Genomic DNA, 57,671 nt, shown 5'->3' with positions numbered 1-57,671 from the left:
TTTGGTTTACTTATCGCCTATACCACTCAAGCCGCGGTATTTTTTGCAGCCTTTGGCTACGTAATTTATGTAGGGGTTTATAGCCTCTACATGAAACGCAACTCAGTATATGGCACTTTTGTAGGCAGCCTTTCTGGCGCTGTACCGCCAGTAGTAGGGTACTGCGCCGTAACAGGGCAGTTCGATATGGGCGCATTAATACTGCTAGTTATGTTTAGCTTGTGGCAAATGCCGCACTCTTACGCCATCGCTATTTTTCGCTTTAAAGATTACCAAGCTGCAGGTATTCCAGTATTACCTGTGGCGCAAGGTATCGACAAAGCAAAACGCCACATTGTGCTTTATATTGCTGTATACGCATTAGTGGTGATGTTACTGCCAATTACTGGCTACACAGGTGCTGCTTTTATGGCTGTTGCTTGTATTACCAGCTTTTGGTGGTTGCTAATGGCGCTACGTGGTTATCGTCGTAATATTGATATGAGTAGCTGGGCACGTAAAGTGTTCGCATTTTCAATTATTAATATTACAGCGTTAAGTATTGCTATGGCTGTTGACTATCATAGCGTTGCTCCACAGCTATTAACGCTTACCTAATTTAAAATTTTTTAACTATTCCAAAGTTAATCCAAAGGCTCGAAAGAGCCTTTTTTTATGCCTAAAATAGTTTTGCAATAGAGCGCTTATTGGCAAGTTCTAGGCTTTGTTTTATGCTTGCTCTTACCTCAGGTGATTTATTTTGGCTTAACTTAAAGTTTCCACTCCAATGAGTGGGAGTAAATTCTATAAAGCTTAATTGTTGATACATTTCTTGGCGATTGCTTTTGGGCACGTCAGTAATCTTCCAAATTGGCGTAAAGCCTTGCTCAAAATGGCTCGTTAGTTGCCGCATTATTTTGTCTTTCTCATTATCGCTTTCAATAATATTCACATTTGCAGTTACTTGTACTGATGAATAAAGCCAGCTTGGCAGGGTTTTATTATTGCTATAAGAGGGCGATAAATAACAGTTATCGCCATTAAATAGTAATTTCACTGACTGTTTGTCACATTGCGTTAGCGGGTTATGTCTTGCTACGTGTGCAATAAATACATTACGTGAGGGCTCATATAATACAGGGACTTGGCATATATTATTTAAGTCACTTTGCGAGCAGGGCATTAAAATACTCGCTAGAGGGAATTGCTCAACTAATGCCTGCAAACGTTCAATATTATGTTCTTGAAAATGTATTGGTGGGTACATTAAAGCTTCTCCTCTAACTGCAACTTAATACTCTGCCAATGCTCGTCAATAATGCTAAATTTTGCAGTGCTTCTGTAACTTCCATCACTTAGCAATCTATCTTTATGGGCTATACCTTCAAATCGGGCGCCTAGTCGAGTAATTGCATTTCGAGATTTTTGATTTTGTTCGTGAGTATTAAATGTTATTCGCACTAAATTCAACGCGTCAAAAGCATAGCTAAGCTGTAAATATTTAGTGTGAGTATTAATATAAGTTTGCTGCCAGTGATGGCTTATAAATGTATGACCAATTTCAGCACTTAAGTTATGTGTATCTAATCTAAATAGTCGTGTAGTGCCTACAACCTCTTTGCTGGCTATGTCTATTATGGCAAATACAATTTGTTCTTTTTTATTAAATTGTGCACTTGTAGTAAACCATTTCTTTAACTGTTCGGGTGTTTTTGTATAGTTGCTTAATACCCATTCCCATATTTTTGGATGTTGCCCAGCTTTATATAAGCCGTTTAAATGCTCATAATTTAATGGCTCTAAAATGACCTTATTTGTTTTATGTATCTGTTGAGTAAACATGTTGCCTCTAAGCTTTGCTATTTACGAGCAACAAATGTACGCTTATTTGGTTTGGTAAAAACAACCAGAATTGGCTTTTTAGCTATACCAGTTTTAAAGGAATAACATGCAACCGCTTAATATTGAATTTAATAACTCAAACAAAGCTAAGTACTTACAAGTTGCAGATGCTCTGCGCGGTTCTATCGTAAAGGGAGATATTGCACCTGGTACAAAACTAAGTTCTGCTCGAGTTATGGCGCAAACGTATCAGTTAAACCGTCATACAATAATGAACGCATTGCAGTTATTAGTAGCCGAAGGATGGCTAGAGTCCCATGAACGCTCTGGATATAGCGTCACTCAAACACTGCCAATTCAAAGCAGTGTTAACTGTGAGCACACGCCAGTTTTAACACCAAAACCTTATAAATTTGCTACAGAGTTAGCCGTGCCTGTTCCAGCAATGAATTTAAAAGACTACGTATATAATTTCGCAGGTGGACTTCCTGATTTAAATAGCTTTCCCTATAAAGAATTTAAACGCTCTATGAACCATGTATTTAATCATTTAGATACCAGTAAACTTCATTATGGCGATATAGCTGGAGTGAGTGAGCTAAAAGCTCAGATAAGTGATTACTTACATAAAACTAGAAATTTAAAAGCATCAGACTTACTTGTATGTAATGGCTCACAAGAAGCTTTATTTTTAATTTCAAAGGCATTTATAAGTAAAGATGACTTCGTAGCCGTTGAAACTTTAGGTTACCCGCCAGCACGCAAAGCCTTTGCTGCTTGTGGCGCGCAATTAATAGATATAAAACAAGATGAATGTGGTTTATGTGTTGATGATTTAAAAGCGCAACTTAAACGATATCCAATAAAAATGCTCTACTTAACCCCGCTGCATCAATACCCAACTACCGTTACGCTTTCGCCTACAAGGCGCATGCAAATTTATCAATTATGTTATAAGTATGGCGTAATGATTGTAGAGGATGATTACGATCACGAGTTTCATTATCGCTGTCAGCCATTACAGCCTATGGCTGGGGACGATCCCGCTGGGATTATTATTTACTTATCTACATTTTCTAAAATCATGTTCTCAGGCGCTAGAATTGGCTACATTTGTGCAGCTCCTGAAGTATTAGCACAGTTAACCGCATGGAAGCAGTTAATGAATCATAAAAATGATGTGGTTATGCAGCTAGCCGTTGCGCACTTTATGCAAGAAGGTGGATTTGAGCGACACTTAAAACGCATGACTAAACACTATAAACAACGTTATGAAGCAATGGACAACATGTTGGCGCTGCTGCAATCACAGGGTTTACCAATAGAGTATAAAAAGCCAGATGGCGGCATGGCAATGTGGGTTAACTTAAATAAAAATACGAGCAATATAAAACAAGCAATGCAAAGTAAAAGCCTATATTTACAAGCAGAATCTGAGTTTTACTTTGCTGATTCAGTGAGAAGTTTAATGCCTAAGCAATATAGTTATGTTCGCTTAGGCTTTGCAGGACAATCAGTTGAGGCAATGAAGCAAGGGCTCAAACTAATCACTGAATATAAGTAACTAGATACCATTAACTATTTCTTAAAATCATCAGCATTGTAATAAAGTGGTTTAAGGGTGCCACAATTAATAAACTTATAGGTAAGCTCATTTTCAGCTGGGACACGTTTTGAGGTACGAAGCTTTTGCATACACGCATTAACTAAATCGACAAAAATAAGATGGTTATAGCTCGGTGCTTTTTGAATTTTATGAATATAAATACGCTCAGTACCGCCTAGTGTAATCATGTCGAAGTCTTGCCATTGCGATGATTCACTCAAATCTTTTAGTTCTCTGGCATACAGCTGCTTACTCAAGACCAACTCTTTTTTTGAATAAATTAAACTGCCACCTTGTTGATAATCACCCTCGTAAATATCGGCAATAATCGTAATTTCTTCACCACGCATTAAATGCTGAATATTAAACGCTTGTGGCTTTACGGTGATTAACTCGGCATTTCTAACAAAGCCTAAAAATGGAACATCGGGGTTTCCTATTTTATAAACAACTTGCACATCATTGGGTAAATTATAGGTGGGTAAATTCATTGCAATAATAGACGAGCCTTGATTAACCAAAGCCATAGGGTGCTCTGCATTGTAAGCGGTGTCTACCGGTGGAAGTTCTGCTTTTTCTTCTTCAGCTGCGGCAAAGCCACTTAAAGTGATTAGTAATAAAGTAAGTAGTAAGCGCATTATAATCTCAATTAATTTATGAGCTTAAATTGTAGTATAAAAATATATATTACATTGAGTTAATTACACTTAATACTTAACTGCAAAGGATTGTATAAAAGGCTCAAGTGAGCCTTTTATACAATTTCAAGGTAATTTCAAGATGGTTTCAAGGTAATCTCAAAGCGACATTAAAATAATAGCGACTAAATAAGCACTACTTAATTGCTTTTTTTACTTCTCGCCAATCTATTATTTTAAAGTTTTGAGGCTGCTGTGGCATACGGTTATAACCATCTTGTACAACTAGAATACCTTCAGGATAACCCGGAAGAGACTTAGATGTTACTGTTAACCCGTCGGTTTCTGATGAGCCATCAATACCATTAACCAAATCACTTATTACACTAAACTTACCTGCAAACTCTAAGCTAGGTGTTTTAATGCCCGCAGTACCATTCTTTATTTTATACAGTACGTAGCTGTTATCACCTTGGCTCGAAACAACTAAATAACGTGTTTGGTCGCTGTGGTAAATTTCCATACCTTCAACATCATCAACAAGTTGCTCATTTATGTCTTGTAGCATAACCGGTGTACTTCCTGCCGTTGGCTCTGCACCTATAAACCAAATACCGGCATCTTCTTCGCCTACAAATAATTGTCCTAGTTCATCATCTGCACTACAGCCTTCTGGTTGGCTTGGTAGGTTAAACTCGCGAACAAGTTTGCCTGTTGTTTTTTCGTTATCCTCACTGATTTTATATTGCTGATACAGCCCCGATTTATCATTTACAAATACATAGTTCCCCGTATTTGACGAGTACATACATAAGCCATAAATTTCATCAAGATTGGTAGGAATATCAGTAATGTACTTCACATTATTATTAGCTTGTACTGTAAATACACTAATACCGTTAAGTGTTCGGTTACTGGCGGTTATTAATGTATTGGTACTGTTTTTAATGGTGCTATTTTGTCGCAGGTCCACGTTATTTAAACGACCAACTTCGAGTGACTGTTCAAGCTTGCCATTTAGGCTATATACCATTAGTCCACGGCGTTTATCGGTGCCTAAAATTAAGCTGTTTGCTGCATTTTTAGGGTTAACCCAAATTGCCGGATCGTCTGCTGCATCACCAAATGCTTGAACGGGGGCAGTTTGTGCACTTGCCTTTATTTGAGTAATTGATTGGGTGCTGGTTTTTAATGATTTTTTGATAGGTGTTACAGGTAATGTACTTTTAATATAAGCGCCTGTTTCGTCGTTATACAGCACTGCCGTTGCCGCATTGTTACTTGTGTAATTTACCGCTACCGATTCCAAGCTCAAGTCACCATTTAACATCCAGTTATTAAGCATTTTACTAATTGGATCATAAGCATACACAGTATTGTTTTTGGTACTAGTAAACCAGATCATACCATCTTGCGAAGCCGAAATAGCTCCTAGTTCACTGTGTAACTTTCCAAAGGGTGCGACTAAAGCAATCGGTTTTTTATCTGCTTGCGATTCAGCGTTCGCGTTTATTGCCCAAATGCCTACTTCGCTTTCACTTACATATAAGGTATTTGTTGTTGTACTTACAGCACAACCCGACGCCTCACTAACGCCAGAAAATTCACGTACATTTACGTTAACCGCTTTATTATTTGCTGTATCAAAAACAATAGTTTCAGTAATTAGCCCGCGTACATCAGGTACAAATGCTGATATTGATTCACTCGCTTTATTAGCAAATAAACACACTGTATCGGGTTGTGCTTGTGGTGGATTAATACGTGTTAGTTCAGTTGTATTCCAGCCACTTTGAGTGTGTTCAAGATTAAATATAACAACGTTATCTTGATTGTTATCAATAGTTGCAACCAAAAATGAGTGTGCTGTTAGCTTAGTGACAGAAAGTGCTTCAAAGTTACCTTTTTTTATAATGCTGCTTTGTTGCGTTTCACTTTCAACTAACACTAAGCCTTTGCTTTCGCTTGCTAGCAACCAATTGTTATTATTTAACCATGCCGCTTGTGAGCCTTGCATGTTATCTGTTGGACCAAATTTAGTACTATTAATGACTACTTTATCGGGTGTGTTTTTTACTGCCGTATTTGTAGTCACGTTACTATTGCTACACGCACTTAATGTACTAAGCACTAAGCTACTTACAATTAAGCTAAGAGATGTTTTTAATTTAAAGTTCATGTTGTAACCCTTTATTGGTCAAAGCGCTTTTGAGTGCTGTAACGCACTTCGCCTTTATAGTTAATAGCCGTTGCTTTTAGTGCTTCATTGTTAATCGAAAAGCTCAAAAATCCTGGAGTAGCTTCTGCAAAACGCGTAAATTCACGTTGTTTTACGTAACGCGCTTCGCTACCGCCACCAGATACAAAGTGGTCGAGTTTACTGCCATCTATTTGGTTATGTTGCAGGTCATGTTCGTGTCCTGCTATGTATGCTTGCACACCATTTTGCTCAAATATGGGCTCGAGTAAATTACGTAAACCTTCAGTAAGTCCGTAACGTTTTCCACTGCTATAAAGTGGGTGATGACCAACCACTATTTTCCATCGTGCTTGGCTATTTTCGAGCTGGCTATTTAACCATGTTAATTGCGCTTGGCTGTTTTGCCCTTGAGTTGCTTTGTATTTTTCGCGTGTTTTGTATTCAGGATTTAAAGTATTAGTGTCTAAAAACACCATTAATATCTGCTCGCCACCTTTTAAAGTAAAGGTTTTGCTGTAATAGCGTGCAGGTAAATTCCAGCGCTGACTTTTTTTACTGTAATCAAGTTGTGCTTGCGCATTACCTAAATAATCATGGTTACCCAGTACTACATACCAAGGCTCGAATGTATGTGGACCATGGTAAATATCTTCATAGGCACTTTGCCAAAGCGGGTCGTTAACACTTGCTACGCCATTGGGGTAAAAGTTATCGCCAGTTGAAATAGTAAAATCACTATCCGTTTGAAACATCGCTATTTCTAACTGGTGTGCTACGTCTTTTTGATAAAAGTGCCCGTTATGACCCCAATCACCAATAACCGTAAAATTTAAGCTCTTAGGCAGCACTGTCAAGTTGGCAATTTTTTGTTGCTCGTATAATACGTCGGTGTACGTTACGTTTGCCAATACGCTTTGTATACTGCATAAGCCAAGTGTTATTAGCAGTAATGTTTTTTTTATCATTATTGTTCTCCCATGTTTGATAGCGCTAAATAAAGTGATTAGCACTACCTCATAAACTTATTTAAAACGCGTAACGCAGCATAAGTTGATAAACCGGTCCCGCTTCTTCAGATTCAATTTCGTACTCATCAAAGCTTCTACTAAACTGATCTTCAACGGTATCAAATTTATTAAAGGTTTCGTCTTTACTTGCATCAAGTAGGTTTGAACCCACCAAGCGTAGCGTTACATCTTCCCAACGTTTTTCTAAAAACACTTCAAAGTCGGCACTGTAAGATGTAGTGATTTCTTCACCTACAATACGTCCATATGCATCACCTTGCTTGCGGTAAGTTACGCCAAATGCAGCTTTGAGTTCGGGTAAGTCTTGAATAAACCCAACGTTATAAACGTAGTCTGATTGGTCGTTAAATTTGCGAGTTCCAAAAAAATCGGTTACTTCACTATCAAGCCATGAGTAGTTTAAAAATACACCCGTATTAGGCATGCTAAATGCGCCAAGTGGAGTAGATAAATCAAGCTCAACGCCTTTAACATTACCATCGCCTGTGTTGCGTGGTTGCAGTACAAATGTACCTTCGCCCTCAGAGCCTTCTTGTTCTGTGTTGGCAATTTCTATTAAGTCATTTACTTTGCGGTAAAATAAATTAATACCGACAACACCGCTTTTTCCTAAACGATACTCGTAGCCTAAGTCCATACCCCAAGCTGATTCTGGTTTTAATTCAGGGTTACCTAGTTGGTCGTTATCGCCAAGCTCTTTTTCGATAAGTGCCGGTGTTAAAAAATCAAACTCGGGGCGTCGTAAACTACGCGCAACAGAGGCGCTAACGCGTCCATTTTCGCTAACGTTATAACGAAAGTGTGCCGAGGGGAGGATAAAGTCGTAACTATTATTTTCGGTCACGCCAATTGTTTTATCATTAATTTTAGAATCGGTAGACTCCCAGCGAACGCCCAGCTCCCAAGCAAATAAATCATCTTTGTGCTTAACAAGGGCAAATAAGTCAAAGCGATCTTCTTCTAAAGTATTTACACCACCAGTAACCGCTTCGTACTCGCTATTAAATGCAGCAAGCGTTAAAGGTGTTGCTGCGTATTGATCCCAACTGGTAAGTGCAAGTTCTAATTCGTTTTGCGATTCTAAAATTTCACTGTCGCGTTTTTTATTTTGTAAAAATGCACCAAACTGAATTTCTTTGCTGTCACCCCAAGGTTGGCTGTGTTGCCACTGTAGAGTCCATTCTTTATCATCTATTTCACTTTTAGTTTGCTCTTCTTCAAATACCATAGGCAGCTCTGAGGTATCTAATTCGACTTCTTCCTCATAAACAGACTCTTCAAACCGAGCAAAGCCAAATTTAAACTTACTTGTGCCGCTTAGTAGTGGAAATTCATAAGCGGTATTGATGTTGTAATTAGTTTGGTCAATATATTTAACATTCGCATTATCTGTTTCTAAGTTACCGCCATTTACAATATCGTTATTGGTTGCAGTTGGGTCGTTGTATTCAAATGAACGTTCATCCTCAGTACGCTCTGTATCAACCCACATAGCGCTAATATTAAACTGACTATTGTTATCAAAAACAATCTCGTAGCTGGAGTTAAGTGACGTGTCGTCGCCATCGCGAGTGTCAGATTGGTCTTCGCGGTTATCAAATTCTTCTGTTTGAAAGTTTATATTGTTTTCAGGGCTATCGCCGTAGCGCAAACTAGTTTTTTGTTTTGGGTTATATCTGCCTTGTAAATTTGCACCAAGTAATAAGCGCCCACCAGCAAATTCAGTACCGTACACTGCAGCTAAGCTTTCTTTAAATTCACCATCGTCATAAAGCAAGCCACCAGCACGCAAGTAACCGCCATCTAAACTGTAACCATCGCGCAATACAATATTTAATGTGCCCGCAATAGCATCGGCTGAGCGGTTAGCACTTGATGAGCGAATTATTTCAACGCGTTCAATTAACTCAGCCGGAATTCGGTCAACAAAAAATGAACGATCGGCACCAGCGCCAGGTACTTCTTCACCGTTTATAAGCACCTTTGTATAAGCAGGGCTTAACCCCCGCATACGTGCACCATCCGATTCAAGCACATCCGATAAAAATGTAACACTGGGTACTCGTTTTAATGCATCGCCTGCGGTCAATGGTTCAAAACGTTGAAAGTACTCTTGTGAATATTCTAAGGTTGGTGCGAGTTCGTCTGAGCGGTTTCTGTAGCCAATTTCACCGTATACAACAATTTTGTCAGAAACTTCGATATCTTTTTTTGTGGTTTCTTTTGCATCATCTTCTGCATAAGCCGTCAAATTACATAAGGCTAATGCGGCTACCAGTGCTTTTATTTTAAAGTCTTTCATTGTATTTGCTCTTGGTTATTGCTGGGTTGTTTCTTGGTATGGCGAGCAAGCTAAAGATATTTGATTACGTAAATGTGACAGGGTTTAGGTTAAATACATGTATTTAGAGGTATTTGAGCAATATCTAGAGCGTATTGAGCTTTTATCACTCCTCGTAAAGTCAGGTGTTATGTACCGTGCAGGGCTGTTTTTAAAGTAGGTATCATCTCGTTGTCATATAGCTGAGCTAATATGACCCTGCTAACAAAAACTTGTATGAACTAACTTCAAAACTCATTTATAAACGAGATACCGCACATGCGATTTAACCCCTTTATCAGCCACCGATTATTAATAAACGCTATTATTGCGATGTTTTTTAGCGCTGTGTTTTTAAGTAGTTACTTAGGTGTATTAAAAACTTACGCCAGTATTCAGTGGCTCGATATTATGGGGGAGGGCGGTATTGTATTAATGACCCTTGTATGGATTGCCGCGTTATTAATTTCAAGACCACCGAGTAAAGTAACCACTTACTTAGTGATAGGTGTTGGGCTATTTATGTTCTCGGCAACCCTAGATTTACTTGATGAATGGCTAATGCATCCCGCCCATCAATGGCTCAGTTGGATTGAATCTCTGCCAGCACCTTTAGGCATGTTGTTAACGAGTGTGGGTTTGTATTATTGGCATCAAGAGCAGTACGTATTAAATCGTCAGCTACGCCGCCGTGAAGCGCATTTACGTGAGCACGATAAGGTGTGCTCAGTTACAGGTCTTTATAAGGCGCAGTACCTAGATTCTGCAATTAAAGAGCAACTTACGAGCAAACAACCACTCTGGCTTGGGGCTATTGATATTCGTGATTTTTCGCATTTTAATAGTGAGTTTGGCTTTAGTGAGGGCGATCGGTTACTGCGTGAAATTAGCGAGCTATTGTTAATGAATTGCCGACTAAGTGATGTAGTGTGCCGCTACGCAGGAGATTGCTTTATGGTACTAATGCCAGCCACTACAGAGCAGCAAGCTAAAGAGTTGATGGCACAAATTAAAGGAGCTCTAAAGCATTGTGCATTTAAAGTTGAAGCATCTAAAAAAGCAAAGTTTCAATATGTCACTACCGCCTTAATACAAGGTAATAAGCATAGCAGTACAGATAAACTAACAAGCCAACTGCATAGTCAATTACAACAAAAAAAGCATCAACAAAAAGTAGCGCACCGTACACATGTTTGTTAGCCAAGACGATAAATATTTAAGCGCTCAAGGGCTTATTACGTCAGCTGTAGAGCTTGCTCAAAGCCGAAACATAAATTTACATAAGCTGCTACGCGGTACCGGTATTTTTGAACAAGACTTACTTAATTTTCAGCATACATTTAGTGTGTCTCAGCAGGTGCGTTTATTAGCTCAATTTAAGTTGTTGATGAAAAGTACTGACAGTGGTTTTTTACTCGGTAGCCAACTTATTAACGACACGCGAGCCGAAGCTCAGGCATTAAAATATAGCGATAATTTAGCTCAAGTATTAAAGCAATTATCACTTTTAAGAATGCAATTAGCGCCTTTGCTGTTTAGCCAAACGTATATTAAAAACGATAATGTTTATATTTATATTCAGCCAGCACATGGGTTTGATGAAAGCCTTTACCACTATGTGCTAGAGATATACAGCACTGCATTTTATAGTTTACTTAAACGAGTGAGCGAAAGTTACCCGCATTGTCAGTTCGACTTTGCTTTTAAACGCCCTCGGCATATTCAAGAATACGAGCAAAATTTAGGGCTAAAGGTAAGTTTTGATAAGCCATGTACTCGCTGGGTATTAAATAAAACCATGTTAAGGGCTAAAAACCCGCATGCGAGTCAATTACGATTTATGCAAGCGCAGTCGCAGCTACATAATAAAAGCGTAGTTAGCATGACTTTTATTGAAGCCGTCTGCAGATACTTATACTCTCACCCAAGTGCTAATTTAGAGTGTACCGCAAAGCACTTTGCTATGAGCTCAGCTACATTTAAGCGCAGACTCAAACTCAATGGGGTACGCTTTTCAGCGTTAATAGATGAGCAAAATAAGCACAAAGCTATTTACCTACTTACTCTGTGCGCTAAACATAACGAACAAGTCGCTGAGCATTTAGCTTTTTACGATATACCTAACTTTCGGCGCGCCTTTAAACGCTGGACAGGCTTAACACCTAATCAGTTAAAAGCGCAATAAGTTACTCAGTTGCCATGTCGATGGAATGCAACAATGTTCGTGCCTTTAAATGTAGATTTGCGTCCTCTGGGTTTGACGTATTAGTCAGCCAAATTACATTACCTTCTTTATTTACAAACAATGTAGTAGGTGTGCCTCGTATACCTAATTGCTGTGCTATTGCATCGGCTTTTACGGCTGTTTTAAAAGTATAACCTCTGCCTGAAAGCGCTTTAGCGGGAGTAGCATCGTCATCTTCTTTAAAGCTCACGGCAATAACTTTTAAGCCCATATCATCAATTTTTTGAAGTGCTGGCTGAAGCTTTTTACAGTACGGACACCACGTTGCCCAAAAGTGTAAAACGTAAGGTTGACCTAATAAATCTTGAGTATTGAGCGGCGACCCATCAGCCATTTGTAAATTTAATGTAGGTAGCTTAGGGTATGTTTCTTGCGTGCTTTCTTCTTGCGAATAGCTTGTAAAGCTTATAAAAATTAGTGCGATGGCAATAAATAGTTGTTTCATAATATGTTCGTTCTTATTTTACATATTAAATAAGAACGAGAATTTAACATTTTTATTTCAAACTAAAAGCTAGCGGCTTGCTCAACAACAATAGCATGGCGTTTAGCGAGGCGAAGATGGTCTTTATCGTAGCCACCACCTATTACTGTAGCAACGGGTGTATTGTGTTCAAGGCAGCGTTTTAGCACTAAATGGTCGCGCTTAACTATGCCATCCCAGCTGATATCTAATTTACCCAAGCCATCGCCTTGCCAAATATCAACGCCAGCATCGTAAAGTACCAAGCTTGGGTTTAGCTCTTTAAGTAAATAACTCAAGGTGTCGTCAACTACGGCAAGGTATTCGTCGTCTTTCATATTATCGGCTAAGCCAATATCTAAATCGCTAGCGGACTTTCTAAAGGGGAAGTTTTTTTCACAATGGATAGAACAAGTATAAGCGTATGCTTGATGCTCTAACATTGCGGCTGTGCCATCACCTTGGTGCACGTCTAAATCAAAAATAAGTACGTTAGTTACTTCACCCGATTCAATTAAAGTTTGCGTGGTAAAGGCTAAATCATTAACCATGCAGTAGCCTGAGCCAAAATCGGTATGCGCATGGTGTGTACCACCGGCTAAGTGACACGCTATACCGTGTTTAAGTGCTAAACGAGCTGTTTGCAAAGTACCTTGAGGAGCTGTAAAGGTACGTGCCATAAGCTCTTTTGACCAAGGTAGGCCAATGCGGCGCATTGCTTTTTCATCTAAGCGGTTATTCCACAAATCGTGTATGTAATTTTCGCAGTGTATTAGCTCAAGTGGCTCTGGCGTGCCTAATATTGGCTCAACCAGGTTATCGCCAATCAAACCAAGCTCTGCAACATGCTGATATAAATGTGCAAACTTACTCATTGCAAAACGATGCTTTGGATCGAAATTAAACGAGTAGTTAGGGTGATACACCAAAGGTAAATGTGGATTTAAAGTCATGCTTACACAAGTTGAAAAGTTTGCACCATGGTAATCAACTAATCCAAATGAGTCTATTCTTGCGTGTCGTGAATCAACATAGCGAGTTCGCGATGTAATAGTTCGTCATCAGCTAAGTTTAGCTCTATTAAACGCTTTAAATAAGTAATGCTGTCTATATCAATATGGTGGCATTTTAAACCAATATGATCCGCTTCTATATGGCACACCACAACCTCCATTTTTATTTCTATTTCGCTTTGAGGCAGCGAAAAACGCAGAACAGCTTGGCTATTTTGGTTGCCAATAAAAGCATCACATTTAGTGATTAATGCGCCATGCAAAGATACATCAAGTAATTTACATGGGTATTGGTGATCATTAAAAATCACTTGTGCATCGGTTGAAAATAAAACACGAGAAAACTGACGACGATTTTGCATAACCTAATTTAGCCTTACTATTTTTATAATAAATTAAGCATAGCGGGTAATTCTCTACATGCTAGCAGGATATGCTCCTGTAATGCTGGTGGCATAAAAAAGCCCCGCATAAATGCAGGGCTTAGTTTTACTGTAATAAATTAGCTACAGTAAATATTAACCAATTTTTTTGTACTTAATACGTTTAGGTTCAGTTGCTGCTGCACCTAGTGTCTTTTTAAGCCACTCTTCGTATTCAGTATAGTTACCATCAAAGAAGTTAATTTGACCTTCGTCGCGGTAATCTAAAATGTGCGTAGCAATACGGTCAAGGAACCAACGGTCATGCGAGATACACATTACACAACCAGGGAACTCTAAAATAGCGTTCTCTAGTGCGCGTAGTGTTTCAACGTCCAAGTCATTGGTTGGCTCATCGAGTAGTAACACATTGCCGCCAGCTTTTAATAACTTAGCAAGGTGTAAACGGTTACGCTCACCACCTGATAGGTCTTTAACAAACTTTTGCTGATCGTTACCTTTAAAGTTAAAGCGACTTACATACGCACGGCTTTGGAACTCAAAGTTACCAATTTTTAGTACGTCTTGACCGTCTGATATTTCTTGGAAAACAGTTTTGCTTTCGTCCATACCGTCGCGGAACTGATCAACAGTAGCAAGGTGTACGCTTTCGCCAACGGTAATGCTACCGCTGTCTTGCTTTTGCTCACCACTGATCATTTTAAACAGCGTTGATTTACCCGCGCCATTAGCACCAATAATGCCCACAATGGCACCTTTTGGCATGCTAAAGCTTAAATCGTCAATTAAAACGCGATCGCCAAAACTCTTACGAAGATTAGTTACTTCAAGCACTTGGTCGCCTAAACGCGGACCAGGTGGAATAAACATCTCGTTAGTTTCGTTACGTTTTTGGTAATCAGACTGCTGCATTTCAGTAAACTGAGCCATACGTGCTTTTGACTTAGCTTGGCGACCTTTAGGGTTTGAACGAACCCATTCAAGTTCTTGCGCAATTGATTTTTGACGTGCTTTTTCAGATTTTTGTTCTTGCTGTAAGCGCGCATCTTTTTGTTCAAGCCAAGAAGAGTAGTTACCTTCCCATGGAATACCTTCACCACGGTCAAGCTCCAATATCCAACCAGCTACATTATCAAGGAAGTAACGGTCATGCGTTACCGCCACAACAGTGCCTTCGTAATCGTGTAAGAAGCGCTCTAACCATGCAACCGACTCAGCATCCAAGTGGTTAGTTGGTTCATCGAGAATAAGCATGTCTGGTTTTTCAAGCAGTAATCGACATATAGCAACACGACGACGCTCACCACCTGAAAGGTGCTCAATTTTAGCATCCCATTCTGGTAGGCGAAGTGCATCAGCAGCACGCTCTAAAACGTTATCAATGTTGTGACCATCGTGCGCCTGAATAACAGCTTCAAGCTCGCCTTGCTCTTTTGCAAGTGCGTCAAAGTCAGCGTCTTCCATGGCGTATTCGTTATACACTTCGTCAAGACGTTTAAGTGCGTGTTTAACTTCGCCAACAGCTTCTTCAACAATTTCACGAACTGTTTTGCTTTCGTCTAAAACAGGCTCTTGCGGTAAATAACCAATTTTTGTACCAGGCTGAGGATGTGCATCACCTTCAAAATCTTGGTCAACACCGGCCATAATACGTAGCAACGTAGATTTACCAGAACCGTTTAAACCAAGCACACCAATTTTAGCGCCAGGAAAAAAGTGTAACGAAATATCTTTTAAGATAGTGCGCTTAGGTGGCACAACCTTAGATACTCGACTCATCGAGAATATAAATTTATCAGGTAAAACCATGGAGGAAAGCCTTCAAATAATAATAAAAATTTCAATGTTGTATTGTAGTGGCTGACAGGTGAAACAGTCAACGAATGGTGGGTTTTAAAGCACTAAAGCATGCTTGTAAGTAAAGTATAAAATCATGAATAAATTTCATTTAGACATCTATACATCTAGAGGTTGATATTTTTTACTTTCAGTTCATAATTAAGCTTCGGTTTTTATGAGCAGGAGTAAAGTATGCCAATTACAGTAAAAGACGAGTTGCCAGCAATTGCACGTTTACGTCAAGAAAACGTATTTGTAATGCCAAAAACACGTGCAAAAACGCAAGAGATACGCCCAATGCGTTTGGCTATTTTAAACTTAATGCCTAATAAAGTAGAAACCGAAGTTCAGTTTATTCGCTTGCTTGCCAACTCGCCTTTGCAAGTAAACGTAGAACTACTGCGTCTCGACACTCACCGCAGTAGCAGTAATTCAGAAGAGCACCTTGATACCTTTTATCGTTATTTTTCTGAGGTTAAAGACAACAATTACGATGCATTAATTGTAACCGGTGCGCCACTTGCGCATTTAGAATACGACGATGTAGCGTATTGGGATGAGTTAAAGGTCATTATAGATTGGGCTGAGCAACACGTTACCTCTACGTTATTTTCGTGCTGGGCAGCACATGCAGCGTTATATCACCGTTACAATTTAAAGCGTGATTTAAAAGACGACAAACTGTGTGGTGTATTTACCCACCAATGTTATTTTGATCACGGTGCACTGACTCGCGGGTTCGACGACACCTTTTTAGTACCGCACTCACGCTACGGCCACATTGATATAAATAAAATAAACGCCTGTGATGAGCTAGTTGTACTGGCTGGTTCTGAGCGAGTAGGGGCTTACTTACTTAAAAATAAATCGGGTAGCCAAGTGTTTATAACTGGTCACCCTGAGTACGACGCCGACTCGCTAAAAGCAGAATACGAGCGCGATTGTAAAAAAAGCCCTAATGCACCAAAACCCGAAAATTACTTTCCGGATGACGATGCAACCAAACAACCTTCAAAAACGTGGCAAAGCCATGCTTTTTTACTTTTTTCGAACTGGTTAAATTACTACGTGTACCAAACCACACCGTATGATATTAATTTAGTTAGCCAAGACGTGAGGACTAACAACTATGCCGAATAACGCTCCTACAAATAATAAGCAAGCCGAAATAAGCGCCGCATTAAAAGAACGCATTTTAATTTTAGATGGCGCTATGGGCACCATGATCCAAGATCATAAGCTAGAAGAAGAAGACTATCGCGGAGAGCGTTTTAAAGACTGGCATGTATTAATTAAAGGGAATAACGATTTATTAAGCCTAACCAAGCCCAATTTAATCACTGATATTCATCGTGGTTTTTTATCAGCGGGCGCCGATATTATCGAAACCAATACGTTTAACTCGACCACTATTTCGATGGAAGATTACGACATGGCAAGCCTAAGCCGTGAAATAAACCTAGAGTCGGCTAAATTAGCACGCGCCATTTGTGATGAATTTACGGCTAAAACGCCAGAAAAACCGCGTTATGTAGCCGGTGTTTTAGGGCCGACATCTAAAACGTGTTCAATTTCGCCAGACGTAAACGATCCGGGTTACCGAAATGTCACCTTTGATAAGCTGGTTACTGCGTATATTGAATCAACACTTGCATTAATGGAAGGCGGCGCCGATTTAATACTAATCGAAACTATATTCGATACCCTTAACGCAAAAGCCGCCTCGTTTGGCGTAGAAGAAGCCTTTGAGCAAGCAGGACGTAAATTACCAGTTATGATTTCGGGTACTATTACCGATGCCTCAGGCCGTACGCTTTCGGGGCAAACAACCGAAGCATTTTATAATTCTATTCGCCATATTAAGCCTATTTCGATTGGTTTAAACTGTGCGCTTGGCCCTGATTTACTGCGCCAGTATGTAGAAGAGTTATCGCGCGTGTGCGAAACCTTTACATCGGTACACCCTAATGCGGGCTTACCAAATGAGTTTGGTGAATACGACTTAGAAGCGGACGATATGGCAACCGAAATTATCGATTGGGGTAAATCGGGCTTTATTAATATAGTAGGCGGATGCTGTGGCACCACGCCTGCGCATATTCGCGCTTTTGCAAAAGGTTTAGCGGGCGTTAAACCACGCCAACTACCAGAGCTTGAAGTACGCATGCGTTTATCAGGCCTTGAAGCCTGTAACTTAAATTAAGGAGCCAGCATGACCCAACAAATAGCAGTATTTACTAATGTCGGCGAACGTACCAATGTAACGGGTTCTGCCATGTTTAAACGTTTAATCATGGAAGAAGACTTTGAAGCCGCGCTAACAGTGGCACGCGAACAAGTAGAAAATGGCGCACAGGTTATTGATATAAACATGGACGAAGCCATGTTGGACTCAAAAGCCGCCATGGTTAAGTTTTTAAACTTAATAGCCTCAGAGCCTGATATTTCTCGCGTACCAATTATGGTCGACTCCTCAAAATGGGAAGTAATAGAAGCAGGCTTAAAGTGTATTCAAGGCAAGGCGATTGTTAACTCAATATCGCTAAAAGAGGGCGAAGAGCCGTTTATTCGCCAAGCTAAAATAATAAAACGCTTTGGTGCAGCCGCTGTTGTAATGGCATTTGATACCGACGGACAAGCCGACACGGCAGACCGTAAGTTCGCAATATGTGCGCGCAGTTATAAAATATTGGTAGAAGACATTGGCTTTGCGCCAGAAGATATTATATTCGACCCTAATATATTTGCCGTAGCCACCGGTATTGAAGAGCACGATAACTACGCCGTAGAATTTATTGAAGGCACTCGCCGTATTAAGCAAAATTTGCCGCACTGTAAAGTGTCGGGCGGTGTATCAAATGTATCGTTTTCGTTTAGGGGTAATAACCCCGTACGTGAAGCCATTCACTCAGTGTTTTTATATCACGCTATTCAAGCTGGTATGGACATGGGTATTGTAAATGCGGGGCAACTAGCCGTTTACGATGATATACCAGAAGAACTACGTAAAGCCGTTACCGACGTAATACTTAATACCGACTCAGGCGCAGGTGAGCGTTTAGTAGAGCTTGCACCTAAGTATTCGGGTATGGCACAAGCCGAGCGAGTAGAAGATTTAGAGTGGCGCACATGGCCTGTTGCAAAACGCCTTGAGCACGCGCTTGTAAAAGGTATTACTACCTTTATAGATGAAGATACCGAAGAATGCCGCGCCGCAGCAGCTAAACCTATTCACGTAATTGAAGGGCCGTTAATGGACGGCATGAACGTAGTAGGCGACTTATTTGGCGCAGGTAAAATGTTTTTACCACAAGTTGTTAAGTCGGCGCGCGTAATGAAGCGAGCCGTAGCCTACCTAGACCCATACATTGAGCTTGAAAAAGAAGAAGGCTCAACTAACGGTAAAATAGTGATGGCGACCGTAAAAGGTGACGTACACGACATAGGTAAAAATATTGTGGGTGTTGTACTGCAATGTAATAACTATGAAGTAATCGACTTAGGTGTAATGGTACCGGCTGATAAAATACTCCAAACCGCCATCGACGAAAAAGCCGATATTATTGGGTTGTCGGGCTTAATTACCCCATCGCTTGACGAAATGGTACATGTGGCAAAAGAAATGAAACGCCGTGGTTTTGAACTGCCGCTACTAATTGGTGGTGCTACTACTTCTAAAGCGCACACCGCAGTAAAAATTGAGCCGCAATATGACAAAGGCGTTGTGTATGTAAGTAATGCCAGCCGTGCAGTTGGTGTGGTTTCAAACCTATTATCAAAAGACATTAAACCTGACTTTTTAGCTAAAACTAAAGCTGAATATGTAAAAGTACGCGAGCAACAAGCCCGTAAAAAACCACGCTCTAAGCCTGTTACTATTCAGCGTGCCCGCGATAATGCAGCAAAGCTTGATTGGGATAACTACACGCCGCCAGTGCCTAAAAAGCTTGGCGTGATCGAGTTTAAAAACGTATCTATTGCCACTTTGCGTAAATACATAGATTGGACGCCATACTTTATGACGTGGTCAATCGCCGGTAAATACCCGCGCATAATGACCGACGAAGTAGTAGGCGAGCAAGCGCAAAGCTTATTTAAAGACGCTAACGACATGTTAGACGACCTTGAAAAAGCAGGCAGTTTGCAACCACTTGGCGTAATAGGTTTATTCCCTGCTAACCGCGTTGGGGACGACATAGAAATATACACCGACGAAACACGCAAAGAGCTGTTAACTACCTCGTGCCATTTACGTCAGCAAACCGAAAAAACCGACTTTGCTAATTACTGCCTAGCCGACTACATAGCACCCAAAGGTACACCAGATTATTTTGGCGCGTTTGCAGTAACGGGCGGTTTAGAAGAAGACGACTTAGCAAATGCGTTTGACGCACAGCAAGACGATTACAACAAAATAATGATTAAAGCGGTTGCCGACAGGCTCGCAGAAGCGTTTGCAGAATACTTACACGAAAAAGTACGTAAAGAGTATTGGGGTTTTGCACCAGACGAAAACCTAGCAAACGATGAGCTAATACGCGAAAACTACCAAGGTATTCGCCCAGCGCCAGGTTACCCTGCGTGCCCAGAGCACACCGAGAAAAAGAAAATTTGGCAATTACTCGATACCGAAAAACGCATTGGCATGCAGCTAACCAGCTCATACGCAATGTGGCCAGGTGCTGCTGTTTCAGGTTGGTACTTTTCACACCCTGAGGCTAAATACTACGCCGTAGCAGCAGTACAACGCGATCAAGTTGAAGACTACGCTAAACGAACCAATATGACGCTTGAAGAAGCTGAAAGATGGCTGTCGCCTAACTTGGGGTATGATCCGGAGTAAAAGCGCAGCGGTCAACTATCCGTTAAAACAAAAAGCGAGCCTAATTTGGCTCGTTTTTATTTTGTATCTTTATATTTGTTATGACAATAAATATCGATAACTCAGTTGTTTACATAATAGGTATTAGATGTGACTATTAAATGGATTGAACATGTAGTCTATGTATTAGTTTTGGACTAAGCATAAAGGATACTAAGTTTTAGTTACTCTAACTAAGGAATTATAATGCAGACAATTACGGAAGATCAGCTATCTCTTGAATATTACGGTGCAGCAGTTGAAAAAGGGCAACTAAAAGCGAAAGATGTTGCTCGCTATATTTTGGCATTAGATGAATTTATGAACGTTATTACAACAGAAGCTTATGGTAAAGATGCATCGCTATGTATGGATGTATCAGGTTTTAGAGGACAATCATTTGATATTGATTTTTTACTTCAGGTTGTAGGTTTATCCTCTGGAGCACTATTTTGCACCAGCTCCCCCAAAGACCTTATTACTCTGGCTACTGACTCAATTAAGTTGTGTATTCATTTAGCTGGCAATCAACCGAAGCAGTGCACACCAGATAGTAATGCGAATACAGTTAATATTGAAAACTCTAATGGTCATACTCAAGTATTTCATATTCAAACGCTAAATGTTCTTTCTGACCCAAAAGCTGCTAATTCATTGGATACATTTATTAGAGAGCCTTTGCTCAAAGGGTTAAGCGAAGTAAAGTTAAAATCTTCAAAGTTTGACATCCAAACTAAAGCTTCGGCTAATGATGCTGAATTTTTTAAACCTCTAGATTTCGATTTACCAATTTCAAAAAATACAATTACAACAGGTTTAACTATTGAATCACCATCCTTTAAAGATGGAAATAAGTGGAAATTATTTGATGGACAATCCAGTTTCTATGCAGAGATTACTGATAGAGAATTTATTGAGACTGTAGATAAAGGAGAGCGGTTTGGTAAAGGGGATCTATTAATAGTTGAAATGGAAATAATTCAGACCAAAACACCGCAAGGTTTGAAGATCGAAAAACTCATTACGAAAGTTACAGATCATAAAGAAGCGCCTCAGCAGAAAGGTATGTTCTAAGATTTTAGGTCAAAGTATTAGAAATATAATAAAAGCCCAAATTGAAGGACTATAAATGAAACATCTAAACCACATCCTACTGTGCTTATCTCTACTTTTCACATCTAGCACATTTGCTCTTGAGCAAAAATATCACGAGTTCGTTTTACCTGTTATTGCAGCCTTTGAAAGTGACGATAAAGCAGCTATTGCTTCGCTTGTTTATTACCCGCTAAAACGACGATACCCCATACCTGACATTAAAAATGAAGCTGAGTTTATCAACCGCTTTGATGAAGTATTTAATGATGAGCTAGTGGCAGTTATTGCCAGTTCAAACATTAACACCGATTGGGAGAAAGTAGGTTGGCGCGGCATTATGCTAAATAACGGCGTTATGTGGGTAGATACTGACGGTAAAATTATTGCTGTAAATACACAAAATACTAAAGAGCAGGCACTTGCTAAAAACTTAATCGAACAAGGTAAGCAATCCTTGCACGCAAGTATTAATACTTTTGAAAAACCAGTACTCAATTGGAAAACGGCTAACTATCATGTTCGTGTTGATGATTTAGGCGAGCATAATTTTCGGTATGCAGTGTGGGGTATTAATAAAAAGCCAAGTGACAAGCCTGATATGGTTTTACTAAATGGCGATATTACATTTGAGGGCAGCGGCGGGAATCATCACTATACGTTTAAAAATGGTCGTTATAGTTATGTGCTACAAGTAACCATTATTGGCTGCGATACATCACCACCAGGTTGGCTTGAAGTTTATAAAGACGATGAGCGATTGTTGTCTGAAGATGTTATAAGCACTCATTAATCGCTTTTTATTAGTAAGCATGCGGCTAAAATCTCTATAAAAGTAGCTTTAGCTGCAAGTTAAATGTTATTACTTTATTCTTCTATCCCTTTGTAAAACTTTGTTAATCGCCTCTTTATTTCCGGTTGGTACTCTATATAATGCCGTGTTAATGGAACGTTGCAGTTGTAGTGACGTGATTAAATAAAGAAATACAAAGGATTATGGAATTGATTAAACTATCTTGCCTTACGTTGCTCATGATGAGCGCGTATTCAGTGAATGCCAATACTCACGCTCAGCCTATAAAAAACACTCAAGAAAATACTTACGGTGATGCTGTTTTAATTAACGATCAAAAAATAAATTTTGATAAAGCTCATTTTGAAAGTTTATCTAAAAAACCTCTACTCGCGCCAATTATAAAAAATAATAGCCTTACTCAACCTGCCTCAGACGAGGAAAGCATAGAGCTTAGCAGCGTATTTCGTGAATTTTCGTTAGGCAACTCAACAGGTCGAAAAGGCTTGTACGTGGCACCTTTGTCGGGTGTGGGTAGTAAGCACATTATATCCGCCCAAGAGAGCAATTTTAATATTATAGAATATGTGAAAGGTGCGTATGAAGTAACTGCTCGCTACGACTTTGATGACTATATTGAAGATACCACGCTAATTAAAGATACAGTGGCAGATACATACTACTTATATGTTTTAGAAAATAACGCAGTACATAAAGTTAATTTAGTCACTCAAGAGATAGAACTAAGTAAAGAGTTTTATTACCCAAGAGCAGCAGATAAGTTTGATATAAATAGCGATGGGCAAGATGAGCTTTTTGTTTATCAAAGCAGTAAGCTTTTTGTTCTTAACTCGCTCGATTTATCTGAAATTGCGGTACTTGAAAACGTACCACAAAACTTTGTGACAGGCTCATTTACTGAGGCTAATGCAAAAGAAGTTTTATTTAGTGATGGTGCGGTTTATAGATTCGAAAATTCAGAATTTGTACTGCAAAAACAACTTAGTGTAAGTATTAATGGCGATCATTTAATTGCTGTTGATATTAATAACGACGGCTTAGATGAAGTGATTAATGGGCAAAGTTGGTACAGCATAGAAATGCTAAGCCCAAGCACTGAAAGCATTTTATGGACAGCCCAAAGCGACTTAGATATTGATAAAGTAATAGTTGCAGACATCGATAATGATGGTACCGACGATTTAGTTTACGGCGATGGTCAGTGGGGGAGTTTATACGCGCTTTCACTCACAACAGGCGTTGAGTTTTGGAGTATTAATAATCCAGAGCATGGTGTGTCGGGCATTGTTGTAGATGACCTTAACGGTGATGGTAAGCAAAATATTGCTTGGGGCTCAGGTTATTCTTCGTCAGGTGAAGATGGTTTTTATATTCACAACACGGATGACAAAACTCAACAGTGGGCTAAAGGCATTGAGTACTACTCAAATAAAGCGTTAGCACTTGCTGATATTAATAACAACGGAAGCTTAGATATACTTTATTCCGAGCGTGACAGTAACGCTTTGCATATAGTAGATACACAAACTAATGAAAAAATACTTACAAATATAAGCGTTAATAACGATTGGGATAATAATAATTTAGTTACTACTGCTCAGCTGTTTGATGATGGTAAGAATTATATTATTGCTGGCAGCTCTGCTATATACGATGCGAATGTACAGGTGTTTTCACCTGAAACGGGTGAAGAGCTATTTCAAACATATCTTGGCGACGGAGACTACATTAGTACCTTAACAACGTTAGATATTAATAATGATGGCAAGCTAGAAATAATAGTAGGTAATGGTGCTGAGCATACAGGAAGTGAAGGTACCTTTTTTAAAGTATTAAATGGGCAAACTGGAGAGTTATTAAAGACATCGCCTCGCTTAGGATTTTATTGGGGCGGTATGAGTTCAATAGTAACTGGAAGCTTTCTTAATAACGAAAATATAGATGTGGTTAGTCTCGTTAGTGATTACCTCATTAGTTATGACTACTCTGAAAACACTATATCTAAAGTTGCTTTGGAGCAGAGCTTTAACGGTTTGGTTAACACTGTTATTAATGGAGAAGAAACTTTAGTTGCATCTACCTATAATGGCTCACTTTATAAAGTGGCTTTAAATGGGCAGACAACATTAATTAGTGAAGTGTGCCAAAACTCTTTAAATAACATTGTGTCTGTAAGAGCTGGGTTTGTGCAGTATTCGTGTTCAGATCAGTTTGGTGAATATAACCTAGATAGCAATGTGGTTTCATACACTGTTGAGCGTAATAATAATGACAGTTGGTTAGCAACTTCTACGTATAATAATGTTGATTATACCTTGTTGGCAGGTCAGTCATTGGAGGTGTTTTCTAATCAAGTTGCTGAGCCTTTAGCTAAACCTGAAGCTGTAAGCTACTCTGATCATGTTTTAAAAAGCATACAAATAGATTTACCTGTATCAGATGATATTGATTATGTAGTTTTAAATAAGAGACCAACTCTGGGTAGGGTCGAGTTTACCGACAGACAGACGGGTCTACTAACTTATATACCTTCGGGGACTGTAGGCATTGACGAGCTTAGTTACTACACAGTAAAAGATCGTTCACGTTCAGCGTTATCAAGCTTAACGTTAGAGCTCACAAATACAGCACCAACAGCAAATAATATGACACTGCAAACTCATTGGAGTACACCGCTTAACTTTAATCTAGAAGGTATGGATGAAGACGCTGAGCAATTAGTATTTCAAATTAAAAATTCGCCTGCTCATGGGCAAATTCAGTTAATGGATTCTGCTTTAGGTAGCGTGACCTTTTCACCAAGTGGTGACTCGGTTGAGCCAGTATCAGTTAGCTTTACAGTGAAAGATTCTTTAGTTGAATCTGAGCTTCATAATGTTGTTATTGAACTTACAAATACAGCCCCACAAGCTCAAAATGTAACATATAACACCTCTTATAAGAGTGAAGTGAATGGTCGCTTTTCAGCATTAGATAGCGACAACGATACACTTGAATTTGAAGTGGTAACAGAGCCAAACTCAGGAACTCTAACATTTGAGCCTGATACTGGATTGTTTAAACTAACTCCTACGAGCGAATCCGATCATGTAGTAACGTTTAGCTATGTAGCTAAAGATAAATTTGATAGTTCAGCAGTTCAAACTGTGACTATAAACGTTGAAGGTAAGCAAGCTGCTGCGCTAGCGACTCCATCATCTGATTCAGGCTCTAGCTCAGGTGGCAGTATTTATTACTTACTTACGCTGCTATCAGTGGTTTTATTTGGTAGACGCCGTTTTAATTAGTAGTTAAAAGCTTATTTACACTATCTAAAACCGCCAAATGGCGGTTTTTTATTTATTAATAATCTTTTTAAAATCAACGATTTATTGCTTGCTTTTGTTGTGGGTATTGTACAACCCTAAACTTTGCAAATAAACGATGTGGTTACTTAATACGATTTTTGCTTAAATATATTGTAAGTTTTAACTTGGGTGTTTTTAGGCTTTTATTTAGGGCTGTTTATCTTTCGAGGTTTAACATGCACTGCCCCGAGGATTCTGCATAGGGGCAATTTACGCTTTGTTGTTTACAAACCTCCCGCCGCGATTAAATCTCCCCTAGATTGAGTGAACTTCAATCTAAAAAGGTCTGCAGTCCCTAGTCTAATACTAATAATCAGACGTTAATAATTTCAATGTGGTTTAAACGTTCTAATAATTAGTATTTTTATAAAACAGATCTAAGTGGTAGGCTAAAAGTAGTAAGTATAAAATAGTAAGTAATTAAAAATAGTTCTCGCGCAACAAGGAACCCTCCTGTAAAGCGCTTTGCCAAGGAGTTTTGTATGATCACGCTTACCATTAATGGTAATAAACATGAGTTTTCTGGCGATCCGTCAACGCCAGTATTATGGTATCTCCGAGACGAATTGAATTTAACCGGCCCTAAATTTGGCTGTGGTATGGCTCAGTGCGGTGCGTGTACTGTGCATATTGATGGGGTAGCTCAGCGCTCGTGTGTATTACCTGTAGCGGCAGTAGCGGGTCTTTCAATTACAACAATTGAAGGGTTAAGCGAGCAGGGCGATCACCCAGTGCAACAAGCATGGGTTGAGCATAAAGTACCGCAGTGTGGTTTTTGCCAGTGCGGCCAAATGATGCAAGCTGCAAGCTTATTAGCTGCAAACCCAACCCCAACCGACGATGAAATAGTAAGTAATATGTCGGGAAATATTTGCCGTTGTGGTACATACCCGCGTATTCATAAAGCAATTAAATCAGCTGCTAAAACAATGGCGAGTGTTCAGTATTTTGACCCAAATGAACAAGGGGAAGAAGTATGAGCCAAGATAACAAATATTTTGATTTAAACCGCCGTAAGTTTTTAAAAACCAGTGCAATAGGTGCGTTGGTACTCGGCACTTATTTTGTAAGCAGTGCGCCAAGAGCATTTGCGGGTGTGTTAGAGCAGCCATCTGAGCTGGCAAAACGCGCAAACTTATTTATTGCACTGCGCCCAGACGGCATGGTTGAAATAACCTGCCATCGCTCTGAAATGGGTCAGCAAATTCGCACCGCGATTGCACAAATAGTTGCCGATGAAATGGAAGCCGCGTGGGATAAGGTTATTGTTATTCAGGGTAAGGGCGACCCTAAATACGGCGATCAAAATACCGATGGCTCGCGCAGTATTCGCTACAACATGCAGCGCCTGCGTGAAATGGGCGCAAGTGTACGTTACATGATGCAGCATGCTGCCGCTAAGTTTTGGAAAGTTGATCCACGAACCTGTACTGCTAATCAACACGTTGTTACACACAGCTCAGGTAAATCGCTTACTTATAAAGATTTAATCGACTTAGCGCTTACAATAACGCCACCAGAAGCTGACAAACTAACGCTTAAAACACGCAAAGAATGGCGTTATATTAATACCGGCATGGCGCACATAGATTTAGCCGATTTAGTAACAGGTAAAGCTATATTTGCAGCCGATGTACGCGAACCACAAGCGCTGGTGGCTATAATTGAACGCCCGCCGGTAGTAGGCGGTGTTGTTAAGTCGTTTGATGCCAGTGCTACAAAAGCGATAAACGGCGTTATAGATGTTATTGAAATACCTGCACCAAAAGGCGCACCGCAGTTTCAGCCAAAAGGTGGCATTGCGATTATAGCTAAAAACACATGGGCTGCATGGCAAGGGCGTAAAGCATTAAAAGTCGTGTGGGATGATGGCAAAAATGGCGATTACAATTCAAAAGAATTTAAAAAGTCATTATTACAAACAGTACAAACTCCACAGGCAAACATACGTGATAAAGGCGATGCCATGGGCGTGTTGGCTAAATCGAGCAATAAATTGGTAGCTGATTATTACGCACCGCATCTTGCTCAAGCACCAATGGAGCCGCCTTGTGCAACAGCTATGTACAACAAAGACAGTGTTGATATATGGGCTGCTACGCAAAATCCACAAGCCGATATGAAAACAGTGGCGGCAATGCTTGGCATGGATGAGAGCAAAATTAATGTTCACGTTACCATGTTAGGAGGCGGTTTTGGGCGTAAGTCAAAACCTGACTTTTCAGCAGAAGCAGCTTACCTTTCAATGAAAGTAGGCAAACCTATTCGTGTGCAATGGACGCGTGAAGACGACATACAACATGGTTTTTACCATGCAGTTTCGGCTCAGCACATTGAAGCATCGCTAGATAAAAATGGCGCAATAGAATCGTATTTACACCGCACCGCGTTTTCACCAATTACCTCTACCTTTTCAGAAGGGGCGACTACGCCAGGAAGCTTTGAACTACGCTTAGGATTTACCGATAATCCTATTAACACACCTAATATGAAGTTAGAAAACGGTGATGCGCAAGCCAAAGCACGAATTGGTTGGATGCGCTCTGTATCAAATATTTTTCATGCCTTTGCTATTCAGTCATTTATTGGCGAAGCAGCGCATAAAGCCGGTCGCGACCAAAAAGACTATTTACTAGACACTATAGGTCCGAGTCGCATTGTTGATGTAACTGAGCAAAATGCCACATACGATAATTACGGTGGCGATAAAGCGGTTTATCCTCTAGATATTGGCAGACTGCGCCATGTTATTGAAAAAGTAGCTGACATGAGTAAATGGGGGCGAGAGCTTCCTAAAGGTCGAGGTTTAGGCATAGCAGCGCATAGAAGCTTTTTAACTTACGTAGCTACGGTAGTTGAGGTAGAAGTGTCGGATGCTGGCGATTTAAAAGTGATTAAATCGTGGGTTGCCATTGACGCGGGTACTGTTGTAAACACCGACACCGTGAAAAACCAAACCCAAGGTGGCTCTATTTATGGGATTACAACTGCAATCAGCGATGGTATTACCTTTGATAAAGGGCGCGTACAGCAAAGTAATTTTCATGATTATCGCGTACCGCGTATGAGCGACGCACCTCTTGAGATTGAAGTTGAAATTGTACAAAGTGATGCACCACCAGCAGGAGTAGGCGAGCCGTCTACACCAGTTTATGCGCCAGCATTATGTAATGCTATTTTTGCAGCGTGCGGAAAGCGTATTAGGCAGTTACCGATTGGTAACCAATTAAAAGCGTAGCTAAATAACCTACAGCTTAAACAAAAAAAACCGCCAAATGGCGGTTTTTTTAAAAGCGGTTAACGCGGTTTAACGACCTTTTTCAAACTCATCAACTTCACGCTCTGCTTCTTCTTTAGATTTACCGTATTGCTGCTGGATTTTACCAACTAGCTCTGTACGGCTACCTTCAATTTTATCTAAATCGTCGTTGGTAAGATCGCCCCATTTTTGTTGAGCCTTACCTTTAAGTTCTTTCCAATTACCTTCGATACGATCGCTGTTCATAAGTTTATCCTTACTTTAGGTTAGTGAATTAACTGTCAGTTATAAAGTAGCAAGCCTTGTACCAATGAATAATAATGATTTTATTATTTTTATTATCAGTTGGTTATATTTTTATGTTGAGCGATTTTGTTTTTAATATTGCGCTTTTTATTAAAAAATATACATAGCAGCCTGTAATTATTGCTGACATAAATTAGGCCGCTTTGATGTAACTCATTCTTAAATTTTTGTTTTAAGCTAATATGCAGGTATTAAACAAAGTAGTTAACCTGAGTGAGTTATGAATACAAAAACGTGTGAATACGGAGTGGATGACTGCTCATACAAAATGGCAGGTGAGTTAGCAGGTATTACACAATTGGTGAATGCGTTTTACGACAATATGGACGCTTTAAAAGAGGCTGAACATATAAGGAGTATGCATTCAAAAGACTTATTGGCATCGCGTAAAAAACTTGCTTACTTTTTGTCGGGCTGGTTAGGTGGTCCTAAATTATACGCTGAACATTTTGGCAGTATTAACATTCCTCAAGCGCACAAACATTTACATGTAGGAATTGAGCAAAGTGATGCATGGCTTTTATGCATGCAAAAAGCGGTTGATAAGCAACCTTACGAAGCCTCATTTAAAATTTACTTAATGCAGCAATTACGAGTGCCTGCAGATCGAATTAGAATGGTGTCGGGTAGTTAATAGCAATTATTAATAAACATCTACCGCGGTGTCGCTGCGGTTTTTTGTTACAATGCCTGCAAAGCAATTTAGGGTAAATAGCTGTGCTGCCGGTTCAAGACATATATCAACAACTCGTTACTACATTACAAAGTAATCCTATTACGTTATTACAAGCGCCGCCTGGTGCGGGTAAATCTACGTGGTTGCCGCTGCAACTAATGCGCGATGGGCATTTTAAACGTATTGTAATGCTAGAGCCTCGCCGTTTAGCTGCTCGTAATATAGCCAGCTACCTAGCAAAGTGCCAAAACGAGAGTGTTGGGCAAAGTGTGGGCTTGCGGATTAGGGGCGAGAGTAAAGTAAGCGCTAATACGCGCCTCGAAATAGTCACCGAAGGCATGCTAACGCGCATGTTGCAAAACGACCCCGAATTAAGCGATATTGATTTACTGATATTTGATGAATTTCATGAGCGTTCAATTGCAGCCGATACCTCACTTGCCTTTGCGCTCGAGACCCAAAGTGCGCTGCGTGAAGATTTAACCATTATGCTTATGTCGGCAACTCTTGATACTGAGCGTTATACAGCGTTTTTTGACTGCCCTGTAATTCAATCAAGCGGTCGCAGCTACCCAATAGACGAAATATACATACCCATAAAAGATGAAAGCCGTTGGCTTGATGCAATTCCTACCATAATAAAACAAGCACTTAATGAGCAAACAGGTAGCGCATTGGTATTTTTACCTGGACAATTTGAAATACTACGCGTGCAACAAGCACTTAGCGATTTACCCAGTAACTGCCAAGTAGCAACGCTATTTGGCGAGCAAGATAAAGCCAATCAGCAAGCTGCTATTGCTCCTGCACCAAACGGCATGCGCAAAGTAGTGCTTACCACCAATGTAGCCGAAACCAGTTTAACTATTGAAGGCATACGCATTGTAATTGACAGCGGCAAGCGCCGTGCAGCTACCTTTAATTTAAAAACAGGGGTCACTGAGCTCACAACACAAAGTATATCGCGCTCGTCTGCTGTGCAGCGTGCAGGGCGTGCAGGGCGAATAGAGCCGGGCATTGTTTATCGAATTGGTTCAAAGCAAACCTTTGAGAGACGTAATAGCCACGACAATCCCGAAATACTCACATCAGACATAAGCCAACTTATGCTTGAGGCAAAGCAGTGGGGAGCCAGTATTGATGAGCTAACCCTACTTGATAAGCCCACTGAGCAACAAGGCGAGCAAGCAAGTAACCTGCTTAACATGCTAGAAGCTATTGATAGCAAAGGTAAGCTCACACCGCTTGGCAGTAAAATGTTAGGTTTTGGTGCTGATATTCGTTTGGCGCATATGCTACTAAAAGCACAAATACTTGATGACCAACTCCCTGGTATTTTTAGGCTCGCTATTTATTTGGTGGCATTACTTGAGAGCCGAGTAAACAGTGCAAACGAGTTGAGTTTAGCGTTGCATAGCCAACAGCAACGTCCGCATCCGGTATTTAAGCAACAGTTAAAATATTGGCAAAGCCGTTTAAAAGTAAAAGACGAAAACAGCGAATTAAATACGCATTATATTAGTTTGCTAGTGGCATTGGCATACCCCGATCGTATTGCTAAAAAACGCGGTAATGGTTATTTACTTGCCAATGGTGCAGGTGCTGAGTTAAATGCCGATTACTGGCACAACGACGATTACTTAGCTATAGCAACCATGGGCGGGCACAAAGGAGGGCGTATATTTACAGCCACTGCGCTTAACCCATTTGAGTTACAAGAATTTTTACCGCATTTATTTAGTGAACTTACTCGCTGTGAGTTTGACGAAAAATCAGCACGTTTTATTCATCAAGATGAAGTAAAGCTCGGGGCTATAACGCTCAGCAGCCAGCCTAGTAAGCAAAAACTAGATAAGAGCGAGCGCGCTAAAGCGTGGCTAAACTTATTTGCTAAACATGGCTTTGCATTATTTAACGAGCAACCTGATGCGCAGCAATTGCTGATACGTATGAGCTTAGCAAGTAATTTAATGCCTGATAAATTCCCAAAAACAAATGAGCAACAACTCATTCAAAATGCAGCGCAGTGGCTAAGCGTGTTTTTAGAAGATATTAAAACGCTCACGCAGCTTAAAAAGTTTAACTACTTTGAAGCATTACAAAACTGTTTTGATTGGCAACAACAAACCGCTTTAAAAGCACTGTTACCACTGCGCTTAACGGTGCCAAGTGGCTCAAATATAAAAATAGAATATCAGCTTGATGGCCCCGCAAAGCTAAGCGTGCGTATGCAAGAAGTTTACGGCTTGACCAGTACGCCTATGCTTGCCAACGGTAAACTGCCACTGCTTATGGAGCTGCTATCGCCAGGTAAACGCTCATTGCAACTTACTCAAGATTTAGCCCACTTTTGGGCTAGCAGTTACCGCGATGTGCAAAAGGAAATGAAAGGTCGTTACCCTAAGCATTTTTGGCCAGACGACCCTGCCAACAGCGTTGCAACAAATAGAGTAAAGAGCAAAATGTAATTTGCCGTATTTTATAACTTTATTTACTTTAAATAGTGTGTTTTTATATTAGAAACAATAAGGAATGTTAAAAATGAAAATAATATTTGCTGCTTTACTTCTACTCTCATCGGGTGTCAGTGCTAACAATTACCAAGAAGAAGTTGATAATTTTTTTGAATTGTACTCTGATGAAAAAATAAGCGATGCTGTTGACTCTATTTACGCAAGTAATAAATATGTGTCGTCGATACCTGATCAGGTAAAACAGATAAAAACGCAGCTATCCTCACTTGATGATCTTGTTGGTGAAATTAATTTCATTAATAAGGTTTCTGATTATAAAGTTGGGGAGCTTTTTGTTCATGTAACCTACCTAGTAACCTACGATAGGCAGCCTATTCGTTTTGAATTTCAATTTTTTAAAGTGAAAGAAGGTTGGAGAATTTATTCAATGTCTTTTGATGACAATATCGATGAAGATATAAAAGAACTTGCAAGAAAAGCTGCGCTAAAAAATTAATGTATTAATAAATTTAGTCGTTTTAGTAAAAATACTTTTTTAAGAGTAATCGTTATGAAGTGCAAGCTAAGCTTTCTATTAATTATATTTTTTAGCTTTTCAGCCCGTGCCGATGAGACGTTAGACCTAAAGTTGTTTGCACAAAGTTATTACAACGCCATGACCGCCACACAAGCACCTAACGCAGGTGCTAAAGAGCTTGAGGCCTACCTTGCATTGTTAACCGATGATATTGGCAATCAGCATATTCCGTATCAACCGGATGACTCACGTACTCCAGATGGTAAAAAGCAGATGCGCAAAGGTATGAGTTTTTACTTAGGTGCGCACACATTGTTTGAAAGCACACTGCTTAATACATTTGTGTTTAACGATACAGGCTTTGCTATTCGTTATAAAAACTATGTAAAAGGTATTCATCCGCAAAATAAACAGCCAATTGAGTATACCTCCACAATGATGGAAGTGATTGAAATTGAAAACGGCAAAGTGGCGATGATCCGCAAGTATCACGAATAACAAATAAGGATATATATGAAACATTTACTTATCGCATTATCAATATTAATGCTTAGTGCATGCGTTAGTACAAAAAATGATTTTAGATTTGATGGCTCCACACCAGAGACAACTCAAGTGGGAGTTAATAAAGTTTTAAAAGCATTAAAGCCTCAAGATTCCATGCGTTTTTTAGGCGCTTTAATCGCAATTCAATTTTCTGACGTGCAAAGCTTAGACGATATTATGGGCGACCCGACCATGATGGGGGAAATGAATTACTTTATTATTGGCAAAAAAATAGATGGTTTAAATTATTACGAAGTACTGGAGCTTGCGAGTTCGTCTCCATCAAAAGTTGAATTTTCTGTAGTGGAATAATTTCAGCTTTTTGTACTACTTTAAATGTGTAATACCAATCCGCAATAATACTTAATCATTTTGCGGGGCTAAACGTGTCGCTACCTGCGTTAAAAAATTCTCATTTAGAACAACTAAATAGCGAATTTTTTGCCTAGCTATCAACACGTTTTTCCGCCCTCAAAATAGACCACTTAATTAAGCGAATTGGTATAATTTTATGTCTATATTAAATATATTATTGAAAAGGCTAAAATTTTAACGCTATAAAATTTAATAGTAAGCTTTGTTTATTCCTGCTCATGAATTTATACTACGCTTTAGTAAGAAGCTAATTATTTATTATTTAGGTACAGGGAGTCTAAAATATAAAAATGTAAGCTACTTTGACTTAATTTTACACGATTAGATAGAGACTATGACATTAAGATTTTTTGTAATAATAGGTACTTTGATTTTAATGTGCTTTGTAACAAGTTTATTAGTTGGGTACCGCTATTTCTTTAGCCTGCCGACCATAAACACTAGTATTGAAGATTATCAAAATCGTGAATTATTAAGTCTTAAAATTGCGCTTGATAGAGAGTTTATATTTTTAGAAACACTCAATTATGACTACGCCGTATGGGATGATACCTATAATTACATGGCTGATTTTGACGTAGAATATGTAGATTCAAACTTTGTAGGTGACACCTTCTACTCTCTCAAAATTGATGGTGTGTTTATTTACGATATAAATTTTAATATGGTTTACGGGCAAGCGTATGATTATATTACACATACTGAGTTTGATGCTCCTGATTTAGATTTACAGGTTAATAAATTAAACCGCGCAATTATTCCTAATTCAAAAGCCTCTGAAGACGACAACAGTTTAAGCCATTCTGGTTTTTTGCAAACAGCGGACGGCCCTGTCATGTTTGCATCGCATGTAATAAAGCGAACAGATAAAACAGGTGAGCCTGTTGGTAGTATTGTTTTTATAAAAAAAGTAAGACCGTCGTTGATCAAGTCCTTAGCTGAGATTGCACAAGTGGAGCTTAGCTACTTACAAATAGAACAGGCTAGTTCTTTAAACGATATTGCGACGCTTAAAGGGAGCCTCCAAGGAGAGGACATTGCCACTCAAAGGAAAAGGGTGATTCTAGATATAAACGGTAATCCACTTCTTGCTTTGAACATTAAGCACCACCATCAAACACTGCCAGTTTTATTTGATCACTATTTAAAACTTATTTTGTTAATGTTTTTTGTAATGTCACTTTTGAGTTTCTATATTGTAAATCGTTACTTTATTGAACCACTTATTAACGGTGCGTCCGCTATCAATTCAATGTTGGTTAAAAACGATTTACAGCCTCTGAGATTCAGTAATAAATTTTTAGAAATGCGCGTTTTAATTAGCGGGTTTAATGCATTAATTAAACAAGTTAAAGATCAAAATTTTAAGCTTGAAAAAATAAGTAAAATTGATGGGTTAACCCAAATTTACAACAGGCGTGCCTTTGACGAAATTATTGTGGCGCAATGGGAACAGGCTCAACAGCAAAAAAATGCCTTTGGAATAATATTACTTGATGTAGACCATTTCAAAAATTATAACGATTTTTATGGTCACCAAGGCGGAGACAACGTTTTACAAGCTCTTGCCCAAAAGCTAAAGCAAGTAGCTAAGCAAAACACAGGTACAGTGGCGCGCTATGGCGGCGAAGAGTTCATATTATTCTTTAAACAGCTTTCTTATGAAGAGTTTGTAGATATATCTCAGCAATTGCTTTTGGCGGTTAGGGAATTAAATCTACCTCATGAAGCGTCGCCTGTACGTGAGTATTTAACAATTAGTGCTGGGTGTGTATTTGCTACAAAAGAAACCTTAAGTAGTAATAATGTGTCTATGCAATCACTAATTAAAGAAGCTGACATAATGCTTTACGAAGCGAAAAACTCAGGTAGAGATAAAACATCAATCAAATCTATATAATTCAAGTGAATTATTAAAGATGCATCAGCTGTTTTTTATTATAAAACGCTTAAACCTCTTTCCCGCCATGGCTCTGTGCTAGGTCGTCAAGTTCGGCGCAAGTGTAATCAAAACCACTTTCGTCGTATTCGTATGTCACTTTTACACTATCGCCGCCATTAAAAAGTCGTGTTTTTACATCGTTAACCGGCCAGTCTTTCAGCTCGTGTAAAAACCGGTTAGCAACTTGTGAAGATTCAAAACAATAGCGAATTTCTGTTTTCATAAATAATAAAGCTCTGGCTGTTTACCCCTGCAGCTAGTGCATTATTAATGGGGCGTTCATGATTCGGTTACAAAAAATAAAGAGTTAAATTGTAAATTTTGTGTTTCAATAAATGCATCAAACTCGGTACACACTAACGTACTTTAATTAACAAATGATGACGACTTTACATGCATTATAAATTTGCTCTGATCGCAAGCACTGTTTTTATACTAAGCGCTTGCGGTGGTTCAGGCTCAGATGATACGCCAACCGTTAACGGAAATAAAATCCCCATTTTGTCAGTCGCTGATATTCCTAGTGAATTAAGTAAGGGCCAAACAATTGAGCTAACAGCAACAGCCAGTGATAAAGACGGCACTATTACATCGGTTGTATGGCAACAAACGCAAGGGCCTGAACTAATTAGCGGGCCTTTAGAGGCAGTAACCACCTCAGTAACACTGCTAAATGCGCAAAGTTATAAGCCTGTTAATTACGCTTTTTCGGTCACAGCAACCGACAATGAAGGAGCAAGCAGTGTAAAAACGCTGAGCTTTATAGCGCGCAATAATATGGATGAGATTAGCGCCGCACGGTTACTACACCAAGCAACAATGGGGCCTAAGCTTAGTGAAATACAAAACGCACAAGGTTTAAGCGAGCAGCAATGGCTTGATAAACAAATAGCGCTACCTATTAATTATCACCGTGATTATTTAGTAAAGCTAAATGACGATGACGACTTTAAATACATAAGCCGCATAGATGCATGGTGGAAAGCAGTAATGCAAAGTGACGATCAACTCCGTCAACGTGTTGCATTTGCGTTAAGTGAAATATTAGTGGTGTCGGATGAGAACAGTGCCTTAAGAGGGCAACCTGAGGGCATGATCACTTATTACGATTTATTACTAAAGCATGCCTTTGGTAATTATCGTGACTTACTCGAAGATGTCACGCTTTCGCCTATTATGGGAACTTATTTAAGCCATTTGGGTAACGAAAAAGCAGACGATACACTCAATATTCGCCCAGACGAAAATTACGCACGTGAAGTAATGCAGTTATTTACTATTGGCCTTGAAGAGCTAAACCTAGATGGCAGCGCCAAGCTTGATGCACAAGGTAATACCATTGCCACTTACGGACAGGTAGAAATAGAGGGGTTTGCACGCGTATTTACTGGTTGGACGTTTGCCGATAGTGAAACATTTAAGCGTAAAAGTCGTGATTATATTAAACCAATGGAAGCATTTGACGAGTACCACTCTAGTAAACAAAAAACCTTACTAAACGGTGAGGTTATACCACAAGGTTATGCAGCAGAAGAGTCATTGCAAATAGCCCTCGATAATTTATTTAATCATCAAAATGTTGCGCCGTTTATTAGCAAACAGCTTATTCAGCGATTAATTACGTCAAATCCAACCCCCCAATACGTTGAACGAGTAGCTAATGTATTTATTGATAATGGCGCCGGTGTACGCGGCGATTTAGCGGCTGTAGTAAAGGCTATATATTTAGATGATGAAGCGCGGCATTTTGGCTCAGTGCTTAATTACCAAGGTAAAATTAAAGAGCCTATTTTAAAAACTGTACAGTTTTGGCGAAATCTAGATGCTAAATCGCCAGCGGGTTATTATAAAACATGGAATTTAATAAATAGCTACGGACAAGGACCCATGCAATCGGCTTCGGTATTTAACTTTTTTAGGCCTGATTATCAAACCGCAGCTTTGCGAAATGAAGGTATTGTTGCACCAGAATTACAAATAGCAAACGACGCAACACTGATTGGTACCATGAACGCGCTTTACGCAAGTTTAGTTTGGAGTACCGCAGAAGCGCGCAGCGATTTAAATTCAAATAGTATTTATATTTATGTTCAAGACGACATGAATGTTTTAGAGAAAAACGGTGTTAGCGCGCTATTAGCTCAGTACAACACGTTATATTTTGCAGGCGCAATGAGCAGTGACACGCGCCAAGCGTTACTTGATTTAGATGCCTACTTTAATGAAGAGCAATACCGTGAACGGGTTTCGTATTTATTATATATGATTGCTATTTCACCTGAATTTAACGTGCAGTATTAGGAGCGCATAATGAGCATTAATAGAAGAGAGTTTTTGTCGTTATGTGTAAAAGGCAGTGTATCGGCTGCCGCGTTAACGAGCCTGCAATTACAAGCATTAACTGGAGCGACTAATGCAGTTGAGCTAGGAGATTACAAAGCATTAGTGTGTGTGTATTTATATGGAGGGAATGATTCGTTAAATATGCTAGTTCCGCTTGAAGGCGAGCAACGTAGTGTTTACGAGCAAAGTAGGCAGAACCTAGCGGTAGAGAGCCCACTTGAGTTAAGTATTAAAAGCCAGTTTGCCGGTGGAGTCGGTATTCATCCCTCACTTGAACCTATACAAAATGTGTTTGAATCTCAAAATTTAGCATTTGTAGGCGGGGTAGGTACTTTACTCGCTCCCACAACATTGAATGACTATAAAAATAAAGCAATAGGTTTGCCTAAGCATTTGTTTTCGCATAACGATCAGCAAGCTGCGTGGATGTATGGTCGAGAAAAACAATCACTTAATAGCGGGTGGGGCGCACGACTTTTAGATCGTTTAGAGTTACAAGATGAGTTTGCAGCTAATGTATCACTCGACGGTACTAATTTATGGCAAACGGGAAGTGCTAGCAATGCATTTGCGCTTAACAAAAGCGGCATTAGTAGTATTAACGCGTTTGGAGGGTATCAACCTCGTAGCGAGCACGTAACTTCTATTATGAACCGCTTACTAGGCAATACGAGCCATCCATTAAGTACAGCTTATGCCAATGGCTTAACAAGTGCGATAAATAACACTCAAGCAATGAACAGCGCGTTAGAAAGCGCGCCTGCACTTATTACCCCATTTAGCGATAATAGCCTTAGTGAGCAATTTGCAGCAGTCGCTAAAACAATTAGCGTACAGGCAAAATTGAGCACTCAGCGCCAAGTGTTTTTTGTTTCTATGGGGGGGTATGATACGCACGATAACCAATTAACAACGCACCCTGCTTTATTAAATACGTTAGCTCAAGGGTTAAGTGAATTTGATAGCGCGATGAAAGAGCTTGATATGGCAGATAAAGTGACTGCGTTTACTATGTCTGATTTTGGTCGCACGTTGACCTCAAATGGCGATGGCACTGACCATGGTTGGGCAGGAAACCAAATAGTAGTGGGCGGCGCAGTAAAAGGCGGCAATATATATGGCGAGCTACTAACTCAACATTTGGATGGCCCACAAGATACCGGTGGCGGGCGTTTAATTCCAAGTGTTGCTAATGAGCAGTACTTTGCCACATTGGCTCAGTGGTTTGGTGTGCCAAGCTCTGAGCTTGTTGATATTTTTCCAAACTTGAGTAACTTTGATCACACAACATTGGACTTTTTTGTGTAATTAGTCGCTAATAGTAATCTAAAAGCACTTGTTAGTAGTATAAGCTACTGGTTAATAGTGCTTATCTGTTTTAATAATAAAAATCACACACAATATAGGAATCATAAAATGAAAGTTTTAGTGAGCTTAGTAAGTTTAATCGCTTTTTTACTCGTCATACTGCCAGGGCCTTTGTATAAATTTGGTATTGTAGAATTAGGTGTTGCGTTTACGGGGTTTAAATTTGGCGTTTATGCTGGTGGCGCTGCATTGGTGCTACTTATAGTACAAGCGTTATTTATGCGTAAAACGTTAACGCTAAGTAGTGGTGTTATTGCACTTGTATTTTCGGTTGTGGCTATTGCTATGCCACTTAATATGATGAACAAGGCTGAAGGTGTACCGGCAATTCATGACATTTCAACTGATTTAGTTAATCCACCAAAATTTGTAGCAATTGCACCACTACGTGCAAATGCATCTAACCCAGTAGAATACGCGGGTGAAGAAACGGCAGTACAGCAACGCAAAGCATACCCTGAGCTGGTAACTTTAAGCTTTGCACAATCTAAAGCCGATTTAATGACAGCAAGCGAACAAGCAGTTAAAAATCTTGGCTTTGCATTGGTAAGTGCAAATACGGCTACAGGTATTGTGGAAGCTACCGATACAACAACGTGGTTTGGTTTTAAAGACGATGTGGTTATTCGTATTAAAGATGAAGGCAGCCAACGTTTTGTTGATATTCGTAGTAAGTCGCGAGTAGGGCGTAGTGATTTAGGAAAAAATGCAGAGCGCATTCATTCAATTATTAATGAATTAAACAGCTTACTTGCAAAATAACTAAATTTAGCGCCCTAGTACTAATGATTGAGCCCAAACACTGTTTGGGCTTTTTTTGTGCCTATTTTATATTGTCAGGTTCTATTCACAGGCTATGTACTATGCTGTTGATGATTTAAATTTTTAACCACTATGGAGTTATTATGAAAACAGTAGGATATGCAGCAAAAAGCCAAGGTTCTGAATTGACAGAATTTTCTTTTGAGCGCCGCGATTTACGAAATAACGATGTAGAAATTGAAATTTTATACTGTGGTGTGTGCCATTCAGATTTACACGCCGTACGAAATGATTGGGGTGGCAGTGACTACCCATTAGTACCTGGGCATGAAATTGTTGGTAAAGTTATGTCGGTAGGTAGCGACGTTAAAAAATACAAGCAAGGCGACACGGTTGCTGTTGGTTGTATGGTTGATTCGTGCCAAAGCTGCGATCAATGTGATAACGATGAAGAGCAATTTTGCCGCGAAGGTATGATTGGTACTTACGCAGGCAAAGACCGCATTAGTGGTGAAATGACCCAAGGTGGGTATTCTAAACATGTTGTTGTACGCGAAGAATTCGTACTTTCCGTACCAGAAAATTTAGACCTTTCTCGCGTAGCACCGCTACTTTGTGCAGGTATTACTACTTACTCGCCACTTCATAAATGGGGCGTAAAAAAAGGTAGCCGTGTTGGTGTTGTTGGTCTAGGCGGACTTGGCCATATGGCCGTTAAAAATGCAGTTGCAATGGGCGCAAGCGTTACGGTAATTGGCCGTAGTGAGTCTAAAAAAGATGATGCGGTTAAATTGGGTGCTCAGCACTACTTAGTGTCATCTAATGATGACGAAATGAAAGACTCGCAATCTGCCTTTGACGTCATTATAGATACGGTACCTGTAAAACATGATTTATCTATTTACACACCACTACTTGATGTAGATGGTACTTTAGTTATTGTAGGCCAAGTTGGTCCTGTAGATGAGCTAAGCACGGTGCCATTATTAATGGGTCGCCGTCGTATTGCAGGCTCACTTATTGGTGGTATTGCACAGACGCAACAAATGCTCGACTTTTGTGGTGAAAATAACGTGCTACCTGAGTGCGAAATGATCAACATAGACGAAATTAACACAGCATACGAGCGTATGGAAAAGTCTGACGTACGATACCGCTTTGTTATTGATATGACATCGCTAAGCGCTTAATTTACTAAGGCCTGTTTATCTTTCGAGGTTAAATTTGCAGCAGACTGTTTGGTATTTAGGCAAGGCAGAGCCTATGTAGTGTGGTTATTCCCCGTAAGTAGGCGATAACGCAGCATAAATGCCAAACATGCGCTGCCCTTTGGGTTCTTTCTAGGGGCAATTTACTCTTTGTTGCTCGGTTTTTACTTAGCCCACTAGGTTACAAACCTCACGCCGCGATTAAATCGCCCCTAGATTGAACAAATTTTAATCCTGAAAGGTCAACAGGCCCTAGGTAAATTAAAAATAAAAGAGCCGCTAATTAGCGGCTCTTTTTGTATTTTAAATTAATCTGAACTCAAGTTAATTAGTAGCTTGCGCTGTTGGTTGCTGTTTATTTAGTTGTAAGTAACTTAGTAGCCACATACCCAAACCACCTAAAAATAATGCAGCTGCTACGTAACCTGTTTGATTAGGTGCAGCACCCTGTGCTATTGCAATTCCACCGACCCAAGGGCCTATAGCATTGGCAGTATTAAATGCGCACTGTACTAAGGCACCAATCATAGCGTGGCCTTCGGGTGCAACGTCCATTAAAAGCGTTTGAATCAGCGTAGCCAAGCCCACACTGCAACCAATAAAGAAGATCACTGCATAAAGAGCCCAAATATTATGGCTTGCCGTTACATAAGCAAAGGCAAATACAATGGTACATACAAGCGCAAGGCCAGTCGTTTTAATTGCTGATTTATCGGCAGCTTTACCCAGTACATAGTTACCGAGCGTACAACCAATACCAAACATTACCATTGCGATAGAAATAGTATATGGGGCTGTTTTTGTTACCACTAAGATGGTGTCGGCAATGTAAGTATAAATACAAAATACCCCGCCAAAGCCAATAATTACAATACCCAAAATAGACCAAACCAGTTTGTTTTTAAGTACGCCAAACTCGTTTAGTAAGTTAGAAGGCTTAGCGTTATCTATATTTGGAACTACTTTATAAACAAAAATAAAAGCAATAAATGCAAGCACTGCAGCGCCGGCTAAACAATACCGCCAACTAAGGTTTTGACCCACAAGTGTTACAACAGGCACACCAACAATAGTAGCCACAGTTAAACCCATAAACACCTTAGACATAAAGCTAGCACGCTTACCTTTTGGGGCAATATCCGATGCTAATAAAATAGCCGCGCCAAAATATGCACCATGAGGTAAACCACTTAAAAATCTAAATATTACAAGCTGCTCAAGCGACGTTGCCATCGCGCTTAACCCGTTTGAGATAAACATTAAGCTTATAAAAATGAGCAATGCTTTGCGCTTTCTCATATTAGCTGTAGTGAGCATTAAAATAGGGGCGCCAACTACAACACCAATGGCGTAAGCACTAATTGCGTAACCACTTTGTGAGGGCGTTGAGCCAAATGTTTCGCTAATTAGTGGCAGCATAGGCATCATCGAAAACTCAGATAATCCTAAAATAAATGTGCCTAGCGCTAATACGAGTAAAATAGCGGTTCTGTTAAGTTGACTAGATGCCGACGTTACATCTGATGTCATAGATGATCCCTTAAGGTTTAATTTTAAAAATGAAACTGCACAATAGATCTTGAATAGGAAATATTATGTGTATGCTTAAATTTTGGTGTGAGAGGGTAGTCTGTGAGGGCGCTATTTTAAGTTAAAAAAAGTACAGAGTCATGCATAAATTAGTGGTTTTATTAGGTTTTTAAAATGTTAATTAGAAGAAAATGCTACTTAACATTTATAAAATAAAAAAACTATTTATAAAGCATATATATATAAGATATTAAATATTAGCCGAAAGGTTATTTAAAGCTTATATTTACAGTACAGCTACATATTGATATCACATTAATTTGCTAATTTTTGTACTAATTTACTCCTTAAGGTTTTTATATGTTTGGTATTTCTAAAAGAAACGCAAAAATTGAAGAAATGGAGCTTCAATTAATTCAAAAACAATCTATTTTATCGGCAATTAATAAGCACGTTGCTTATATAGAGTTTACACCTGATGGAATAATATTAGATGCAAACCAGTTGTTTTTAAAAACGATTGGGTATAGCAAAGAGAAAATAATTGGTAAGCATCATCGTATGTTTTGCGAACCTGAATATGCAAAGTCAAACGAATATAGTCAATTTTGGCAAGCATTGAAAGCAGGGAATTCTAAAGCAGGCTCGTTTTTAAGGTACAAAGCTAATGGCGATAAGCTTTGGCTTGAGGCAACTTACTTTCCTGTAGAAGAGCGCGGCGTAGTCACCAAAGTTATTAAAATAGCCTCTGATATTACGACCAGTTACATACAAAGAAAAGCGCAAGAAGCTATTGCAAATGCACTCGACAAAGCCTTGGCTACAATAGAGTTTACCCCAGAGGGTAATATTTTAAAGGCGAACCAAAACTTTTTAGCAACAATAGGTTATAGCTTAAAAGACATTGTAGGCAAGCATCATAAAATGTTTTGTACTAAATTGTTTTATGAGAAAAACCCACGCTTTTGGAGTGAATTAGCGCAGGGGCAGTTTAAGTCAGGAAAATTTAAACGTATTGCCGCCGACGGTTCAGAAATTTGGTTAGAAGCAACTTATAACCCAATTTTAGATAGCAAAGGTAATGTAATTAAAATAATTAAGTTTGCATCAAATATTACCGATCGAATTAACAATAACAGTGCAGTGACAGAAGCCGCTGCAATAGCACATGAATCGGCGGTAGCTACTGCTACAACCGCTAAAAAAGGCTCTGAAATACTACAAAGCTCTATAGCGAACTCCGACGCCATTGTAAGCCAAGTACTTAAATCGGTAGATTTAATAAAAAATCTTAATGAACAGTCTGCGGTCATAGGCTCCATTGTTTCGACAATTAGCAGCATTGCGGATCAAACTAATTTACTGGCACTTAATGCCGCAATAGAAGCAGCGCGTGCTGGTGATTATGGTCGAGGTTTTGCTGTAGTAGCTGATGAAGTAAGGCAGCTTGCAGCCAGCACGAGTCGCTCTACTAATGAAATAGCAAGTGTTGTTAAAAATAACCAAGAGCTCACTAATGATATATCAAAGCAAATAACGTCAGTTTCAGACTCATCAAAACAAGGAAGAGAGCTTATTGCTAATGTGTCTGAGGTCATTAAAGAGATTGAACGTGGAGCCGATATTGTTTCTCAAACGGTAGCTAAGTTAAATACTTAGTTAATTGCATGTTCCTATGTTCAAAGCTGCCTTCTTATGTGCTCAAACACACCTAACAACATTTTAAATTGATAAAGTGCGACAATATGTCGCGCTTTTGCTTTTGCAACTCACACTATAATTACGCCAATTATTACAGTGGCATAAATTAACAATGGTTTATAAAAGCAAAACTCAAAAAACATATTTACTAACTCCTGTCGCACTTTTTATTAGCGGTGTGCTATCTCCTTTTGCATTTGCCGACGATACGCCTTTAGAAGTGATTGAAGTACACGGACATGCTCAAAATAAGCATTTAGCACTTGGTTCGTCAGAATCGTTATTAAGTGATTTAGGTGTCGATTTTTCTGCGGCGGGCGGCGTATCTAACCTCCCTATTTTAAATGGTTTAATGGGCGACAGAGTTAAAGTGTTAGTTGATGGTGCAGATGTAACCGCTGCATGCGCTAATCATATGAACCCGCCACTTTCGTATATCTCGGCTAATCAAATTACGTCTTACAATGTGGTTGCAGGCGTGTCGCCAGTAAGCGCGGGCGGCGATAATATTGCCGGTGTAATAAGCGTTAATTCTATTTCACCACAGTATAGCGATAGCAATGAATTAGGTTGGCACTCAGGTTATGTGTCAGCGAAGTACAGTAGCGTTGATAACGGACGTAAACTTGGCGTTGGTGCACGTTTAGCAAGTGACACGTTTAGCCTTAATTATCAGGGTTCGTTTAGTGACGCAGATAGTTATGAAGACGGTAACGGCGATGTAGTATTAGATACATTGTATCGAGCACAAAATCATAGTTTAACCGCAGCTATGCGCGATGATAAACAGCAATTAGTTATAAAGCTAACGCATCAAAAAATCCCGTATCAGGGATTTGCAAATCAGTATATGGATATGACCGATAACACCAGCTACGGTGCAATAGCTCAATACAAACGCTCCTTTGAAAACAGCGAGCTTGAAGGGCAAGTTAACTGGCATAGCGTAAAGCACGAAATGGGTTTTTTCAGCCAAGAAAAAACAGGCATGATGCGAATGAAAACCGATGCACAAGATATAAGTACGCAGCTTAAATGGCGTATCGCGCTTGATAAAAACAGCAGTATTTTACTCGGTCAAGAATATTACAATTACAGTATTGATGATTGGTGGCCAGGTATTGAAGGCTCAACCATGATGGGACCAGACGATTACGTAAATGTAAATAACGGTAAACGAGAGCGCATAGCGGCATTTGCAGAATTTGAGAGCCAAATAAATACAAAATTATGGTTAAACGCAGGCGTACGTATTGAAAGTATTAATACCCACGTTGGAGAGGTTCAATCTTACAACGATGACATGAGTATGATGGATATGGACGATATGAGCGACATGGGTAGTATGGAAAGTATGACCATGAGCGATACGTCTACAGATAATACCATCGCTGCACAGAACTTTAATGCTGGCGACAGAGATAACACCGACACCATAGTTGATGCTAACTTATTAATTAACTACCAAATAACAAATTATGATGAGCTGCAATTTGGTCTTGCCCGTAAAAACCGAGCGCCTAATTTATACGAGCGATACAGTTGGGGTGTAAGCACCATGGCAACCACCATGATTGGTTGGTATGGCGATGGTAATGGTTATATTGGTAACCCTGATTTAGACGTTGAAACAGCGCATACAATAAGTGCTACTTATATTAAGCAGGCTAAAGATGATGGTTGGCGGTTAAGCACCAATGTTTGGTATACCGATGTGAGTGACTATATTGATGCTGATATTGTAAGAAGCTTCAATAGTTATGACTTGGACAACACTGCGCGTAACATTTTTCAGTTTACTAATGTAGATGCTATTTTGTATGGTGCAAAAATAGATTTAACAGCCAATATTTATGAATCTAAGGATTTAGGTAACTGGCAGTTACACGCTAATGTTGCTAATACGAGAGGCAAGCGCGACGATACTAATCAGCCACTTTATCAAATTAAACCACTGCAAACTCAGCTAGGTATTAGCCAGCAAATAGGTCGATTTGAAAATGCGTTATCTTGGCAGTGGGTCGATACTAAAAACCGTGTAGATAATGATCGTTTTGAAAACCAAACAGACAGCTACAGCCTGGTTAATTTAAGCTCTAAAGCCACATGGGATTCATTAACGCTAAGTGCTGAAGTGAGTAACGTGTTTGATGAGTACTACCAACTTCCGCTAGGGGGTGTAAGTATTGCGGCACTTAAACAAGATAGCAGCAACGGGTTCGAACAACTTGCTGGGCAGGGTCGTTCATTTAATGTAAGCGTTAGTTACGCGTTCTAATTAACCTCATATTCAAATTTAAAATAAAGCAAAAGCCATAACCACGTTATGGCTTTTTTTGCGCTTTAATAATTAAGCCGTAAACTTATTTTTATGAAATATTTGTACGCAAAAAGCGTTCTATTAAGCACGCTTGTATTAATTTTACAGCGTTATTTTAAGGCAATGCAGTAAAAAGCAGTAACTTGTTCATCACCCAATAATTAGGAAATACAGTGTTTAAGCAATTTAAAAATAAAGTGATGGGTGCGCCAACAGCTATGGCCGGTTTAGCTTTGGGTATTGCTAGTATGGGATGGACATGGGAAAACGTTTTTAATTTAAACTCCCAAGGGCAATTTTTGGGAGCGGTACTAGCTGGCGTATTAGTTTTACTTTTGGCTGCTAAGTTTTTACTACACCCTCATTTATTAAAAGCCGATTTAGCACACCCAGTTGCAGGAAGTGTGATCCCTACATTTGCAATGGCTAATCTTGTTATTTCAAACTCAGTTGGGCAATTTAATTCATTAGCTGGCGACATTATGTGGGTTTTAGCTTTTGTGCTGCATCTCACATTTTTGGTGAGTTTTTTATACCAGCGAGCAAAAAAGTTTAACTTTGAGGATATGGCGCCCAGCTGGTTTGTGCCGCCAGTGGGGATAATTATTGCAGATGTTACTTTTTCGGGAAATCCGACATTAGCATGGTTAGCTTATAGCGCACTGGTGATTGGTATATCAACGTACAGTATTATGCTGCCAATTATGTTTTATCGCTTTTTATTAGCATTAAAAAGTGACTACGAAATACAGCCAACACTTGCCATTTTAGCAGCGCCTGCCAGTTTAACATTAGCGGGGTATTTTCATATTGTAGCTAATCCATCACTCTTTATAGTGGGGGCATTATTTATATTAGCGATAATAAAAACACTGATTGTTTATGTGTTATTTATAAAGTTATTACGCAGGCCTTTTACGCCGAGCTACGCTGCTTTTACATTTCCAATGGTTATTGGGGCAACTGGATTATTTAAAATGAAAGACTGGATGCAAAGTATAAACCTCGCAATGCCATATGTAGATACAGTTAATTACTTAGCTACGTTTGAACTTATAGTTGCCACGGCAGTAGTTGGTTATGTAAGTGCTCGGTACTTTTGCCACTTTAAATTATCAAAGCAACGGGTAGCGTAAAGTTACTCTTGGGTTGCCTCTGGCTCATTACTTTCTTGTTCAGCTAGTTTTTCGCGCTCAGCTTTTGACACATAACCAGGTTTGTTGCTTTTATGTAGTTTAGCGTTAGTGCGTTTATCTTTCTTTTGAAATTTAGTGACGATTTTTTTACGACGGTTCACAATTAAATACCCTGTTAATTTTAAGTCGCGCATTATACAGTCATCCTCATAAAAGCTGCTATATAAATATTCAGCTTAAGTTACTTGTGTGTTTAGCGTAAAGAGCTATAAGTAAGCGCTTCATAGCGTTATAATTACCGCTCTTAGTTATTAATTAAATGGGAATTGTTTTGAAAAAGTTAGCTTTAGCCAGTATTGCTTTATTTGCGTTTGGTGCTCATGCACAGTTAAATAAAAATATTGATAGCGTTGCCGATTACGCAGTAAATACCTACCAAAATGCTCAAATACACACACTAACTAACTTAGTGGCTTTTCCGACCGTTAATAAAAGCGACATTACAGCCCCTCAAAATCCCGATTTTATTGGCTTTAAAGCACTTTTAAAAATGAAAGCCGCAGAGCTTGGTTTTGACTACCAAGATTTAGGCTACACCGTTTTAATTGGAATGGGCGAGCAAAGCGAAAAAGTAACGGTAGTAACGCACGGCGACGTGCAACCTGCTAATGCTAGCAAATGGAAACAAAGCCCTTTTATTATTGATACGTCTGAACCTGGTAAATTAGTTGGTCGTGGTACTGAGGATGATAAAGGCGCAATAGCGACAGCGCTTTACGCCATGAAAGCAATTAAAGATAAAGGCATAACGCTTAATAACCGTATTGAGCTGATGATTTATCTTGCTGAGGAGTCTGATTGGGGTCCGCTAACTAAATTTATGAAAACGTATGAGCAACCAAAATATGCAGTAACGATTGATGCATCATATCCTGTAGTGGTTGCCGAGAAAGGCTGGAGCTTAATTGCTCCTACCTTTAATGCAACATCGCCACAAACGGGTTTATATGTAAAGGATGTAACTGGCGGTGCATTTAGAAGCCAAATTCCAGAAGACGCCAGCTTAGTACTTCACAATGCAGACGCTGCACTTATTAATACATTAAAAGCAAAAGCCAAAACATTAAATAAAGTTGAGTTTAACTTTAGTGAGCAAAATGATGCCTTAGCAATAAGTGTTAAAGGTATGTCGGCGCATTCATCAGAGCCGGAGTCGGGTACAAATGCGATTGCGTATTTAGCTGAGTTATTTAAAGGCGTGGAGCTTGAAAATAACAGTGACGGCGAGCTAATCGACTTTGTGAATCAGTTAATTGGTTTAGATATTCATGGTAAACAGTTTGGCGAAATAGCTTACAAGCACGACTTTATGGGCCCGATGACAGTGGCACCAACCGTTATAGAGCGCGATGGTAATGCGCTAACACTTGCTGTAAATGCACGTCGCCCTATGGGTAAAGACGAAGCTGTATTACAAAAGCAAATTGATGATGCGCTCGCTAATTGGCAAGCCACTAACAATGTAACGCTTGCCAACATAGAAACAATTATTGGCACACCTATGCTGCTTGATAGCGCGCCGCATGCACAAAAGCTGCTTGATATTTTCAAGCATTTTACGGGCGACGAAAAAGCTGACTTTGTATCAATTGGTGGTGGCACTAACGCAAAGCTGTTTGATAACGCGGTATCGTTTGGTCCTTCAATGCCAGGTAAACGCTACACAGGTCACTCAGAGCATGAATTTATGACCATTGAGCAACTTAAGCTTAATTTACGTATGTACACAGCAATGATGATAGAGCTAGGTAATATGTAAGTTATAGTTGTTTAGAAAATGCCGCCTTGGTTAACTGGGCTGACCCAGCAAGGCGGCTTTTTTGTGTTTATTAAAATTGGGCTACAAAGCTAAGATTATATACATCATAGTTATCATTATCAGTGTAATTAGCTGTGAAGTAGTAGCTATCATTAATAAAGTACTTACCTTCAATAACTAAATCAGAGTCGTTTGAGCCAATACCGACTGCAACATGTTTATTAAAGTAATAGTTTGCGAGCACATTAAAAACTGAGTCGTCGCCAACATCTAGGTAGTCAACATTTATAGCAAAATAACTGTCGTCGTAAAGATGGGCAAAGTAACGTGATGATAGGTCCCATGACTCTGTTTCATCATCTGTTTCAACAGTAAAACCAATGTAGTCGGTGTCATTAATTTCATGATTATATTGAGCTTTAAATAAATAAACTGTATCGCTATATTCATAATCTAACATACGAACAGATACTTTTAGTGAATCAGCAAATAAGTAACCTAAACCAAGTGAATAGTTGTCGGCATCACCAATATTAGGTAGTTCAAAAGTTGCAAAAGCATTGCCGTAAAAGCCTTCTCCAAAAATACCTTTTCCACTATAACCATCTGAATTAAAATAATTTAAGCCTATATTACTATCTGTATCCAAGTAGCCATAATCATCCCACACACCTGAGTTTTGCTGTTCCTCAAAGTAATAGTGAGTTGATAACCCGTACACATCATCACTGTAATAATCAGAATCAATTTTTGCGTAGTTTATAGAGTTAAACCATTGTTTTGATTCTGACTGCTCGACGTTTGCAGACGCTGTACAGCTAAGTGCGAGTAAAGTGAGTGGCATTAAAAAGCGCATAAGTATCCCTTCTTATAATTAAGTAAATTTGTTACTAGAATGGGTATTATATTTATGAGGTTTTATAAGGCAATTAAATGATTGTAATAAAGTGTTTGGGTATTGTAGATTTTCCTAATTAAAAACGTAGGTTACCTCAGGCAAGTTTTCAAAGCTTGGTTTGGCAAATAAATACCCTTGCATAAGCTCAACACCTGCGTTTTTAAGCCATGTATATTCTTCTACTGTTTCAATCCCTTCAGCCAGTGCGATAATATTTAAATCGCGAAACATATTTAAGCAATGAGTTACTATTAATTGGCGTTTTTTGTCGTTGCTTATATCGCGTATTAGCGCCATATCCAGCTTGATAATATCTGTTTGAAAGTCAGCCAGCAGATTTAAACCAGAATAACCTGCACCAAAGTCATCAGTGGCGGTTTTAAATCCGAGAGACTGATAGTAATCAACAATGCGTTTAATGTGTGCGGTGTCTTCTATTTTTTCAACTTCAGTAAATTCAAACATAATATTTTGAATTGGGAAGTTATACTTTTTTGCCGCTTCTAGTGTGGTGCGTATACATCGCTCTGGTTTATAAATAGCATTAGGTAAAAAGTTAATGCTTAGCATTGATGTTATGCCCAGCTTTGAGGCTAGTTGAATGGCTTTAATGCGGCAAAGCTGATCAAATGCATAGCGGTTGTCTTCATTCACTTTTGAAATGATTGAATAAGCAGACTCGCCATTTAAACCCCTAACTAGTGCCTCATAGCCATAAATAAGATTAGTTTTACAGTTTATAATCGGTTGAAAAGCCATAGAAAAATCAAATTCGAGATCGTTAGCGTCAGCACAGTTACTACACGTAACTTTTTCGCAATCTTTTGATTTTTCGCTCATTTAGCTCATCCTTTTATGTTTATTTGTTTAGGTTAGTTGAGATTAGATTCTAACACAAATAGATTAAAGTATTGTTTTTTATGTTTTTATACATAATAAATAACTATGTAATTAAATGAAAAGTGATGACTAATGTCAGATCACTTAGTGACATTTAGCAGGTGTGTACGCTGCTTATTAAAACAATAATAGCGACATACATTACTTGGAGAATATAAATGAGCAATACAGTGACATTAGGCAAAAAAATTAAAGGATATTTACTTATTTTAACTTTGCTAAGCGTTATAAATTTACTAACTTCGCCTAGTTATATGTGGGTAGTATGGCCAGCAATTGGGATGGGAATAGGGCTTGTAGTAAGTACTTTGAGTAGGAATAAACCTAAAAATACTTCTTTATACTAAGCAAGCCAAGTAATTACTTGGCTTGCTTAGTAAGGAACTGTCTAAACAGTTAAGTCTAAACAGTTAAGTCTAAATAGTTAAGTCTAAATAGTTAAGTCTAAATAGTTAAGTCTAAATATTTAAAATGCTGATTGAAGTGTCGCATCTAGTGATATTTCGGTATTTAAGAGCTTGGAAATAGGGCAGCTCTTTTTGGTTTGCTCACATAAGGCTTGAAACTGCTCGTTTTGAATATCATCAATACGCGCTTTTACCTCAAGGGCAATATGCGTTACTGAAAAACCGTCATCTACTTCATCAAGGCTTACAGTGGCTTTAGTATCAATTTTATCTGCGGTAAAGCCTGCATCACCTAATGCAAGCGAAAGTGCCATACTAAAACATGCACTGTGAGCTGCACCTACTAATTCTTCAGGGTTTGAGCCTGCCTTATCTTCAAAGCGGGTATTAAAACCATAAGGTTGTTTATCAAGCGCGCCACTTTGAGTTGATATGCTACCTTTGCCTGTTTTAATATCGCCAGACCATGTTGAACTAGCCGTTTTTTTAATCGTCATCATCTTCTCCTTGCTTGAGTGTAAGCTTTTCAGGTTAGCTAAGCGTTATTTACAAAATAAACTTATATAAAGCCTTAAAAGCATTAATTACTGATGATGTTGCAAAATAGACGCCAGTTAATTGTTATCCCTGTTTATTTCGCTTACAGCGCTCTGAACAATAAATAACGTTATCCCAGTCGCGCTGCCATTTTTTACGCCACGTAAAAGGTTTATTACAAATAGGGCATATTTTTTGAGGTAAGTTTAGTTTTTTGTGCGCCATGCTTACTTAGCCTTGCTGTTACTTTTAGCATCCGTTTTACTTTTTGTTCGAGTAACTTTTTGAGTACCCCCAACGTGCTTTTTAAGAATCCTCCCTATGGCGCGTTTAACATCGGCTCGCTCACGGTATTGCCATAAGCGTTCGCGTGCTTCTTTTGAGGCTGCTGTTAAATCAAGCATGGGTTCGGGATAATCCTCCCCTAATTTAAAGTCGTTAAAGAGTGCTTCCATCGGAGTTTGCTCCCAAGGTTGGTGTAAATATTCAATAGGGAGTTTTTCAAGCTCGGGGCACCACTTTTTAATAAACGAACCTGTTGGGTCTTGATCTTCTGATTGTTTAATTGGGTTATAGTGCCTAATGGTGTTAATGCCTGTTACCGAGGCTTGCATTTGAATTTGCGGGTAGTGAATTCCGGGCTCAAAATCTAAAAAGTAATTAGCGAGAGGAAAGCTTGCTTGCTGCCAGCTTATATTTAAATGATGCGTGACAAAGCTTACAAGCATGGCGCGCATTCTAAAGTTTATATAGCCGGTGGCTTTTAAGCAGCGCATGCAAGCGTCAATAATGGGAATACCTGTTTGACCTTGCGCCCAGCGTTCAATATCGTTTTTAACATGTTCATCATCACGATACGGAAATACATGATAACCCGGATTAAGGGCTAAAAACTCCATAGAACATTCGCTCTCAAACTTTTGCATAAAGTGGCAGTGCCAATGCAAGCGCGATACAAACGCAGCAAGCGGGCGCTTCCAGCCTCTTTTGTCAGGGTGTTTTGAATGATATTCATCAATGGCCATTTGATACACTTGCCTAAGGCTAATATTCCCCCATGCTAGGTACGGCGAAAGTCGGGAGCAATGAGTTTGGCTTAAACTTGGGCTCGATATTCCTTTTTGATAACCTTTACCGCGCTCGGCAAAAAAGCTCTGCATTACAGTTCGGGCATGCAGCGGGCCACCTTGTTGAAAGCTGTCGTGATCTTGCGTGTAAGCGCTTGGTAGCTCAGGTGTTTGGTAGTTATTGAGGGTAATTGTTTTTATACTCTTCCAATTAGGAACTGCAATAGGTGCTTGCATTGTTTGCTGCCAGCGTTCGTTCCAATTATTACGATTTTTTTTGCCGCGAATAACCGCGCCTGTTTGCGACTCTTGCCAGTTAATATGGTTATGCTGGCACCATGCTTTTATTGCTTTATCGCGCTCAAAGGTGTTGTTTAAGCCTATTTCTTGATGGCTAAAAATATTAACTATTTCAAACTGCGTCTTTAACGACTCAAGTAAGTCGCTCATATTTAAATTAAATATATAAACACAGGCATTAAAGCGCGCTAGTTGCTTATTTAACTCAACGACAGATTGATACACAAAGCGCCAGTGCCGCTCATTGTAGTGTGCATCTTCGAGCAATAATGGCTCAAAGTTATAAAGTAATAGGGTAGGTAAGCCATTACTGAATGCATTTTTTAATGGTTGATGATCGCTAAGACGCAAATCACGTTTAAACCACACGATGTTTATTTTCATATAATTTGTTTATTGCTTTAAATAGAGATAAAAATTAGCTTGTTATTTAACTGAGTAAGCCAAACCTATACGTAACTAACTTGAATTAAGATTTAGTTTTAATGTATTAAAAGGAAAAGTATGTTTTTAGATTTAACTGTAAATAAAGAGCTTAATGTTTATTCGTATTTAGTTGGCGGGATCAGCCCTCGTCCAATTGCATGGATAAGTACATTAAGTAGCGACGGTGTGGCTAATATTGCTCCTTACTCATTTTTTACAGTAGCGAGTTGTAACCCACCAGTATTGAGTGTGACGCAAGTAAATCCACGCGATAAACCAAGTAAAGATACATTAATTAACTTATTAGCGACTAAAGAATGTGTGATTAACATTGTGAGTCATGAGCAGGTTGAAAAAATGAATCAAAGCTGTGCTAATTACCCTAGTGATGTTAGTGAGTTTGATGCTGCAAATATAACTAAAATTGATAGCCAAATGGTCGCAGTGCCGAGTGTTGCTGATTCAAAAGTACGCTATGAGTGTAAGCTACGTGAAGTTATTACTATTTCAAGCGAGCCTGGCGGCGGACAAATGATGTTGTTAGACATAGTGGGTATTTGTGTTGACGATGAGGTGTTTGTTGACGGTTATATTGACCCAACACTTTTAGATGCGGTAGGTAGAATGGGTGGGGATTATTATGCAACCACTAAAGACAAATTTGTACTTAAACGACCACAAATTTAGGGCGTGTTGATCTTTGTGGATTGAAATTTGTTCAATCTAGGGGCGATTTAATCGCGGCGCGAGGTTTGTAACCTAGTGGGCTAAGTAAAAACCGAGCAACAAAGAGTCAATCGTCCCTAGAAAGAACCCAAAGGGCAGCGCATGTTTGGTCTTTATGCTGCGTTATCGCCTATTTATGGGGAATAACCACACTTCATAGGCTCTGCCTTGCCTAAAAACCAAACATACTGCTGCAAATTCAACCACCAAAGATCAACACGCCCTAGTCTTATGTTTATTCTTCCTTAGTTTGTGCACATTGTTTGCACTTTTACTTGTTAACTTTGTTTTATTAAACGTTAAAGTAAAGGTTCAAACATTGAAAACACTTTTTAAAACAAAAGCCTCTAATGTAACTAAGTTATTTGCATTAAGCGCGCTTTGTATCGCTTTAAGCGCATGTAACAGCGATTCTACAAGTACTACAACAGACGGCGAAACGGTCAGTAATAGTGCTCCAACGGTTGACGCCGGTATTGACCAAACTGTTAATGCGGGCGATACCGTTTATTTAAGTTCAACAGTTGAAGATGATGGCGAAGTATCTGTTAGCTGGTCACAAACATCAGGCACTACCGTTAGCTTATCTTCAAGTACTGCAACGTCTACTGAGTTTGTTGCACCTGAGGTATTAACCGATGAAGCACTTGTATTTGAAATCAGTGCAGATGACGGCACAAACGATGTCGTTGTAGATACCGTTATAGTTAATGTTATTGCTTCATCAGACTCAGGCTCAGACACTGGTGCAGTTGATAATAGTGCAAAACTTACCAGCTGGTTAATTAACAACGATACAACCTCTACTTATATACAAAACAATGGCGCAGTGGTTGAAGATGTTCAATCAGTTGAGGTTGTTACTGTTACTGAGGAAGATGCTGACGTTGAATACATGTATGTGCAAACAACTGACATTCCTAAATATGACGTAACGCTTACACAAGACCAAGTAGACGCGTTAAATAACCGCCCGCGTGCAGCTACCGATTTTTATAACGGTGTAACCTCAGCAGCAGTAGGGCAAACCATTTCGTTTGGTGAAGATATTGGCTATAACAGCAGTACTGAAAACTGTGATGACACAGGCGGTGCAGGCTATTGGCCTCCAGGACCAGGTTGTCCGACAGAACAAACAGTTGAGGCGTATTTTCCGATAACACCTACCGATTTATCTGACACTGAAACTTGTGAAACAGGTTTAGGTACAGTTGGCTTAATGGTTAATGGCACCAGTATATTTAACTGGGGCGATGGTATGAGCTACGGTAATAATATTTGGTATACATTAGCGCCCATTGCTGAGCAATACGATGTTGATGTGTGTGGCGGACATGCTGCTAACGGAGAATATCATCACCATTTTTACACGAGTTGCTTAGCTGATTTACTCGAAGATGATGGCGATGCGCATTCACCTATTTATGGGTTTGCAGCTGATGGCTATCCGCTTTATGGTCCTTATGAAAGTAACGGTCAACTTGCATTAAGTGGCTGGGAAATGCGTGATTATGGCGCATCAGAAAGTGAGGGTGGTTGTGGTACTGAGGGTGAGCGAAGCTGTACTTTAATTAATCAATACGATGTTAGCCAAGGTACACAAACAAGTGATGCAGGTCCTGCTATTGGCGCAGAAGTAACGACGCTCTCTGGTAATACATTAAATGCCGACGATGGGTATTACTTTGAAGATTTCTACTACGCACAAAAAACAGTAACCGGTGCTCAATTAGATGAGCATAACGGCCACGATACTAACGATGGCAAGGGTTATCACTACCATATAACACTAACGTTAGACAGCGATGGTAAATTACAGCCTTCTTTCCCTTATCAAATAGGGCCTCGTTTTAAAGGTCAATTAGCCGATAATTCAATTGGTCGCTGTGATACTGGCGAAACAATGGGTCCACCACCGGGAATGTAAGGAGTAACTATGCGTTATTTTAAATACGCATTGATCCTAACTACTGCTGCGCTATTGAGCTTTAAGCTCTTTGCGCAGCAGGAAATGATGGATCATAGCCATATGCCTATAGCAGTGCCAAGTGATACGCCAATTCCGGCATTAAGCCTTAAGTTATTAAAAGATAGTATGTCGGGTTATAACTTAATTTTAGATACGCAGCGCTATGATTTATCTGTGCCTCCTGAGGGCGCAATGAACATGCAACAAATGATGAGCGTTACTACAAACGATGACACGGGCTTTTTACGAGGTCATGCTCATTTGTATATTAATGGGGTTAAAATACAGCGAATTTACGGACATGCATTGCATTTACCTGCTAACTTATTTAAAAGTGGTATAAATACCGTATCGGTTACTTTAAATAATCATGGTCATATGTATTGGACCGCTCAGGGCAAAAAAATAGTTGCTACGCTGTATGTTAACGATCAAACCAAAGAGTTTATAACATACCGATTTGAAAGCTTTCCTAGCAAGGTTGAAAAC

The 57,671-nt window shown here is 39.4% G+C and carries 49 protein-coding genes (2 of these 49 only partly in view); 30 read left to right on the top strand and 19 right to left on the bottom strand.

Features of this window, described 5'->3' with window-relative positions; all coding sequences use genetic code 11:
• Positions 1-597, top strand: partial view of a heme o synthase gene (gene cyoE / locus QL995_RS06690; RefSeq protein WP_007581172.1) — the 3' portion only. The gene continues 288 nt to the left of window position 1, outside the view; only the last 597 of its 885 coding nucleotides appear in the window; its start codon lies beyond the left edge, outside the window; the stop codon is at positions 595-597.
• A gap of 61 nt (positions 598-658) precedes the next feature.
• Here cyoE and QL995_RS06685 read toward each other — a convergent pair whose 3' ends face one another.
• On the bottom strand, positions 659-1,246 hold the full coding sequence (locus QL995_RS06685) for an FMN-binding negative transcriptional regulator (protein WP_169060007.1): 588 nt from the start codon (positions 1,244-1,246) through the stop codon (positions 659-661).
• Positions 1,246-1,821 (bottom strand): GNAT family N-acetyltransferase, encoded by a 576-nt coding sequence (locus QL995_RS06680; RefSeq protein WP_007581176.1) that lies wholly within the window; start codon positions 1,819-1,821, stop codon positions 1,246-1,248. The genes QL995_RS06685 and QL995_RS06680 overlap by 1 nt, the downstream gene beginning before the upstream one ends.
• A gap of 106 nt (positions 1,822-1,927) precedes the next feature.
• On the opposite strand from QL995_RS06680, the gene QL995_RS06675 reads away from it, so the two are divergent.
• The gene (locus QL995_RS06675) at positions 1,928-3,385 is read left to right on the top strand and encodes a PLP-dependent aminotransferase family protein (RefSeq protein WP_290293803.1); all 1,458 of its coding nucleotides are present in this window, start codon (positions 1,928-1,930) and stop codon (positions 3,383-3,385) included.
• Between the two features lie 14 nt (positions 3,386-3,399).
• On the opposite strand, the gene QL995_RS06670 is transcribed toward QL995_RS06675, so the two are convergent.
• The 4 genes from QL995_RS06670 to QL995_RS06655 all read right to left on the bottom strand — a co-directional run bounded on the left by QL995_RS06670 (position 3,400) and on the right by QL995_RS06655 (position 9,595).
• Positions 3,400-4,065 (bottom strand): hypothetical protein, encoded by a 666-nt coding sequence (locus QL995_RS06670; protein ID WP_290293802.1) that lies wholly within the window; start codon positions 4,063-4,065, stop codon positions 3,400-3,402.
• Between the two features lie 196 nt (positions 4,066-4,261).
• A complete protein-coding gene (locus QL995_RS06665) occupies positions 4,262-6,244 on the bottom strand; it encodes a phytase (protein ID WP_290293801.1) in 1,983 nt (660 codons plus the stop codon).
• 11 nt (positions 6,245-6,255) lie between these two features.
• The gene (locus tag QL995_RS06660; protein ID WP_121954115.1) at positions 6,256-7,230 is read right to left on the bottom strand and encodes a metallophosphoesterase; all 975 of its coding nucleotides are present in this window, start codon (positions 7,228-7,230) and stop codon (positions 6,256-6,258) included.
• Positions 7,231-7,291: 61 nt separating this feature from the next.
• On the bottom strand, positions 7,292-9,595 hold the full coding sequence (locus tag QL995_RS06655) for a TonB-dependent receptor (RefSeq protein WP_290293800.1): 2,304 nt from the start codon (positions 9,593-9,595) through the stop codon (positions 7,292-7,294).
• Between the two features lie 297 nt (positions 9,596-9,892).
• On the opposite strand from QL995_RS06655, the gene QL995_RS06650 reads away from it, so the two are divergent.
• Positions 9,893-10,813, top strand: a complete 921-nt coding sequence (locus QL995_RS06650; RefSeq protein ID WP_290293799.1) for a diguanylate cyclase — start codon at positions 9,893-9,895, stop codon at positions 10,811-10,813.
• Positions 10,803-11,798 (top strand): AraC family transcriptional regulator, encoded by a 996-nt coding sequence (locus tag QL995_RS06645; RefSeq protein ID WP_033013510.1) that lies wholly within the window; start codon positions 10,803-10,805, stop codon positions 11,796-11,798. The genes QL995_RS06650 and QL995_RS06645 overlap by 11 nt, the downstream gene beginning before the upstream one ends.
• 1 nt (position 11,799) lies before the next feature.
• Here QL995_RS06645 and QL995_RS06640 read toward each other — a convergent pair whose 3' ends face one another.
• The 4 genes from QL995_RS06640 to ettA all read right to left on the bottom strand — a co-directional run bounded on the left by QL995_RS06640 (position 11,800) and on the right by ettA (position 15,526).
• Positions 11,800-12,303, bottom strand: coding sequence for a TlpA disulfide reductase family protein (locus QL995_RS06640; protein ID WP_282113943.1), 504 nt, complete (start codon positions 12,301-12,303; stop codon positions 11,800-11,802).
• 62 nt (positions 12,304-12,365) lie between these two features.
• Positions 12,366-13,274, bottom strand: coding sequence for a histone deacetylase (locus QL995_RS06635; RefSeq protein ID WP_290293797.1), 909 nt, complete (start codon positions 13,272-13,274; stop codon positions 12,366-12,368).
• A 53-nt stretch (positions 13,275-13,327) separates the two neighbouring features.
• A complete protein-coding gene (locus QL995_RS06630) occupies positions 13,328-13,696 on the bottom strand; it encodes a PilZ domain-containing protein (RefSeq protein ID WP_007581201.1) in 369 nt (122 codons plus the stop codon).
• Positions 13,697-13,852: 156 nt separating this feature from the next.
• Positions 13,853-15,526 (bottom strand): energy-dependent translational throttle protein EttA, encoded by a 1,674-nt coding sequence (ettA, locus tag QL995_RS06625; RefSeq protein WP_007581203.1) that lies wholly within the window; start codon positions 15,524-15,526, stop codon positions 13,853-13,855.
• Between the two features lie 222 nt (positions 15,527-15,748).
• On the opposite strand from ettA, the gene metA reads away from it, so the two are divergent.
• The 8 genes from metA (at position 15,749) to QL995_RS06585 (ending at position 28,908) form a co-directional block, all read left to right on the top strand.
• Entirely contained in the window at positions 15,749-16,696 is a 948-nt protein-coding gene (metA, locus tag QL995_RS06620) for a homoserine O-succinyltransferase (protein ID WP_007376156.1), read from the top strand.
• Complete coding sequence (locus QL995_RS06615; protein ID WP_290293796.1) at positions 16,686-17,759, top strand: homocysteine S-methyltransferase family protein; 1,074 nt, start codon at positions 16,686-16,688, stop codon at positions 17,757-17,759. The genes metA and QL995_RS06615 overlap by 11 nt, the downstream gene beginning before the upstream one ends.
• A gap of 9 nt (positions 17,760-17,768) precedes the next feature.
• Positions 17,769-20,399 (top strand): methionine synthase, encoded by a 2,631-nt coding sequence (gene metH / locus QL995_RS06610; RefSeq protein WP_290293795.1) that lies wholly within the window; start codon positions 17,769-17,771, stop codon positions 20,397-20,399.
• Between the two features lie 225 nt (positions 20,400-20,624).
• The gene (locus QL995_RS06605; RefSeq protein ID WP_007376159.1) at positions 20,625-21,491 is read left to right on the top strand and encodes a hypothetical protein; all 867 of its coding nucleotides are present in this window, start codon (positions 20,625-20,627) and stop codon (positions 21,489-21,491) included.
• Between the two features lie 55 nt (positions 21,492-21,546).
• On the top strand, positions 21,547-22,302 hold the full coding sequence (locus tag QL995_RS06600) for a hypothetical protein (RefSeq protein ID WP_290293794.1): 756 nt from the start codon (positions 21,547-21,549) through the stop codon (positions 22,300-22,302).
• 209 nt (positions 22,303-22,511) lie between these two features.
• Positions 22,512-25,610, top strand: a complete 3,099-nt coding sequence (locus QL995_RS06595) for an Ig-like domain-containing protein (protein WP_290293793.1) — start codon at positions 22,512-22,514, stop codon at positions 25,608-25,610.
• A gap of 542 nt (positions 25,611-26,152) precedes the next feature.
• Positions 26,153-26,650: a (2Fe-2S)-binding protein gene (locus tag QL995_RS06590; protein WP_002958127.1), complete on the top strand. Its 498-nt coding sequence runs from the start codon at positions 26,153-26,155 to the stop codon at positions 26,648-26,650.
• Positions 26,647-28,908 carry a molybdopterin cofactor-binding domain-containing protein gene (locus QL995_RS06585; RefSeq protein WP_290293792.1) on the top strand — a complete coding sequence of 754 codons (2,262 nt, stop codon included), beginning with the start codon at positions 26,647-26,649 and terminating at the stop codon, positions 28,906-28,908. Before QL995_RS06590 ends, QL995_RS06585 begins: the two co-directional genes overlap by 4 nt.
• A gap of 69 nt (positions 28,909-28,977) precedes the next feature.
• Here QL995_RS06585 and QL995_RS06580 read toward each other — a convergent pair whose 3' ends face one another.
• On the bottom strand, positions 28,978-29,175 hold the full coding sequence (locus QL995_RS06580; protein ID WP_007581220.1) for a CsbD family protein: 198 nt from the start codon (positions 29,173-29,175) through the stop codon (positions 28,978-28,980).
• 280 nt (positions 29,176-29,455) lie between these two features.
• Here QL995_RS06580 and QL995_RS06575 point away from each other — a divergent pair, with 280 nt between their 5' ends.
• The 6 genes from QL995_RS06575 to QL995_RS06550 all read left to right on the top strand — a co-directional run bounded on the left by QL995_RS06575 (position 29,456) and on the right by QL995_RS06550 (position 35,723).
• On the top strand, positions 29,456-29,869 hold the full coding sequence (locus QL995_RS06575) for a group II truncated hemoglobin (protein ID WP_290293791.1): 414 nt from the start codon (positions 29,456-29,458) through the stop codon (positions 29,867-29,869).
• Positions 29,870-29,952: 83 nt separating this feature from the next.
• Entirely contained in the window at positions 29,953-32,379 is a 2,427-nt protein-coding gene (hrpB, locus tag QL995_RS06570) for an ATP-dependent helicase HrpB (RefSeq protein WP_290293790.1), read from the top strand.
• Positions 32,380-32,452: 73 nt separating this feature from the next.
• Positions 32,453-32,881 carry a hypothetical protein gene (locus QL995_RS06565; protein ID WP_290293789.1) on the top strand — a complete coding sequence of 143 codons (429 nt, stop codon included), beginning with the start codon at positions 32,453-32,455 and terminating at the stop codon, positions 32,879-32,881.
• A 54-nt stretch (positions 32,882-32,935) separates the two neighbouring features.
• Positions 32,936-33,400: a nuclear transport factor 2 family protein gene (locus QL995_RS06560; protein ID WP_290293788.1), complete on the top strand. Its 465-nt coding sequence runs from the start codon at positions 32,936-32,938 to the stop codon at positions 33,398-33,400.
• 15 nt (positions 33,401-33,415) lie between these two features.
• Entirely contained in the window at positions 33,416-33,760 is a 345-nt protein-coding gene (locus tag QL995_RS06555) for a DUF6694 family lipoprotein (protein WP_007581228.1), read from the top strand.
• A gap of 397 nt (positions 33,761-34,157) precedes the next feature.
• Positions 34,158-35,723 carry a diguanylate cyclase gene (locus QL995_RS06550; RefSeq protein ID WP_290293787.1) on the top strand — a complete coding sequence of 522 codons (1,566 nt, stop codon included), beginning with the start codon at positions 34,158-34,160 and terminating at the stop codon, positions 35,721-35,723.
• A gap of 49 nt (positions 35,724-35,772) precedes the next feature.
• Here the strand turns inward: QL995_RS06550 and QL995_RS06545 are convergent, their stop codons facing one another.
• Complete coding sequence (locus tag QL995_RS06545) at positions 35,773-35,988, bottom strand: hypothetical protein (RefSeq protein WP_002958138.1); 216 nt, start codon at positions 35,986-35,988, stop codon at positions 35,773-35,775.
• Between the two features lie 170 nt (positions 35,989-36,158).
• Here QL995_RS06545 and QL995_RS06540 point away from each other — a divergent pair, with 170 nt between their 5' ends.
• The 4 genes from QL995_RS06540 to QL995_RS06525 all read left to right on the top strand — a co-directional run bounded on the left by QL995_RS06540 (position 36,159) and on the right by QL995_RS06525 (position 41,428).
• Positions 36,159-38,066 (top strand): DUF1800 family protein, encoded by a 1,908-nt coding sequence (locus QL995_RS06540; protein ID WP_197152913.1) that lies wholly within the window; start codon positions 36,159-36,161, stop codon positions 38,064-38,066.
• Positions 38,067-38,075: 9 nt separating this feature from the next.
• Complete coding sequence (locus QL995_RS06535; RefSeq protein WP_290293786.1) at positions 38,076-39,416, top strand: DUF1501 domain-containing protein; 1,341 nt, start codon at positions 38,076-38,078, stop codon at positions 39,414-39,416.
• Between the two features lie 108 nt (positions 39,417-39,524).
• Positions 39,525-40,238: a DUF1499 domain-containing protein gene (locus QL995_RS06530; RefSeq protein ID WP_010555166.1), complete on the top strand. Its 714-nt coding sequence runs from the start codon at positions 39,525-39,527 to the stop codon at positions 40,236-40,238.
• A 143-nt stretch (positions 40,239-40,381) separates the two neighbouring features.
• On the top strand, positions 40,382-41,428 hold the full coding sequence (locus QL995_RS06525; RefSeq protein WP_290293785.1) for an NAD(P)-dependent alcohol dehydrogenase: 1,047 nt from the start codon (positions 40,382-40,384) through the stop codon (positions 41,426-41,428).
• Positions 41,429-41,770: 342 nt separating this feature from the next.
• On the opposite strand, the gene QL995_RS06520 is transcribed toward QL995_RS06525, so the two are convergent.
• On the bottom strand, positions 41,771-42,976 hold the full coding sequence (locus QL995_RS06520; protein WP_197192687.1) for an MFS transporter: 1,206 nt from the start codon (positions 42,974-42,976) through the stop codon (positions 41,771-41,773).
• A 360-nt stretch (positions 42,977-43,336) separates the two neighbouring features.
• Here QL995_RS06520 and QL995_RS06515 point away from each other — a divergent pair, with 360 nt between their 5' ends.
• The 3 genes from QL995_RS06515 (at position 43,337) to QL995_RS06505 (ending at position 48,133) form a co-directional block, all read left to right on the top strand.
• On the top strand, positions 43,337-44,635 hold the full coding sequence (locus QL995_RS06515) for a PAS domain-containing methyl-accepting chemotaxis protein (RefSeq protein ID WP_290293784.1): 1,299 nt from the start codon (positions 43,337-43,339) through the stop codon (positions 44,633-44,635).
• 154 nt (positions 44,636-44,789) lie between these two features.
• Positions 44,790-46,955, top strand: a complete 2,166-nt coding sequence (locus QL995_RS06510) for a TonB-dependent receptor (protein WP_290293783.1) — start codon at positions 44,790-44,792, stop codon at positions 46,953-46,955.
• A gap of 215 nt (positions 46,956-47,170) precedes the next feature.
• Positions 47,171-48,133 (top strand): TDT family transporter, encoded by a 963-nt coding sequence (locus tag QL995_RS06505; RefSeq protein WP_290293782.1) that lies wholly within the window; start codon positions 47,171-47,173, stop codon positions 48,131-48,133.
• A gap of 2 nt (positions 48,134-48,135) precedes the next feature.
• On the opposite strand, the gene QL995_RS06500 is transcribed toward QL995_RS06505, so the two are convergent.
• Positions 48,136-48,327 (bottom strand): DUF2986 domain-containing protein, encoded by a 192-nt coding sequence (locus QL995_RS06500; RefSeq protein WP_290293781.1) that lies wholly within the window; start codon positions 48,325-48,327, stop codon positions 48,136-48,138.
• 137 nt (positions 48,328-48,464) lie between these two features.
• Between QL995_RS06500 and QL995_RS06495 the strand changes: the two genes are divergently transcribed.
• Entirely contained in the window at positions 48,465-49,952 is a 1,488-nt protein-coding gene (locus tag QL995_RS06495; RefSeq protein ID WP_290293779.1) for a dipeptidase, read from the top strand.
• 70 nt (positions 49,953-50,022) lie between these two features.
• On the opposite strand, the gene QL995_RS06490 is transcribed toward QL995_RS06495, so the two are convergent.
• Both QL995_RS06490 and QL995_RS06485 read right to left on the bottom strand, forming a co-directional pair.
• Positions 50,023-50,808 carry a putative porin gene (locus QL995_RS06490; protein WP_007581254.1) on the bottom strand — a complete coding sequence of 262 codons (786 nt, stop codon included), beginning with the start codon at positions 50,806-50,808 and terminating at the stop codon, positions 50,023-50,025.
• Positions 50,809-50,922: 114 nt separating this feature from the next.
• The gene (locus QL995_RS06485; protein ID WP_007581257.1) at positions 50,923-51,690 is read right to left on the bottom strand and encodes an EAL domain-containing protein; all 768 of its coding nucleotides are present in this window, start codon (positions 51,688-51,690) and stop codon (positions 50,923-50,925) included.
• A gap of 218 nt (positions 51,691-51,908) precedes the next feature.
• Between QL995_RS06485 and QL995_RS06480 the strand changes: the two genes are divergently transcribed.
• The gene (locus tag QL995_RS06480) at positions 51,909-52,097 is read left to right on the top strand and encodes a 2TM domain-containing protein (RefSeq protein WP_165726429.1); all 189 of its coding nucleotides are present in this window, start codon (positions 51,909-51,911) and stop codon (positions 52,095-52,097) included.
• A gap of 119 nt (positions 52,098-52,216) precedes the next feature.
• On the opposite strand, the gene QL995_RS06475 is transcribed toward QL995_RS06480, so the two are convergent.
• The 3 genes from QL995_RS06475 to QL995_RS06465 form a co-directional block, all read right to left on the bottom strand.
• On the bottom strand, positions 52,217-52,654 hold the full coding sequence (locus tag QL995_RS06475; protein WP_007581262.1) for an OsmC family protein: 438 nt from the start codon (positions 52,652-52,654) through the stop codon (positions 52,217-52,219).
• Between the two features lie 124 nt (positions 52,655-52,778).
• Entirely contained in the window at positions 52,779-52,919 is a 141-nt protein-coding gene (locus tag QL995_RS06470) for a DUF2256 domain-containing protein (protein WP_002958154.1), read from the bottom strand.
• Positions 52,920-52,921: 2 nt separating this feature from the next.
• Positions 52,922-54,445, bottom strand: coding sequence for a deoxyribodipyrimidine photo-lyase (locus QL995_RS06465; RefSeq protein ID WP_290293778.1), 1,524 nt, complete (start codon positions 54,443-54,445; stop codon positions 52,922-52,924).
• Between the two features lie 120 nt (positions 54,446-54,565).
• Between QL995_RS06465 and QL995_RS06460 the strand changes: the two genes are divergently transcribed.
• The 3 genes from QL995_RS06460 to QL995_RS06450 all read left to right on the top strand — a co-directional run.
• Complete coding sequence (locus tag QL995_RS06460; protein WP_007581267.1) at positions 54,566-55,174, top strand: flavin reductase family protein; 609 nt, start codon at positions 54,566-54,568, stop codon at positions 55,172-55,174.
• Between the two features lie 298 nt (positions 55,175-55,472).
• Positions 55,473-57,140, top strand: a complete 1,668-nt coding sequence (locus QL995_RS06455) for a YHYH protein (RefSeq protein ID WP_290293776.1) — start codon at positions 55,473-55,475, stop codon at positions 57,138-57,140.
• A 9-nt stretch (positions 57,141-57,149) separates the two neighbouring features.
• A protein-coding gene (locus QL995_RS06450; RefSeq protein ID WP_024610943.1) for a hypothetical protein crosses the window boundary here: on the top strand, positions 57,150-57,671 show its 5' portion. 9 nt of this gene lie beyond the right edge of the window; 522 of the gene's 531 nt are visible here — the first part of the coding sequence; its start codon is at positions 57,150-57,152; its stop codon lies off the right edge, out of view.

Origin of the sequence: Pseudoalteromonas sp. APC 3358 (assembly GCF_030408075.1) — a bacterium.
GTDB lineage: Bacteria > Pseudomonadota > Gammaproteobacteria > Enterobacterales > Alteromonadaceae > Pseudoalteromonas > Pseudoalteromonas arctica.
Note: the sequence above shows the minus strand (reverse complement) of the source record. Positions and strands in the feature narration are given on the sequence as shown.

What these genes read in the sequence shown, in the direction of transcription:
- QL995_RS06685 (WP_169060007.1), bottom strand. Translation starts at nt 1,246, where the DNA reads ATGTACCCACCAATACATTTTCAAGAACATAATATTGAACGTTTGCAG.
- QL995_RS06680 (WP_007581176.1), bottom strand. Translation starts at nt 1,821, where the DNA reads ATGTTTACTCAACAGATACATAAAACAAATAAGGTCATTTTAGAGCCA.
- QL995_RS06675 (WP_290293803.1), top strand. Translation starts at nt 1,928, where the DNA reads ATGCAACCGCTTAATATTGAATTTAATAACTCAAACAAAGCTAAGTAC.
- QL995_RS06670 (WP_290293802.1), bottom strand. Translation starts at nt 4,065, where the DNA reads ATGCGCTTACTACTTACTTTATTACTAATCACTTTAAGTGGCTTTGCC.
- QL995_RS06665 (WP_290293801.1), bottom strand. Translation starts at nt 6,244, where the DNA reads ATGAACTTTAAATTAAAAACATCTCTTAGCTTAATTGTAAGTAGCTTA.
- QL995_RS06660 (WP_121954115.1), bottom strand. Translation starts at nt 7,230, where the DNA reads ATGATAAAAAAAACATTACTGCTAATAACACTTGGCTTATGCAGTATA.
- QL995_RS06655 (WP_290293800.1), bottom strand. Translation starts at nt 9,595, where the DNA reads ATGAAAGACTTTAAAATAAAAGCACTGGTAGCCGCATTAGCCTTATGT.
- QL995_RS06650 (WP_290293799.1), top strand. Translation starts at nt 9,893, where the DNA reads ATGCGATTTAACCCCTTTATCAGCCACCGATTATTAATAAACGCTATT.
- QL995_RS06645 (WP_033013510.1), top strand. Translation starts at nt 10,803, where the DNA reads ATGTTTGTTAGCCAAGACGATAAATATTTAAGCGCTCAAGGGCTTATT.
- QL995_RS06640 (WP_282113943.1), bottom strand. Translation starts at nt 12,303, where the DNA reads ATGAAACAACTATTTATTGCCATCGCACTAATTTTTATAAGCTTTACA.
- QL995_RS06635 (WP_290293797.1), bottom strand. Translation starts at nt 13,274, where the DNA reads ATGACTTTAAATCCACATTTACCTTTGGTGTATCACCCTAACTACTCG.
- QL995_RS06630 (WP_007581201.1), bottom strand. Translation starts at nt 13,696, where the DNA reads ATGCAAAATCGTCGTCAGTTTTCTCGTGTTTTATTTTCAACCGATGCA.
- ettA (WP_007581203.1), bottom strand. Translation starts at nt 15,526, where the DNA reads ATGGTTTTACCTGATAAATTTATATTCTCGATGAGTCGAGTATCTAAG.
- metA (WP_007376156.1), top strand. Translation starts at nt 15,749, where the DNA reads ATGCCAATTACAGTAAAAGACGAGTTGCCAGCAATTGCACGTTTACGT.
- QL995_RS06615 (WP_290293796.1), top strand. Translation starts at nt 16,686, where the DNA reads ATGCCGAATAACGCTCCTACAAATAATAAGCAAGCCGAAATAAGCGCC.
- metH (WP_290293795.1), top strand. Translation starts at nt 17,769, where the DNA reads ATGACCCAACAAATAGCAGTATTTACTAATGTCGGCGAACGTACCAAT.
- QL995_RS06605 (WP_007376159.1), top strand. Translation starts at nt 20,625, where the DNA reads ATGCAGACAATTACGGAAGATCAGCTATCTCTTGAATATTACGGTGCA.
- QL995_RS06600 (WP_290293794.1), top strand. Translation starts at nt 21,547, where the DNA reads ATGAAACATCTAAACCACATCCTACTGTGCTTATCTCTACTTTTCACA.
- QL995_RS06590 (WP_002958127.1), top strand. Translation starts at nt 26,153, where the DNA reads ATGATCACGCTTACCATTAATGGTAATAAACATGAGTTTTCTGGCGAT.
- QL995_RS06585 (WP_290293792.1), top strand. Translation starts at nt 26,647, where the DNA reads ATGAGCCAAGATAACAAATATTTTGATTTAAACCGCCGTAAGTTTTTA.
- QL995_RS06580 (WP_007581220.1), bottom strand. Translation starts at nt 29,175, where the DNA reads ATGAACAGCGATCGTATCGAAGGTAATTGGAAAGAACTTAAAGGTAAG.
- QL995_RS06575 (WP_290293791.1), top strand. Translation starts at nt 29,456, where the DNA reads ATGAATACAAAAACGTGTGAATACGGAGTGGATGACTGCTCATACAAA.
- QL995_RS06565 (WP_290293789.1), top strand. Translation starts at nt 32,453, where the DNA reads ATGAAAATAATATTTGCTGCTTTACTTCTACTCTCATCGGGTGTCAGT.
- QL995_RS06560 (WP_290293788.1), top strand. Translation starts at nt 32,936, where the DNA reads ATGAAGTGCAAGCTAAGCTTTCTATTAATTATATTTTTTAGCTTTTCA.
- QL995_RS06555 (WP_007581228.1), top strand. Translation starts at nt 33,416, where the DNA reads ATGAAACATTTACTTATCGCATTATCAATATTAATGCTTAGTGCATGC.
- QL995_RS06550 (WP_290293787.1), top strand. Translation starts at nt 34,158, where the DNA reads ATGACATTAAGATTTTTTGTAATAATAGGTACTTTGATTTTAATGTGC.
- QL995_RS06545 (WP_002958138.1), bottom strand. Translation starts at nt 35,988, where the DNA reads ATGAAAACAGAAATTCGCTATTGTTTTGAATCTTCACAAGTTGCTAAC.
- QL995_RS06540 (WP_197152913.1), top strand. Translation starts at nt 36,159, where the DNA reads ATGCATTATAAATTTGCTCTGATCGCAAGCACTGTTTTTATACTAAGC.
- QL995_RS06535 (WP_290293786.1), top strand. Translation starts at nt 38,076, where the DNA reads ATGAGCATTAATAGAAGAGAGTTTTTGTCGTTATGTGTAAAAGGCAGT.
- QL995_RS06530 (WP_010555166.1), top strand. Translation starts at nt 39,525, where the DNA reads ATGAAAGTTTTAGTGAGCTTAGTAAGTTTAATCGCTTTTTTACTCGTC.
- QL995_RS06525 (WP_290293785.1), top strand. Translation starts at nt 40,382, where the DNA reads ATGAAAACAGTAGGATATGCAGCAAAAAGCCAAGGTTCTGAATTGACA.
- QL995_RS06520 (WP_197192687.1), bottom strand. Translation starts at nt 42,976, where the DNA reads ATGACATCAGATGTAACGTCGGCATCTAGTCAACTTAACAGAACCGCT.
- QL995_RS06515 (WP_290293784.1), top strand. Translation starts at nt 43,337, where the DNA reads ATGTTTGGTATTTCTAAAAGAAACGCAAAAATTGAAGAAATGGAGCTT.
- QL995_RS06510 (WP_290293783.1), top strand. Translation starts at nt 44,790, where the DNA reads ATGGTTTATAAAAGCAAAACTCAAAAAACATATTTACTAACTCCTGTC.
- QL995_RS06500 (WP_290293781.1), bottom strand. Translation starts at nt 48,327, where the DNA reads ATGCGCGACTTAAAATTAACAGGGTATTTAATTGTGAACCGTCGTAAA.
- QL995_RS06490 (WP_007581254.1), bottom strand. Translation starts at nt 50,808, where the DNA reads ATGCGCTTTTTAATGCCACTCACTTTACTCGCACTTAGCTGTACAGCG.
- QL995_RS06485 (WP_007581257.1), bottom strand. Translation starts at nt 51,690, where the DNA reads ATGAGCGAAAAATCAAAAGATTGCGAAAAAGTTACGTGTAGTAACTGT.
- QL995_RS06480 (WP_165726429.1), top strand. Translation starts at nt 51,909, where the DNA reads ATGAGCAATACAGTGACATTAGGCAAAAAAATTAAAGGATATTTACTT.
- QL995_RS06475 (WP_007581262.1), bottom strand. Translation starts at nt 52,654, where the DNA reads ATGACGATTAAAAAAACGGCTAGTTCAACATGGTCTGGCGATATTAAA.
- QL995_RS06470 (WP_002958154.1), bottom strand. Translation starts at nt 52,919, where the DNA reads ATGGCGCACAAAAAACTAAACTTACCTCAAAAAATATGCCCTATTTGT.
- QL995_RS06465 (WP_290293778.1), bottom strand. Translation starts at nt 54,445, where the DNA reads ATGAAAATAAACATCGTGTGGTTTAAACGTGATTTGCGTCTTAGCGAT.
- QL995_RS06460 (WP_007581267.1), top strand. Translation starts at nt 54,566, where the DNA reads ATGTTTTTAGATTTAACTGTAAATAAAGAGCTTAATGTTTATTCGTAT.